The sequence below is a fragment of the Jiangella anatolica genome (assembly GCF_003236295.1).
Lineage (GTDB): Bacteria > Actinomycetota > Actinomycetes > Jiangellales > Jiangellaceae > Jiangella > Jiangella anatolica.
This window is the reverse complement of record NZ_POTW01000009.1, coordinates 1-54957: the sequence shown is the minus strand read 5'-3', so window position 1 is coordinate 54957 and position 54957 is coordinate 1. Positions and strand designations below refer to the sequence as shown.

Below are 54957 nucleotides of genomic sequence, written 5' to 3'. Positions count from 1 at the left end.
AGCTGATCATCGGGCCCACCGGCTCGACGGAGACGCGCGCGATCGTGCAGCGGCTCAACGACGAGGTGCTGTTCGACCGGATGTCCGTCGCCGAGGCCGCGGCCTCGGTGGTCGACCAGGTGACGGCGGCCATCCAGTAGGTCGTCAGGGCGTCAGCTCACCGTCGGCGACGACGACGGTGAGCTGACGCTCCAGCGCCGTCTCCGCGGCCAGCACGAGCGGCCGCGACCACGCCAGCGCCGGTCCGGCGCCGACGTAGCCGGACATCCGGACGAACCACGGATCGGTGCCCGGCCGGCTGAACAGCAGCGACCACGTCCGGCCGGCGGCGGTCCGGCCGGTGAGCAGCAGCCACGGCGACGTCGATCCATGGGCCACCTGCTCGCCACCGCCCTCGGCGACCGTGACGGTGTGCGCGGCCGCGTCGGAAGCCACCCGCCAGAAGATGCCGCCGTATCCGGCGCCGGGGCGGCCGTTCACCGCCGGGCTGGCGACGCGCAGCCCACGGCCGGCGACGTTGGTCAGCGTGCTGGTCCACGTGAGCGTCCACGCACCGGGCCTGCCGGCGTCGGTGGCCTCGATGGTCCGCGTCTCCCGCACCAGCGGCTCGCCGGTGCGCGTCAGCCAGGTCAGGTCCTCGGCGATCGACGACGGCGACGCCGGCCGGAAGCCGTCATGGCGCTGGACCCCGTGATTGTCCAGCGGCGTCGGCCCGCGGCCGGCGACGAACGTCCGCCCGCCCCAGAACGTCGTCCCGTCGAGGTCGGCGATGGCCAGCGACAGTCCCAGGTGGTGGCGGTGGTCGTCGGGCACCATCTCGGTGAGGACGACACCGCCGAGCGTGCGGACCGGATGCAGGAACGGCCGGGGCGACAGGGAGCGATCGAGCGACGGGTCGATGACGTACTCGGCCACCGGGCTGCCGGCGGCCTCGAGGGTCCGGGTGACCACGTCGCCGGCGCCGGGGCTCACGCGGCGGGACCCGTGCTGCCGCGGACCACCAGCCGCGGCCGGAACTGGATGTCCGGCGCGGCCGGCTCGCCGCCGAGCAGCGACCACAGCCGCTGCCATGCCTCCTGGCCGATCTCGCTCGGTGGCACCGACGCCGTGGTCAGCGGCGGCGTGGTGTAGCGGGCGAACGGGATGTCGTCGAAGCCGGCGATGGAGATCTGGTGCGGGACCGAGACGCCGAGCTCGTGCAGCCCGGACAGCGCGCCGAATGCGACGAGGTCGTTGTAGGCGATCACCGCCGTGCAGACGCCGTCGATGAGGCGTCCGGCCACGGCGTGACCGTCGCTGAAGGTGGCGCCGCAGTCCAACTCGGCCAGCTCCAGCTTGCCCGCCGCGGCGAACCCACGCAGCGTACTGAGGCGAAGCTGGTTGGACGAGCTGGTGGGCGGACCGGCCAGGTAGGCGAACCGGCGGTGGCCGAGCCCGAGGAGATGCGACACGAGATCGCGCATGCCCGCGGCGTAGTCGACGTTGACCGACGGTACCGACAGTCCCGCGGTATCGCGGTTGACCAGTACGAACGGCGCCAGCTGCGGCGCGAGGGCGGCCAGTTCCTCGTCGGGCATGCGCGGCGCGCAGAGCACCAGGCCGTCGCAGCGCCGGCGCGCCTCCACCGCGATCAGCCCTTCCTCGGCGACGTTCTCCTCGGAGTCGGCGACCAGCAGCCGGTGCCCGCGAGTGGCGGCGGCGTGGCTGAGACTGCGCAGGACGTCCTGGAACATCGGGTTGGCGAGGTCGGGCACCACCAGCGCGATGGTCGACGTCCGGCCGACGGCCAGGCTGCGCGCGAGCACGCTGGGCTGGTAGTTGAGTGTGGCCGCGGCCGCCCGGACCCGTTCGGACAGCTCCGGCGCGACGGTCGAGCTGCCGTTCATGACCCGCGACACCGTGGCCCTGGAGACCCCGGCCAGTTCGGCCACCCGGCTGATGGTGGCCGGTCGGGCCTCCTCGCGGGCCTGCGCCGTCATGTTCCCCTCCCCGGCGTGCCCCGTCGAGCGGGACGAAGCACTGATCGTATCTCTCACGACATCACCGTCGCGGCCCATGGGAGCTCCTGCTCCCGGAACGTCGTCAGCGTGGCGGCGGCGCGCTCGACGGCGTCGTCGACACCGGTCACCACCGGCCGCCGGTCGGGCCCGGTGCCGAGCACCACCCGGTGCGGCGACGCGATGGGTGTCGGCGGCGGCGCGGTGCGGATCGCCTCGAGCACCTCGGTGAACGCCCCGGACCGCTCCAGCGGCGAGATCAGCCGCACGGCCGGATCGCGCCGGTGGTCCAGCAGGTTCTCCAGCAGGTCGATGAACGGGAAGGTCCGGGTGACGGTGCCGGCCGGCCCGGTGACGTCGACCCGCCCGGTCTTGTACCAGAGCACGGCGCGGCCGCGGCTGCCGGTGACGACGACGTACGGCTCGCGCTGCTCCCGGGCGCAGAGCGTGAGCGCGGCGAGGACCGTACCGCCACCGATGGTGGTGACGCGGACGCAGGAGGTGTCGTCGGCCTCGATGTCGTTGGCCCGGAACAGCTCGGTGTGTACAGAGGCCAGCTGGCCGCGCCGGTCGCTGCCCTCGATGCGCAGCGCGGTGGCCAGGGCGTGCGCCAGGGGGTTGGTGACCACGCCGTCGACGACGGGCCGGCCGTCCAGTTCGCGGCGACCGGCCCAGGCCGACCGGCTCCAGTAGGCCCGGGTGCGCACCCAGGCGCCGGCGGCGCCGACGCCGCGGACGTCGCCGATCGCGCCGTCGGCGACGAGACGGCGGACGTGCTCGATGGCGTCGGTGCCGAAGCTCTGGAAGCCGACCTGGCAGGCGCGGCCGAGCCGGGAGCTCAGATCGCTCAGCGCGTCGAACCCGGCGAGCGTCGGCGTGGGGGGCTTCTCCAGCAGGACGTGGGCCCCGGCGCGCAGGGCGGTTTCGGCGAGGTCATGGTGCCGATGGATCGGTGCGGCCACCACGACGACGTCGGCGTCGACGCGGCCGAGCAGATCGCCGAGGTCGTCCGCCCACGGGGTACCGGGTGGGAGGCCGTCGTGGTCCGGCGACGGCGGCCGTGGGTCGCAGACACCGGCCAGCCGGGCCACCTCGTCGCCGGCCAGCCGGACCAGGCGGCGCACGTAGGTGGCTCCGTAGCCGTGGGCTCCGGCGAGCACCACCCTCGCCGGTGTCGAGCGACGCATCGTCGAGGTCCCCTCTCAGTGGCTCGCATCCGAGTAACCGGTATCTCAGGCTAGCGTACCGCCGCCACCAGGCCTTCTGTGGCCAACTAGCGGCAACTCTTGCTGACAATTGACAGCTCCCCCTACGCTTGCTAGAAATCGGTATCTCGACGGACAACGCTTTCCCCGCCAGTCAGGTGGCCGTCGACGAGATCAGGAGGAGGTCACCGATGACCACCGTTCCGACGTTCTCGCGCGGCCGGGCACCGGGCGAGCCGCCGCCCGCGGAGCCGCCGCGGGCGCCCGAACCGCCCCGCCGGCGCAGCCCGCTGGCCAAACGCGAGGGCCGGGTGGCCTACCTGTTCCTCGCGCCCTGGTTCGTCGGCATGGTGCTCATCACCATCGGCCCGATCCTCGCCTCGCTGTACCTGTCGTTCACCGAGTACAGCCTGCTCCAGCCGCCGGAGTGGCTCGGGCTCGACAACTACCGCCGCATGCTCGAGGACGAACGGCTGCACACGGCGCTGCGGGTGACGTTCACCTATGTGCTGGTGTCGGTGCCCCTGCAACTGGCGCTGGCGCTCGCCCTGGCGTTCTTCCTCGACCGCGGTGTGCGCGGGCTCGCCGTGTACCGGTCGATCTACTACCTGCCCTCGCTGCTCGGCGGCAGCGTCGCGATCGCCATCCTCTGGCGGCAGATCTTCGGCACCGAGGGGCTGATCAACCAGTTGCTCGGCCTGGTCGGCATCGAGGGCCAAGGATGGGTGTCGCATCCCGACCACGCGTTGTCGACGCTGATCGTGCTCAACGTGTGGACGTTCGGCGCACCCATGGTGATCTTCCTGGCCGGGCTGCGGCAGATCCCCGCCATGTACTACGAGGCGGCCGACGTCGACGGCGCCGGCGGGTTCACCAAGTTCTGGCGCATCACCGTGCCGCTGCTCACGCCGATCATCTTCTTCAACCTCGTGCTGCAGATCATCGGGTCGTTCCAGACGTTCACGCAGGCATTCATCGTCAGCGGCGGCACCGGCGGACCGGCCGACTCCACGCTCTTCTACACGCTCTACACCTACCAGCGCGGCTTCGGCTCGTTCGAGATGGGCTACGCCTCGGCGCTGGCCTGGGTCCTGCTGGTGATCATCGCCGGGTTCACGGCGGTCAACTTCCTCGCGGCGAAGCGGTGGGTGCACTATGGCGACTGACCTCGAATCGATCGCGGCGCCCGATCCCGCGGCCCTGGCCGCCCGGCGCCGGCGCGACGGCCGGAAACGACGGCTGCTCAAGCACGCCGCGCTCATCGTGTTCGGCTTCGCGATGCTCTATCCGCTGCTGTGGATGGTGTCGAGCTCGTTCAAGCCGTCGGACCTGATCTTCCGCGACGCGTCGCTCATCCCAACGGAGTTCGACTTCAGCAACTACACCGAGGGCTGGACCGCGCTGGCCCGCCCGTTCCACCACTACCTGATCAACTCCGCGATCATCGTCTTCTTCTCGGTGGTGGGCAACCTGCTCAGCTGCGCGCTGGCCGCCTACGCGTTCGCCCGGCTGCAGTTCCGCGGCAAGCGGCTGTTCTTCGCCGCGATGCTCGGCACGATCATGCTGCCGATCCACGTGGTGATCGTGCCGCAGTACATCCTGTTCTCCGAGCTGGACTGGATCAACACGTACTACCCGCTGATCGTGCCGAAGTTCCTGGCCACGGACGCGTTCTTCATCTTCCTCATGGTGCAGTTCATCCGCGGGCTGCCGCGCGAGCTCGACGACGCCGCGCGCATCGACGGCTGCGGCCACTTCCGGATCTTCTGGCGCATCATCATGCCGCTGTGCCTGCCCGCGCTGGCGACGACGGCCATCTTCACCTTCATCTCGGTGTGGAACGACTTCTACAGCCAGCTGATCTTCGTGACCGACCCCGACCTGTACACGGTGCCGGTGGCGCTGCGCACCTTCGTCGACTCCCAGGGCGAGTCCGCCTGGGGGCCGCTGTTCGCCATGTCCCTGGTGGCGTTGGGGCCGATCTTCGGCTTCTTCCTCGCCGGGCAGCGCTATCTCATGCGCGGCATCGCCACGACCGGCATCAAGTGACGTCTCCCGGAAGGAGCTCATCCATGCGAACCCTCCGTGCCCTGGCGCCGGTCGCCGTGCTGCTCGCCGCCTGTGGCGGTGGCGGCACGACCAGTGGCGGTGACGGCGACGTCGTCGAGCTGCGCTACGCGTTCTGGGGCAGCGAGGACCGGGCACAGCTGACGCAGGAGATGATCGACGCGTTCGAGGCCGAGAACCCGGACATCCGGGTCGAGATGGACTACGCCGACTTCGGCGCCTACTTCGACAAGCTCGCCACCAGTGTCGCCGCCGGCGACGCGCCCGACGTCATGACCATGGGCGGCGCCTACCACAGCGAGTACGCCGGACGAGGCGCGCTGCTGGACCTCGCCGAGGTCGACGACATCATCCGCACCGACGAGATCTCCGAGGACATCCTCGCGCACGGCACCATCGACGGCTCGCTCTACGCCATCCCGACCGGAGTCAACGGCTACGCCATGGTGGCCAACCCGGCGGTCTTCGCGCAGGCCGGCCTGGAGCTCCCCGACGACACCACCTGGACGTGGGACGACTTCGCCCAGCTGTGCACTCAGATCGGCGCCGCGCTCGGCGACGCCGGCTACGGCGCCCAGGACCTCACCAACCACAACACGCTGTCGCTGTGGGCGCGGCAGCATGGCGAACAGCTCTACACCGAGGACGGCGAGCTGGGCATCTCGGCCGGGACGGTCACCGAGTGGTGGGAGTTCGCGCTCGAGCTGCGCGACTCCGGCTGCACCCCGCCGGCCACGCTGACCGGGGAGCTGGCCAGCCAGAGCGCGCCGGAGCAGACGCTGATCGGCACCAACGCCGGCGGCATGTCGCTGATCTGGTCGAACGTGCTCGAGGCGCTCAGCACCGCGTCGGGCGAGGAGCTCGAGCTGCTGATCCCGCCCGGCGTGGACGGCGGCGAGGCCGGCTCGTGGCTCGGGCCGTCCATGTACTACACGATCGGGGCGCGCTCGGAGCATCCGGAGGAGGCGGCCCGACTGGTCGACTTCATGCTCAACGAGCCGGCGGCGGCGGAGGCGTTCCTCACCGACCGCGGCCTGCCGGTCAACGCCGACGTCCGCGCCGCGATCATGGACCAGCTGACGCCGGTGCAGCAGGCCGAGGCCGAGTACCTGGCCCGGCTGGAAGAGGCCGCCGGCGTGCCGGTGCCGCCGGCGCCGGTCGGCTCCACCGAGACCGCGGGCATCGTCACCCGCCTGAACAGCGAGGTGCTGTTCGACCGGGCGGCGCCGGAGGACGCCGCCGAGCGGTTCATTGCCGAGGTCGAGGCGGCGCTGCGGCCATGAGCATCGACCGCCGCGCGCTGGTGTCCCGGCACCGCGTCGTGATGACGGAGATCGACGGGCGGTCGCCGCTGTCGGTCGGCAACGGCGAGTTCTGCTTCACCGTCGACGTCACCGGCCTGCAGACGTTCCCGGACCGTTACCCGGTGGCGTCCCGGGACGGCACGGCGGACGGCACCCTGCTGGGCACCCAGGCGCAGTGGGGCTGGCACTCCGTACCCGGCGACCACCGGCTCGAGGACACCTTGATCACGTACGACACGCCGCACGGCCCGGCGCCGTACGCCGACGTGACCGGCAGCATCGGCGCCGGCGGAGACCGCACCCACTCGCCCGCGGAGCTGTGGCTGCGGGCCAACCCGCATCGGCTGGATCTCGGCCGGATCGGGCTGGAGCTGCTCGACGACGGACGGGCGCGGCCGGTCGCACCCGGCGACGTGTCCGGGGTCCGCCAGGTGCTCGACCTCTGGCACGGCGTCATCGACAGCACGTTCGAGCTCTGCGGCCAGCCGGTACGCGTGCTGACGGTCTGCCACCCGACCGCGGACGTGCTCGCGGTCCGGATCGAGTCCGACGCGGTCCGATCCGGCCGGCTCGCGGTCCGGCTGGCGTTCCCGTACGGTTCGCAGAGCTGGCACGACGCCGCCGACTGGACCCGTCCGGAGGCACATCGCACGACGCTTGAACGCACCGGCGGCGGCTGGCGGATCGACCGCGTCCTGGACGCCGACGGGTACGCCGTCGCCGTCGCCGCCACCCCAGGGCTGACGGTGGAACAGGCCGGGCCGCACGAGCTGCGGGCCACCGCCGGGACCGCGAGGCTGGACCTCGTGGCCGCGTTCGCGCCGTCGGCCCGCTCACTGCCCCCGGCGCCGGGCTTCGACGCGGTGCTCGCCGCCGCCGAGGCCCACTGGCCGGCGTTCTGGTCCGGCGGCGGCGCCGTCGACCTGGTCGGCAGCACCGACGAGCGGGCCGCGGAGATCGAGCGGCGCACCGTCCTGTCCCAGTACCTCACGGCGATCAACTGCGCCGGGTCGCTGCCGCCGCAGGAGACCGGACTGGTCTGCAACTCCTGGCGGGGCCGGTTCCATCTGGAGATGCACTGGTGGCACGCGGCGCACTTCCCGCTGTGGGGCCGGCCGGAGCTGCTGGCGCGGAGCCTGCGCTGGTACCACTCGGCGCTGGACGCGGCCCGGGCGACGGCGAAGGCGCAGGGACGGGCCGGGGCCCGGTGGCCGAAGCAGGTCGGCCCCGACGCGCGGGAGAGCCCGAGCCCCATCGGCGCGTTCCTCATCTGGCAGCAGCCGCACCCCATCCACCTCGCCGAGCTGCTGTACCGGGCCGCGCCGAGCCGCGAGGTGATCGACGAGTTCGCCGGCATCGTCTTCGAGACGGCCGAGTTCATGGCGTCCTACGCGGCGCGGACCGAGCGCGGCTTCCAGCTCGGGCCGCCGCTGGTGCCGGCGCAGGAGTCGTACGGGTCGCTCCGGGCGCGCGCCACCAATCCGACGTTCGAGCTGGCGTACTGGCAGTGGGCGCTGGAGACGGCGCAGCGGTGGCGCGAGCGCGCCGGGCTGCCCCGTGACGAGCGGTGGAGCGCGGTGGCCGGCCGCCTGGTCCGTCCGCACGTGCGCGACGGCGTCTACACGGCCATCGACGTCGATCCGTACACCATCCGCACCGACCACCCGTCGATGCTGTGCGCGCTGGGGTTCCTGCCGCAGACGCCGCTGATCGACCCGCCGGTCATGCGGGCCACCCTGCACGACGTGCTGGCCGATTGGGACTGGGACAGCACGTGGGGGTGGGACTACCCGGTCATCGCCATGACGGCCGCGCGTCTCGGCGAGCCGGAGCTGGCCGTGGCGGCGCTGACCATGCAGGTGCAGAAGAACGAGTTCCTCCCGAACGGTCACAACCGGCAGACGTCGTCGTTGCCGCTGTACCTGCCGGGCAACGGGGGAGTGCTGGCGGCCGTCGCCCTGATGGCCGCCGGATGGGACGGCGCGGCCGGCAGGCCGGCGCCGGGATTCCCGGACGACGGGCGGTGGACGGTCGAGGCCGAGGGCCTCGTCCCCGCTCCCTGACCGAAGACCAGGACCGGACCCCGAAGGAGTGGGATGGAGATGGGCGGCAGACGGAGAAGGACCTCCCTGGCCAGCGTGCTCGCAGTGGCGCTGCTGGCCGGCGGCTGCGGCAGCGACGACGGCGGTGGCGACGGCGATGCGGCCGGCTCGGACGAGCAGGTGACGCTGCGGTTCGCGTGGTGGGGCAGCGACGAGCGGCGCGAGCTGACCGAGGCCGCGATCGCGGCGTTCGAGGAGCAGCATCCGAACATCGATGTGCAGGGCGAGTACATCGAGTGGAGCGGTTATTGGGACCGGCTGGCGACGCAGGTCGCCGCGAACGACGCGCCGGACGTCATCACTCAGGAGGAGCGGTTCCTGCGCGAGTACGCCGGTCGCGGCGCGCTGCTGGACCTCTCCGAGTACGAGGACACCATCGACCTGTCGCAGCTGGATCCGCTGGTGACCGGCAGCGGCGAGGTCGACGGCGGGCTCTACGGCCTGCCGACCGGCGTCAACGCCTACGTCGTGTACGCCAACCCGCGGCTGTTCGACCAGGCCGGCGTCGAGCTGCCCGACGACGCCACCTGGACGTGGGACGACTACATCCGCATCGCCAACGAGATCACCGCGGCGACCGGAGGCGAGATCGTCGGCGCCATGGACTACGGCGGCAACGAGGCCGGCCTCAAGATCCTGGCCCGGCAGCACGGCCAGGAGCTGTACGACGAGGACGGCGAGCTGGCCCTCGAGCCGGCGACGCTGGCGCAGTGGTGGGAGTACTCGCTGCAGCTGCGCGACGGCGGCGGCACGCCGCAGGCCACGCTGTCGGCCGAGCAGCAGGACACCGGTTCGCCGGAACAGACGCTGCTGGGCACCAACCGGGCCGCCATGGCCTGGTACTGGAGCAACACGCTGGCGGCGCTGTCCGGTGCGTCCGGCGGCGAGTTGCGGCTGCTGCGGCCGCCCGGCGAGCACGAGCGCGAGCGGACCGGCAACTACTACAAGCCGGCCATGCACTACTCCGTCTCGGCCCGCACCGAGCACCCGGAGGAGGCGGCGATGCTGGTCGACTTCCTGCTCAACGACCCCGCGGCCATCGACGCCGTCCGCTCCGACCGCGGCCTGCCGGCCAACCTCGAGCAGCGCGAGCGCATCCTCGCCGACCTGAACGAGCACCAGGTCGCCGAGGCCGAGTACCTGGCGCAGATCCAGGAGGACGTCGTCGACGCGCCGCCCGCGCCACCGGTCGGCGCCGGCCAGGTCGTCGACATCATCAAGCGGCTCAACATCGAGGTCCTCTTCGACCGGCTCAGCCCCGACGAGGCGGCCGAGCAGTTCATCAACGAGGTCGAGGCGGCCACCGGCTGACGGTGGCCCGTGCTCGTCGTCCGCACTCACCAGCAGATGGAGTGGCAGTGAACCCAACGATCCCCGGCGGCGGCCCGCGGCGCTACGCCGTCGTCGGCACCGGCAGCAGGGCACAGCTGTACGTCGACGCCCTGCTCACCACCCATGCCGACGTCGGCGCTCCGGTCGCCTGGTGCGACGTCAACGGCACCCGGATGTCGTACTACGACGAGCGGGTGCGGGTCGCGAAGGGCCCCGACGCACCGCTGCCGAGGCGGTACGGCCCGGACGACTTCGGCGCGCTGCTCGAGGAGGTGCGGCCCGACGGCGTCATCGTCACCTCGCCGGACTGGACCCACGATCGCTACGTGATCGCGGCGCTCGCGCACGGCAGCGACGTCGTGGTCGAGAAGCCGCTGACCGTCAGCGTCGACAAGGCACGGGCCATCGCCGACGCGGCGCGCGAGTCGCGGGCCGGGCTGGTCATGACGTTCAACTACCGCTACTCGCCACGCAACTCGACGGTGAAGCAGCTGATCCGCGACGGTGCGATCGGCGACGTCACCTCGGTGCACTTCGAGTGGGTGCTCGACACCTCGCACGGCGCCGACTACTTCCGCCGCTGGCACCGGCTCAAGGACCGGTCCGGCGGGCTGCTGGTGCACAAGGCGGCGCACCACTTCGACCTGGTGAACTGGTGGCTCGACGACGTGCCCGCGACGGTGTTCGCGCTCGGCGGGCTGCGGTTCTACGGCGCCGAGAACGCCAAGGCCCGCGGTCTCGGGCCGCGGCCGGCACGCAGCCGCGACGACGCCGGCCGGGCCGCCGACCCGTTCGCGCTCGACCTCGCCGCCGACGACACCCTGCGGCGGCTGTACCTGGAGGCCGAGGGCGACGACGGCTACGTCCGCGACCAGGACGTGTTCGGCGAGGGCATCACCATCGAGGACAACCTCAGCGTCCTGGTCGGGTACGAGCGCGGCGCCACCCTGAGCTACGCGCTGAACGCGCACTCGCCGTGGGAGGGGTACCGGGTCGCGTTCAACGGCACCGCCGGGCGCCTGGAGATCGAGGTGGTCGAGTCCGCGCACAGGGCGCCGGACCCGGGGGACGAGGGGGTACGGCGCAAGGGCACGCGGATCGTGCTGCAGCGGCACTGGGAGCCGGCGGTGGAGCTGCCGGCGCCGGACGGCCCGCACGGTGCGCACGGGCATGGCGGCGGCGACCGCCTGCTGCTGGACGACGTGTTCCGCGGTCCCGGCGACGATCCGCTCGGCCGGCCCGCGGGCACCGTCGACGGATTCCGCAGCATCGCCGTCGGGCTGGCCGGCAACGAGTCGCTGGCCACCGGGCGTCCGGTGGCGGTGGCCAGTCTCGGCCTGCCGCTGCACGGACCGGAGCGGCCGTGAAGGTCCTGGTCACCGGCGGTTCCGGCCGGCTCGGCGAGAGTGTGGTCGACGGACTGCTGCGGGCCGGGCACGACGTCGTCGGGGTCGACCTGCGGTCGCCGCGCCAGCACCGCGACCGCTGGTTCGCCGCCGACCTCACCGTCGTCGACGAGGCGTCCTGGGCGCTGACCCGGGTGAGGCCGGACGCCGTCGTCCACCTGGCCGCGATCGCCGTCCCGTTCAGCCGGCCGGAGCGGGAGATCCTGCGCACCAACACCACGCTGGCCTACAACGTGTGCCGGTCCGCGCTGGACGCCGGCGCCCGCACCGTCGTCGTCGCGAGCAGCCCGACCGTCGTCGGGTACGGCGCGCCGACCGGGTGGGCGCCGGCCTACCTGCCGATCGACGAGGCGCATCCGGTGCGGCCGTGGAACGCGTACGGGCTGTCCAAACTGATGGCCGAGCACGTGATGCGGATGTTCACGGCGCAGGCCGGCGACCGCATGCGGTTCAGCGCGATCCGGCCCTGTTACGTGATCGCCGAGGACGAGTGGGCCGGCGCGCCGACGCAGCAGGGGCACACGGTCCGCGAGCGGCTGGACGACCCGGCGCTGGCCGCCGGCTCGCTGTTCAACTACGTGGACGCCCGCGACGCCGCCGACTTCGTCGACCTGCTGCTGCGCCGGGCCGAGGACGTCCCGAACGGCGAGACGTTCTTCGTCGGGGCCGCCGACGCGCTGGCCCGCGAGCCGCTGGCCGAGCTGCTGCCGCGGTTCCATCCGGGGGCCGCGGGTCTGGCCGGCACGCTGTCCGGTTCGGAGTCGGCGTTCCGCAACACGGCCGCCGAACGGTGGCTCGGCTGGAAGCCGGAACGAAGCTGGCGAACGGAGCTGCGATGAATCTCGATGGCGTTCTCTTCTTCCCGGTGACGCCGTTCGACGCGTCCGGGGCGGTCGATCCGGACCTCCTGGCCACGCACGTGAAGTCGGGGCTGGCGCACGGCCCGGGCGCGGTGTTCGCCGCGTGCGGGACCGGCGAGTTCCACGCGCTGGACCTCGACGAGTACGAGACGGTCGTGGCAGCCGCCGTCGGCGCGGTCGGTGGCGCCGTACCGGTGTTCGGCGGGGCCGGCGGTGCGTTCTCGCACGCGATCGCGTGCGCCCGGCGGGCCGCGGCGGCCGGGGCGGACGGGCTGCTCGTGCTGCCGCCGTACCTGGTCACCGGCCCGGAGGCGGGAACGGTGGCCTACGTCGAGGCGGTGGCCGCGGCCACCGACCTGCCGCTGGTGCTGTACCAGCGCGGCGGGATGCGATTCTCCCCGCAGGCCGTGGTCCGGCTGGCCCGGCTGCCCACCGTGGTGGGGCTCAAGGACGGCCTCGGCGACCTCGACCTCATGCAGCGGATCGTGCTCGCGGTCCGGACCGAGATCGGCGAGGACTTCATGTTCTTCAACGGTCTGCCGACGGCGGAGCAGACCCAGGCCGCGTACCAGGCGATCGGCGTTCCGCTGTACTCGTCGGCGGTCTTCTGCTTCGCCCCCGAGCTGTCGGTGGCGTTCCACCACGCGGTGACCTCCGGCGACGAGCAGCGCCGCACCCACCTGCTCGGTGCGTTCTTCCGGCCACTGGTGGAGCTGCGCGACTCGGTGCCGGGCTACGCCGTCTCGCTCGTCAAGGCCGGCGTGCGACTGCGCGGGCTCGACGTCGGCGGCGTGCGACCGCCCCTGGTGGACCCGTCGGCGGCGCATCTGCAGCGGATCCGGGAGCTCATCGAGGTGGCGGATGGCCTCGTCTGACACCGTCACGGGCCTGACCGCCCGGGTGCTGCGGCTGCCCTTGCGCCGGCCGTGGGGGCCCGACGTGACCCGTCTGCACGTCATCGAGGTCGTGCTGACGACCTCCGGCGGTGCGGAGGGTCGTGGGTTCGGCTGGACCCCGACCATCGGCGCGGGTGCGGTGCACGCGCTGCTGACCCAGGACATCGCCGCGTGGCTGGTCGGGCGGCCGGCCGAGCCGGAACTCGTCTGGGACGGCCTGTGGCGGCACCTGCACGAGGCCGGCGGCGGCGGTGTCACGACCATCGCCATGGCCGGCGTCGACCTTGCGCTCTGGGACCTGCGCGGACGGCGGGCCGGGCTCGGCCTCGTCGACCTCCTCGGCCGGCGGCACGAGTCGGTGGAGGTGTACGGCAGCGGCGTCAACCGCCACTACCCGCTGGACGAGCTGATCGAGCAGGCGCGGCGGTGGGTGGCGGCCGGGCACGGTGCGGTCAAGCTGAAGGTGGGGCTCCCGGACCTCGCCGAGGACGTCGAGCGGGTGGCCGCGGTGCGGTCGGTCATCGGGCCGCACCGGCGGCTGATGGTCGACGCGAACCAGCGCTGGGACCTGCCCGCGGCCCGGCGCGCCATCGCCGCGCTGGCGCCGTACGACCTGTACTGGGTCGAGGAGCCGCTGCTGGCCGACGCGACCTGGGCGTATGCGCAGTTGCGCCGCTGCGTGGACGTGGCGATCGCGCTCGGCGAGAACGCGCACACGATCCACCGTTTCCGCGACCTGCTCGATGCCGGCGCCTGCGACGTCGTCCAGCCCAACATCGTGCGCGTGGGCGGCATCACGCCGTTCCTGCGCATCGTCGAGCTGGCTCGCGTCTACGGGGTGGGCGTCGCGCCGCACCTGCTGCCGGAGCTGTCCGGCCAGCTGGCCCTGACGCTGCCGGAGCCGGTGCTCGTCGAGGACGTCGAGGACGCCTCGTTCGCCGCGCTCGGCTGCCTCGCCGAGCCCAGCGGCGTCGTCATCGAGAACGCCCGGCTCGTTGCCGCGACGGCGCCCGGGCTGGGCCTCAGGTTCGCCTGAGGCCGCCGCTCACTCCGACGGGGTCTCCGTCTCGGTGGGCTCACCCGTCGGCTCCTCGGCGGGCTGGTCCGTGGGCTCGCCGGTGGGCTCATCGGCGGGCTCGTCCGTCGCCTCGTCGGCCTGCTCCTCCGCCGGCTGGGCCGGCAGCGCCTCGGCGTAGTGGCCCTCGGCCGGCCGGACGAGGGCCCGGACGGTGGTGCGCGGCGCGTTCTCGAACCGGAACTCCACGGACACCGTGCGGCCGGGCGTCGCGTCGACGTCGAACGCGTCGACGCGGTCGGCGTCCGGGCCGAGGTGGGTCACGCCGCTGACCGGCAGGTCCAGCGGCCCGTCGGCGAGCTCGCCGGTGACGTCGCCGATGATCACCTCGACCAGCTCGTCGTCGCTGCCGCCGCGGTTGGTCAGCGTGCCGACCAGGGTCGCGGTGCCCTCGCCGTCGGACACGACCTGGATGTTGCGCAGGCCGACGTCGCCGGCCTCCGCGTTCACGCCGTTGTCGGCGGGGTACCACCGCTGCGTCTGCTCGTGGATGCCGCAGCCGGCCACGCCCAGCACCAGGGCCGGGGCGGCGACGAGAACCAGACGCCGGACAGCAACCTTCACCACGTGCTCCTCGAAAAGCGCGCTCACAGTGGACAGACCGCGGACCAGCGTACCGGCGCCGTCCGAGGGCCGGGTCACCGGCACCCGCTCCCACCTGGTGGGACGGCAAGATCCGTGACCTTGGAATGGGGTGAATCGGGCACTCCGCGTCGGCCGCCGATGGCGTATGACGAGCGACCGCAGCACGCCGAATGGGCATTTGTCAACCCCCACCACGGGCGCTGACCAGCACAAACGCTCATCCGGGTAAGAAAATTCGTGCTATCATCGGTGGGGGAAAGGGGACAGGAACACATGACTTTCAAGGTCGGCGAAACGGTTGTCTACCCCCATCACGGGGCCGCGCTCATCGAGGCGATCGAGTCCCGGGTCATCAAAGGAGAGGAACGCCAGTACCTCGTCCTGAAGGTCACGCAAGGTGACCTGACCGTTCGCGTCCCGGCTGACAACGTCGACCTCGTCGGCGTGCGTGACGTGGTCAACCAGGAAGGGCTCGACCGCGTCTTCGAGGTGCTGCGCATGCCGCACACCGAGGAGCCCACCAACTGGTCGCGCCGGTACAAGGCGAATCTGGAGAAGCTGGCGTCCGGTGACGTCATCAAGGTCGCCGAGGTCGTGCGCGATCTCTGGCGCCGCGAGCGTGACCGCGGGCTGTCCGCAGGCGAGAAGCGCATGCTGGCCAAGGCTCGTCAGGTGCTCGTCTCCGAGCTGGCCCTGGCGGAGAACACGAACGAGGACAAGGCCGAGACCCTGCTCGACGAGGTCCTCGCGGGCTGACAGCGCGACGGCGTACGGGGCATGATCCCGTCGTGAGCGTCGCGTGCATCGTGGTCGCCGCCGGACGTGGCGAGCGGCTGGGCGAACAGCGCCCGAAGGCGTTCGTCGAGGTCGGCGGACGTCCCCTGGTCTGGCACGCGTTGCGGGCCGCGTCCGACGCCACCCGGGTGTCCCACGTCGTCGTGGTGGCGCCGGACGGCTTCGCGGGCGACCCGGCGCTGGCCGGCGTGGCCGCCGTCGTTCCCGGCGGGGCCACCCGGCAGCACTCGGTCGCCAACGGGCTGGCCGCGCTGCCCGACGACACCGAGATCGTGCTCGTTCACGACGCGGCCCGCTGTCTCGCGCCGCCGGCGTTGTTCGACGCGGTCGCCGGCGCCGTCCTGTCCGGGCACGACGCCGTCGTCCCGGGTGTGCCGGTCGTCGACACGTTGAAGGCGGTCGACGGCGCCGGCCGGGTCACCGCGACCCCGGACCGCACCGAACTGCGCGCAATCCAGACCCCGCAGGGCTTCCGCCGCGCCGTCCTCGAACGCGCCCACCTCGCCGCCGTCGAGCGGGGCGACACCGACGCTCCCGACGACGGCGCGCTGGTCGAGCGGCTGGGCCTGCCGGTCCACGTCGTCGCCGGCGACGCCGACGCGTTCAAGGTGACCCGCCCGCTCGATCTGCTGCTGGCAGCGGCCGTGCTGTCCCGGCGTTCGGCGGCCGTATGAGCACGCCGCGGATCGGCCTCGGCGTCGACGTGCACCGGCTGGAGCCGGGCCGGCCCTGCTGGGTCGCGGGGCTGCAGTGGCCGGACGAGCCGGCCGGCCCGGTCGGCCACTCCGACGGCGACGTTGCGGCGCACGCCATGTGCGACGCGCTGCTCTCCGCCGCCGGCCTCGGCGACCTCGGCGCCGTCTTCGGCACCGACCGGCCGGAATGGGCGGGCGCCTCGGGCGTCGCGCTGCTCGGTGAGACCGCGCGGCTGGTGCGGGCGGCGTCGCTGACCATCGGGAACGCGTCGGTGCAGGTGATCGGCGTGCGCCCGCGCATCGGCAGTCGGCGCGACGAGGCTCAGGCCGTCCTGTCCGAGGCGATCGGCGCGCCGGTCAGCGTCAGCGGCACCACCACCGACGGGCTCGGCATCACCGGCCGCGGCGAGGGCCTGGCCGCCGTCGCGACCGCCTTGCTACTTGCGCAGCCGTAGCGCCTGCATGCCGCCGTCGACGGCGATCGTGGTGCCGGTGACGGAGCCGGCCCGCGGCCCGGCGAGGTAGACGATCGCGGCGGCGATGTCCTCCGGCGGGACCAGCCGGCCGGTCGGCTGCCGGGCCTCCAGCGCCGCCCGCTCGGCCGCCGGGTCGGGCGCGGCGTCGAGCAGGCGCCCGACCCACGGGGTGTCGGCGGTGCCGGGGTTGACGGCGTTGACGCGGATGCCCTCGCCGATGTGGTCGGCGGCCATCGCCTGGGTGAGCGACAGCACGGCGCCCTTCGTCGCGGAGTAGAGCGCCCGCTGCGGCAGCCCCGCCGTCGCGGCGACCGAGCACACGTTGACGACGGCGGCGTGCTCGGAACGGCGCAGGTACGGCAGCGCGGCGCGCGAGACGCGGACCATGCCGACGACGTTGACGTCGAAGACGCGGTGCCACTCGTCGTCGGGGTTGTCCTCGACGGTGCCGGCGGCGCCGATGCCGGCGTTGTTGACGACGATGTCCAGGCCGCCGAACCGCTCGGCGACGGCGGCGACGGCGGCCGTCACGCCGTCGGAGTCGGTGACGTCGCACTGGACGGCGTAGAGGTCGGACGGGGCGCCGTCGGTCGAGCGGTCGAGGACGCCGACAGAGGCGCCGGACTCCGCCAGCAGCCGTGCCGTCGCCAGCCCGATGCCGGACGCGCCGCCGGTCACCACCGCGGTCAGGCCGTCCAGTTCACCCATGGTCCGCTCCCTGTCTCGTCGACGCCGATCGATCGCGCGAGTCATCCTAGGGCATTGTGGTCAGACCACACCAGATGGCAGACTGGGCTGGAAACATCCGATGTCTGTCCCCTTTCGCGAGAAGGCCGCCGATGAGTCAGATCACCGCGCTCGACACGTTCGACCTGCGCTTCCCGACGTCACGGATGCTGGACGGGTCGGACGCGATGAACCCCGACCCGGACTACTCGGCGGCGTACGCGATCCTGCGCACCGACGACGACGGTCCCGACGGCCACGGCTTCGTGTTCACGATCGGCAGGGGCAACGACGTGCAGGTCGCGGCGATCGAGGCGTTGCGGCCGATGCTCGTCGGCGCCGACGTCGAGGCGCTGCTGGCCGACCCGGGCGAGGCCTGGCGCCGGCTCGTGCACGACTCGCAGCTGCGCTGGCTCGGCCCGGAGAAGGGCGTCATGCACATGGCCATCGGCGCGGTCGTGAACGCGCTGTGGGACCTCGCGGCCAAGCGGGCCGGCGTCCCGCTGTGGCGGCTGCTGTCCGACCTCTCGCCGGAGCAGATCGTCGACCTCGTCGACTTCCGCTACCTCGAGGACGCGCTCACGCCGGCCGAGGCGCTGGAGCTGCTGCGGGCCGCGGCGCCGGGCAAGGCCGAGCGCGCGGCCCGGCTGGTCGCCGACGGTTTCCCGGCCTACACCACGTCGCCGGGCTGGCTCGGCTACGACGACGCCAAGCTCGCCCGGCTGACCCGCGAGGCCCTCGACGCCGGGTTCACGCAGATCAAGCTGAAGGTCGGCGGCGACCTCGACGACGACGTCCGCCGCCTGCGCATCGCCCGGGAGATCTGCGGCCCCGACGTGCGCATCGCCGTCGACGCCAACCAGCGCTGGGGCGTCGACGAGGCGGTGCGCTGGGTGAAGGAGCTGGCGCCGTTCGACCCGTGGTGGGTCGAGGAGCCGACCAGCCCCGACGACATCCTCGGCCACGCCGCCATCGCCGAGGCGATCGCGCCGGTCCGCGTCGCCACCGGCGAGCACGTCGCCAACCGGGTCATGTTCAAGCAGCTGCTGCAGGCCCGGGCGACGCAGTTCGTGCAGATCGACGCGACGCGAGTGGCCGGCGTCAACGAGAACGTGGCGATCCTGCTGCTCGCGGCGAAGTTCGGCGTCCCGGTCTGCCCGCACGCCGGCGGCGTCGGGCTGTGCGAGGCGGTCCAGCACCTGGCCATGTTCGACTACGTCGCGGTCAGCGGCAGCACCGAGGACCGCATCCTCGAGTACGTCGACCACCTGCACGAGCACTTCGCCGACCCGGTCCGGGTCGAGAACGGCCGCTACCGCGCGCCGGAGCTGCCCGGCGCGAGCACCGAGATCCTGGTCCCGTCGCTGGTCGCGCACCGGTACCCGGACGGTTCGGTGTGGCGCTGACGCTGTCCCGGCTGGGCTTCGGCGCCGCGCCGATCGCCGGGCTCTACACCGCAGTCGACCCGGACACCGCGGCCGCCACCGTCGACGCCGCGTGGGACGCCGGGGTCCGCTACTTCGACACCGCGCCGCACTACGGGCTGGGCGTGTCCGAGCGCCGCCTCGGTGTCGCGCTGGCCGGCCGCGACCGCGACGCGTACGCCGTCTCCACCAAGGCCGGCCGGCTGCTGGTCCCGTCGGGCGGCGGCGGACTCGACGACGAAGGCGGCTTCGCCGTCCCGGCCACGCACCGCCGCGTCTGGGACCTCAGCCGCGACGGCATCCGGCGCAGCCTGGACGAGAGCCTGGTGCGGCTGGGCCTGGACCGGGTCGACCTGCTGTACCTGCACGACCCGGAGGACCGGCTGGACGAGGCGCTGGCCACCGCGCTGCCGGCGCTGGCCGAGCTGCGCGACGAGGGCGTCGTCGCGGCCGTCGGCGCCGGGTCGAAGGACGGCGCGGCGCTGACCCGGCTGGTCCGGGAGGGCGGCCTCGACGTCGTCATGGTCGCCGGGCGGTACACGCTGCTGGAGCAGCCGGCGCTGACCGGCCTGTTCCCGGCCTGCGCCGCCGCGGGCACGTCCGTCGTCGCCGCCGGCGTCTTCAACTCCGGCCTGCTGGCCAGCCCGGAGCCGGACCCCGGCAGCACCTACGACTACGGCGCCGTGCCGCCGGCCGTGCTGGCGCGCGCCCGTGAGCTGGCCGCCGTCTGCGCCGAGCACGGCGCCGTCCTGCCGCAGGCCGCGCTGCAGTTCCCGCTGCGGCACCCGCTGGTCCGCTCCGCCGTCGTCGGCATGCGCAGCCCGGCCGAGGTGGAGCGGAACGCGGCGCTGCTGGGCGATCCCGTCGACCCGGAGCTGTGGGCGGCCCTCGAGGGGCGCGGGCTCATTCCGGCCGGCGCGGCCAGCGCGGCGCCGGCGCCCTGAGCACCGTCACCGAGATCATCAGGGCCAGCACCCCCAGCGCCATGCCGCCGGGGATGTCGCTGACCCAGTGGTAGTCGAGGGCGGTCATGAGGAAGCCGGTGACGACCACCAGCGCGCCGGCCACCCAGAGGTAGCGGCGGAACCGGACCGGGTCGGGCCACAGCCCCTGCGCCCCGAACAGCACGGTCACCAGCAGGAACCAGGTGAGCGTGGCGTTCGCGGTGTGCCCGGACGGGAACGCCTGGCCGACGCTGTACAGGACGTCCTGCCCGCTGGCCGGCGGGGTGCGGCCCAGGCCGAACTTGATCCAGTAGCCGATGACCAGCACCGTCGCCAGGCCGGAGGCGATCGCGATGGGCACCCGGATGCTGCGCTGGCGGTAAGCCACGTAGAGCCCCACCGCGGCGATGATGGGCAGCGTGTACAGCCGCTGCCCCCCGAGACTGGCCAGCGCGTCGAGGAGGTCCTTGGTGACGCCGGTGGGCTGGCGGGCGTCGACGTAGACGTGGAAGTCCCAGTCCCAGGCGATGAACCAGCCACGCTCCACGACCAGCCAGGTCATGAGGCCCAGCAGCGCGGCGCTGAGGAGACCGGCGGACACCGACGGAGCCCACCACGGCCATTCACGCCGGGTGGACACTCGGGTCTGAACGTCGTCGGTCACCATGGTCACTGCTCATTGTCCCCCATCATGGCGGCGATCGGGGAACGGCGACGGTCGCACCGCGTACCCTTGTCCGGTGAGTCTTCGCCTGTACGACACGGCCAGCAGTGAGATCCACGACTTCGTCCCGGTGGTGCCGGGCAAGGTCGGGATCTACCACTGTGGGCTGACCGTGCAGGGACCGCCGCACATCGGCCACATCCGCAAGGAAGTCGTGTTCGACGTGCTGCGGCGCTGGCTGGAGCACAACGGCTACGAGGTCACGATCGTGGCCAACGTCACCGACATCGACGACAAGATCCTCACCAGGTCGGCCGAGGCGGGCCGGCCCTGGTGGGCGTGGGCGTACGAGAACGAGCGCGCGCTCGACGCCGCCTACGAGGTGCTCGGCTGCCTGCTGCCCACCTACCAGCCGCGGGCCACCGGGCACATCCCCGAGATGGTCGAGCTGATGAACGAGCTGATCGAGCGCGGTCACGCCTACGTCGCCGCCGACGGCTCCGGCGACGTCTACTTCGACGTGCGCTCGTGGCCCGCGTACGGCGAGCTGTCCGGCCAGAAGATCGACGAGATGGAGCCGGCCGCCGACGCCGACCCGCGGGGCAAGCGCGACCCGCGCGACTTCGCGCTGTGGAAGGGGCACAAGCCCGGCGAGCCCGAGACCGCGTCGTGGCCGACGCCGTTCGGCCGCGGCCGCCCCGGCTGGCACCTGGAGTGCTCGGCGATGGCCGGCAAGTACCTCGGCGACGAGTTCGACATCCACGGCGGCGGCATCGACCTGCGCTTCCCGCACCACGAGAACGAGCAGGCCCAGTCGCGTGCGGCCGGGCGCCCGTTCGCCCGCATCTGGATGCACAACGCCTGGGTCACCATGGCCGGCGAGAAGATGAGCAAGTCGCTGGGCAACTCGCTGCTGGTGGCCGACGTCGTGCAGCGGATGCGCCCGATCGAGCTGCGCTACTACCTCGCCTCGCCGCACTACCGCAGCCACGTCGACTTCTCCGAGGAGGCGATGGCCGACGCGGCCGCGGCGTTCCGGCGCATCGAGGGCTTCGTCGTCCGCGCCTCCGAGGTGACGACCGACGTCCGGCCGGCCGCCGACGTGCCCGCTGCGTTCCGCGCGGCGATGGACGACGACCTGTCCGTGCCGCAGGCACTGGCGGTGCTGTTCGACACCGTCCGCGAGGGCAACACGCTGCTGACGTCCGGCGAGCGGGTCGAGCTGCGCGCCAACCTCGCGTCGGTGCGGGCCATGCTGGGCGTGCTGGGGCTGGACCCGCTGTCCGAGCCGTGGCTGGGCCTGGGGACGGTCGGCAGCGGCGGCGACCGGCTGCGCAGCGCCGTCGACACGCTCGTCCACACCGTGCTCGAGCAGCGGCAGCGGGCCCGCGAGAGCCGCGACTTCGCCACCGCCGACGCGCTGCGCGACCGGCTCAAGGCGGCCGGCATCGTCGTCGAGGACAACCCCGACGGGACTCGCTGGCAGCTGGCCGACGAGCCCGGCGACCACGGAGGCAGCATCTGATGGCCGGCAACTCCCAGCGCCGCGGCGCCATGCGCAAGACCGGCACGAAGAAGGGCATGGTCGTCGGCTCGGGCGGGCAGCGACGCAAGGCGCTCAAGGGCAAGGGCCCGACGCCGAAGGCCGAGGAGCGCCCGTCCCACCCGGCGGCACGCAAGGCGGCGGCCGCCCGTAGGGCGGAGGAGCGTGCCGGCGAAGCCCGTCGCGGCGCCGCGACGGGGCGGCCCGGCGCCGCCGAGACCGTGGCCGGGCGCAACGCCGTCGTCGAGGCGCTGCGGGCCGACGTGCCGGTCAAGGCGCTCTACGTGGCCGAGCGCATCGACAGCGACGACCGCGTTCGCGAGGTGCTGAAGGTCGCCGCCGAGCGTGGGCTGCCGCTGCTCGAGGCGCCGCGGTCGGAGCTCGACCGGATCACCGGCGGCGCCGTGCACCAGGGGCTGGCGCTGACGCTGCCGCCGTACGAGTACGCCGACCCCGCCGACCTCGTCGCCGCCGCGTCCGACGCCGGCGAGGTGCCGCTGATCGTCGCGCTCGACGGCGTCACCGACCCGCGCAACCTGGGCGCCGTCGTCCGGTCCGCCGCCGCGTTCGGCGCCCACGGCGTCGTCGTGCCGGAGCGGCGCAGCGCGGGCATGACGGCCGGCGCCTGGAAGACGTCGGCCGGCGCGGCCGCGCGGACCCCCGTCGCCAAGGCCACCAACCTGGCCCGGGCGCTGCGCGCTTACAAGGACGCCGGGCTGTTCGTCGTCGGGCTCGACGGCGCCGGTGAGGTCGAGCTGGCGGCGGCCGAGGTGCTGGACCAGCCGGTCTGCCTGGTGGTCGGGTCCGAGGGCGCCGGCATGTCCCGCATCGTCACCGAGACCTGCGACCTCGTCGTCCGCATCCCGATCGTGAGCAGCGTCGAGTCGCTCAACGCCGGCGTCGCGGCCGGGGTGGCGCTCTACGAGATCACCCGGGCCCGGGCCGCCGGCGGGCCACGGTAGGCTACGGCCGTCCACTGACGCCGTCGCCCGGGCGATCCCCGGACACGGCGCCGAGCGCGGAGGTATCCGGACGTGTCCGTGGAGCGCATGCTGCCCACGCCCGAGGCCGACGACCTGATCGGCCTGGTTCGCGACATCGCAGAGCGAGAGCTGCGGCCGCGCGCCTCGGCGGCGGAGGAGGCGGGCGAGTACCCCCGCGACCTCGTCCGCACGCTCGGACGCATCGGCCTGCTGGGCCTGCCCTATGAAGAGACCTACGGCGGCGGCGGGCAGCCGTACGAGGTCTACCTGCAGATGCTCGAGGAGCTGGCGCAGCGCTGGACCACCGTCGCGCTGACCGTCAGCGTGCACACGCTGTCGTGCTGGCCGCTGGCCACCCACGGCACTGCTGAGCAGCGCAAACGCTGGTTGCCGGAGATGATCGGCGGCGACCTGCTGGGCGCCTACTGCCTGTCCGAGCCGCACGCCGGCTCCGACGCGGCCGCGCTGACCACCCGCGCGGCGCGCGACGGCGACTTCTACGTGCTGACGGGCACCAAGGCGTGGATCACCCACGGCGGCGTCGCCGACTTCTACACGGTCTTCGCCCGCACCTCCGACGACGGCACTCGCGGCATCTCGTGCTTCCTGGTGCCCGCCGACCTCCCGGGGCTCTCGTTCGGCGCGCCGGAGAGGAAGATGGGGATGACGGCCTCGCCGACCACGATCGTCAACCTCGACGGCGTCCGGGTGCCGGTCGAGCGGCGGATAGGCCGCGAGGGCGACGGCTTCGGCATCGCGCTCGAGGCGCTGAACTCCGGCCGGCTCGGCGTCGCCTCGATCGCGACCGGCCTGGCCCAGGCGGCTCTGACCTCCGCCGTCGACTACGCGCGTGAGCGCGAGCAGTTCGGCCAGCCGATCATCGATCACCAGGGCCTGGGCTTCCTGCTCGCGGACATGGCGGCGGCGGTCGAGTCGGCCCGGGCGCTGTACATCGTCGCGGCCCGGCGCCGCGACGCGTCGCTGCCGTTCCGGCACCAGGCGGCGGTGGCGAAGCTCGTGGCCACCGACAACGCGATGCGGGTGGCGACGGACGCCGTCCAGGTGCTCGGCGGCGCCGGCTACACCCGCGACCATCCGGTCGAACGGTACTTCCGCGAGGCGAAGGTCATGCAGATCTTCGAGGGCACCAACCAGATCCAGCGGCTGGTCATCTCGCGCGAGCTGCGGTCGCACGGGTGAAGGCGGTCGAGCGGCGCAACGCCACGTTCCAGCAGTGGCAGGCGTTGCTCACCAACCGGTCCAAGCGGCAGTCCAGCGGCGAGCTGCTCGTGCAGGGCGTGCGGCCGATCACGCTGGCCGCCGCGGCCGGTGTGCCGTTCGTGTCGCTGCTGTTCGACGGCCGGCCGCGGCCCTCGTCGTGGGCGGCCGAGCTGATGGCGTCCGGCCTGGCGCCGGTCGTGCGGGTGGCGCCGTCGCTGCTGGCCGAGCTCGGCGAACGCTCCGACGGCCCGCCCGAGGTGCTCGCCGTCGTCCGCCGGCCCTCCGACTCGGTCGACCGGCTGCCGTCGGTGGCGGCGCCGCTGGTGGTGGCGTTCGACCGGCCCTCGTCGCCCGGCAACGTCGGGTCGCTGGTGCGCTCGGCGGACGCGCTGGGCGCGCACGCCGTCGTCGTGACGGGGCACGCGGCGGACCCGTGGGACCCGCAGGCGGTGCGGGCCAGCACCGGGTCGGTCTTCACGATCCCGGTGCTGCGGCTGCCCGGGCCGGCGCCGCTGCTGTCGTGGGCCGCCTCCGCCGGCGCGACCGTCGTCGGCACCGACGAGTCCGGCACGGTCTCGCTGCCCGACGCGCCGCTCGCCGGCCCGGTCGTCGTGGTGATCGGCAACGAGACCACCGGCATGAGCCGCGCCTGGCGCGACGCCTGCGACGTGGTCGCCCGGATCCCCATGACCGGCGGCGCCAGCTCCCTCAACGCGGCCGCCGCCGGCGCCGTCGTCCTGTACGAGGCCCTGCGTCAGCGCTCCTGAATATCCTTGAATCGCTCCCGCGCCTGCTGAAGTTCATGGGCTCAAGCAGTAGTGGGCCCCGAACGCGGGAGAGCCGGGACCGGTCGGTCGACCGGTCCCGGCTCCCGGGACAGCGCTTCGAGGATCAGGCCGCGGCGGGCTCCGGCTCGGCGTCCGTCACCTCGGCCGTCTCCTCGACGGCCGGGGCGGCGGCCGGCTGGAACCGGCGGAACAGCGTCACCCCGACGATGGCGAAGACGAACATCGCGGCGGCGCCGATGCCGGCGACCGTGTTCAGGCCGGTCATGAACGCCTCACGAGCGGTCTCCAGCAGCGGGCCGGCGACGTTGGCGGGAAGGCCGGTGGCGACGGCGGAGGCGCCGGCCAGCGAGTCCTCCGCGGCGGTCGCCAGCTCGGCCGGCGTGCCGTCGGGGATCGTCAGCTCGGAGCGGTAGATCGCGGTGCCGAGGCTGCCCAGCGACGCGATGCCGAAGGCGATGCCGAACTCGCCGCTGGTCTCCTGGACCGACGCCGCGGAACCGGCCTTCTCCGGCGGGGCGGAGCCGACGACGATGTCGGCGCTCACGGCCGCACCCGGGCCCAGGCCCACCGTCGCGACGATCAGGCCGGCGACGATCACGCCGAGGCCGCCGCTGGCACCGGCCTGCGTCATCAGCGCCAGCCCGACGGCCGCCACGCCCATCCCGCCGCCGATCACCCAGCCGGCGCCGAACTTCTGGTTCAGGGCCGGGCCGAACATCGTCCCGCCGATCATCGCCAGGGACGGCGCGACCAGCCACAGCCCGGCCTGCAGCGGCGACAGGCCCTCGACCAGCTGCAGGTACTGGCTGACGAAGAGGAAGATGCCGCCCATCGCGAAGCCGCCGACGGAGAAGATGCCGAGCGCGGAGGTGAACCGCTTGTTCTGGAACAGGCGCAGGTCCAGCAGCGGGTCGGCCAGCGTCAGCTGCCGGCGGGCGAACACCACGCCGACGACCAGACCGACGGCGACGGCGCCCAGGGCCACCGTGCTCACGCCGTCCTTGGCCAGCTCCTTCAAGCCGTAGATGACCGGCAGGATCGTGGCCAGCGACAGGCCCACGCTGACGAGGTCGAGCCGGCCGGCATCGGGGTTGCGCGACTCGGGCAGCAGCACCGGGCCGGTGGCCAGCAGCAGCACCATCACCGGGACACCGAGCAGGAACACCGAGCCCCACCAGAAGGCCTCCAGCAGCACCCCGCCGATGGCCGGGCCGAGCGCCGTCCCGCCCATGAAGCAGCTCATCCACACCGCGATCGCGACGCCACGCTGCTTCGGGTCCTTGAACATGTTGGAGATCAGGCCGAGGGTCGACGGCATCAGGGTCGCGCCGGCGATGCCCAGCGCCGTCCGGGTGCCGATCAGCATCTCCGCGCTGGTGGACCAGGCGGCGAGCGCCGACGTCACCGCGAACGCGGCCGCGCCGATCATCAGCAGCTTCCGCCGGCCGATCCGGTCGCCCAGCGTGCCCATGGTGATGAGGAAGCCGGCCACCATGAAGCCGTAGATGTCGGTGATCCACAGCAGCTGGGTGCTGCTCGGCTGCAGGTCCGCCGCCAGCTGGGGCAGGGCCAGGTAGAGCACGCTCATGTCGAGTGCGAGCAACAGGGTGGGCAGGGCCAGGACGCCCAGGCCGATCCATTCGCGCTTGCCGGCTCGCTCCACGGGAGCCGAGGTGTCGATCGTCGTCACGGTGATCCCTCTCTCAGGTCTTCTCGATCGCGCTGTCACCGGTACGTCGGGCCGTGGGCGGTGATTTCGACAGAGAAGAACGTGACCTGCGTCACATGCTCGTTATGAGAGGCTGGGTCCGTGAAGTACCTGCTGCTCATCTACAACAATCAGACCATCGGCACCGGGCCGGACCCCGACGCCGAGGCTCGGCTGCAGGGGCACATGACGCTGGTGAAGGAGCTCGACGCGGCCGGCCGGCTGGTCAGCTCGGCGGCGCTCGGCGACGGGTCGGGGGTGCGGACGGTGCGCCTGGGCGCCGGCGGTGGCGTGCCCGCGGTCACCGACGGGCCGTTCCTGGAGGCGAAGGAGCTGCTGGCCGGCTACTACGTCGTCGAGTGCGACACCATCGACGAGGCGGCCGAGGTGGCGACGCGGATCCCGTGCGGCGCCGGCGGGGCGGTCGAGATCCGGCCGGTGAACGAGGAGGTCACCGACCTCGTCAGGGGCGACATCCCGCACCGGAGCTGAGGCCTACTGCAGGTCGCTCCAGGTGATGCGGAACGGCTGCGTGGTGTCGGCCTCCGCGCTGGTGCCGCCGAGAATGGCCAGCTCGTCCGGCTTGTGCCGCAGCACGGTGTCGGCGTAGTCGCGCGCGGCCTCCTCCAGCCCGATGTCGCGGCCGAGGTTCTCGGAGAGGTACCAGCGGTGCTCCAGCACCTCGTGGAAGATCTCCGGCCCCTCCAGCTTGCCGCGCAGGTCGCGCGGGATCGCCCGCAGCACCGGCTCGTAGCTGTCCATCACCCACGCGTTGGCGACGATCTCCTCGTCCTCGCCCTGCTGCTCGGTGACCGCGGCGTACGTGTCGAGGTCGTTGAGCAGCCGGCGGGCCTGGTTCTCCTGCGCGTCGATGCCGGTGAGGCGCAGCAGCCGGCGGGAGTGATGCCCGGGGTCGACGACCTTGGGCTGGACCCGGATGGTGCGCCCGCCGATGTCGGTGACGATGTCGAGCTCGTCGACGTCGAAGCCCAGCTCGTTGAGGCGGTCGACCCGGCGGGCGATGCGCCAGCGCTCGTTGACGTCGAACGCCTCCCACTCGGTGAGCTCGGTCCACAGCGCCTCGTACCGCTCGACCACCTGGTCGCTGACGCCGATCGGGTCGACGCTCTCGTCCAGCTGGCCGGCGGCGAGCAGGTCCATCATCTCGCCGGCGATGTTGGTGCGGGCGGTGTCGAGGTCGTGCGCGCGCTGTCCGTCGCTGAGCCCGTTGTGCAGCTCGCCGGTCTCGGCGTCGACGAGGTAGGCGGCGAACGCGCCGGCGTCACGGCGGAACAGCGTGTTGGAGAGCGAGCAGTCGCCCCAGTAGAAGCCGGTGAGGTGCAGCCGGGCGATCAGCACGACCAGCGCGTCGATGAGGCGGTCGACGGTGTCGCGGCGCATCATCCGCGCGAACAGGGCCCGGTAGGGCAGCGAGAACTGCAGGTGCCGGGTGACGAGGACGGAGTCCAGTGACTCGCCGCCGGGCGCCTCGCGGCCGCTGACGACGCCGACGGCCTGGACCGCCGGCACGTCCAGCCGGGCGAGGTCGCGCAGCATCTGGTACTCGCGGTCGGCGTACGGCTTGACGATCTCTTTCAGCGCGTAGACGTTGCCGCCGAGCCGGGTGAAGCGGACGACGTGCCGGGAGATGCCGCGGGGGAGCGCGACCAGGTACCACTCCGGCCACTGCTCCAGGGGCATGTCCCAGGGCAGGTCGAGGAGCGCCTGCTGCTCGCGCGGTGCGGCGAGGATCCGAAGCTCCATGGACATCATTGTCCCGTACGGAGGCCGGATCCTCGCCGCGGGCGTTCAGCTGGTGGTCAGCCCTGGATCAGGGCTCCAGCCGCTCGCCGGTCTTGACGGAGAAGAAGTGCTCACTGCCCGGACGGACGGTGAAGTTGATCTTCTCGCCCTTCTGCGGCGCGTTCCGCGGCTCGACCCGCGCGATGATCTGGTCGCTGCGCAGCCGGTCGGCCTGCTCCTCGGCGGCCGGGCCGGCCGGGCGGCCGTACACGTACGCGTCCGAACCGAGCTCCTCGACGACGTCGACGAGCACCGGGATGCCGCCGGTCTCCTCGGCCGAGGCCGGGAGCAGCGACTCGGGCCGGAAGCCCAGGACGACGGTGTCGGAGCCTTCCGCCGCCACCTTCGAGGAGATGGATGCCGGGATGGCGACGTCGGCGTTGCCGAGCGTGGCGCGGCCGTCCTTGACGTCGAACGTCGCGATGTTCATGGCCGGCGAGCCGATGAAGCCGGCGACGAACACGTTGGACGGCTTGTCGTACAGGCCCAGCGGGCTGTCGACCTGCTGCAGCAGGCCCGCGTTGAGCACCGCGACCCGGTCGCCCATCGTCATGGCCTCGACCTGGTCGTGGGTGACGTAGACGGTGGTGATGCCCAGGCGGCGCTGCAGCGACGCGATCTGCGTGCGGGTCGACACGCGCAGCTTGGCGTCGAGGTTCGACAGCGGCTCGTCCATGAGGAACACCTGCGGCTCACGCACGATCGCGCGGCCCATGGCGACACGCTGGCGCTGTCCACCGGAGAGCGCCTTCGGCTTGCGGTCGAGGTACTCGGCGAGGTCCAGCAGCTTCGCGGCGTCGCCGACCCGGCGGCGGATCTCGTCCTTCGACACACCGGCGATCTTGAGCGCGAAGCCCATGTTGTCGGCCACCGTCATGTGCGGGTACAGCGCGTAGTTCTGGAACACCATCGCGATGTCCCGGTCCTTCGGCGGCATGTGGGTGACGTCGCGGTCGCCGATGCGGATGGCGCCGCCGTCGACCTCTTCGAGGCCGGCCAGCATGCGCAGGCTGGTGGACTTGCCACAACCGGAGGGGCCGACGAGAACGAGGAATTCCCCGTCCTCGATGGCGAGGTCGAGTGCGTCGACCGCCGGCTTGTCGGTCCCCGGGTAGATCCGGGTGGCCTTGTCGAACGTGACCGTAGCCATCGTGTTTCCCTTCACCGGCAGGTACGTGCCGGACGATCCGTAGTGAAGTGGCCCGGGTTATGAAACCCGTGTATGAAGTTGTCCCGCGGGTTACTGCCAGGTTGCGGGTGTTACGAGACACTATATGGCGGCGTGCGCCACGTCACCCGGGCGTGACGTAGCTCACGATGGTACGCGCGTGGCCGCTGACCGGGTTGGCCCGCGCGGTACCGTCCGTCCATGACGGTGCGGCTCAGCGACGTCGCCCTGCACGCCGGGGTCAGCGAGGCGACGGTCAGCCGGGTGCTCAACGCGAAGCCGGGCGTGGCCGCGCAGACCCGGCAGGCGGTGCTGGCGGCGCTCGACGTGCTCGGCTACGAGCGGCCCAGCCGGCTGCGCTCGACCAGCGCCGGGCTCATCGGGCTGATCGTGCCCGAGCTGGAGAACCCGGTCTTCCCGGCGTTCGTGCAGGTCATCGAGACGATCCTGGCGCAGCGGGAGTACACGCCGCTGCTGTGCACGCAGACGCCGGGCGGGATCACGGAGGACGAGTACGTCGAGATGCTGCTCGACCGCGGCGTCGCCGGCATCCTGTTCGTCTCCGGGCTGCACGCCGACAGCACCGCGAGCCCCGCCCGCTATCACCGGCTGCGCGAGCTGGGACTGCCGATCGTCCTGGTCAACGGCCACGTCCCGGGCCTGGACGCGCCGTCGGTCTCGACTGATGACGTCGCGGCGGCCGAGCTGGCCGTCCAGCACCTCGCCTCGCTCGGGCACCGTCGCATCGGCCTGGCCATCGGGCCGCGCCGGTTCGTCCCGGCGGCCCGCAAGATCGAGGGCTTCACCCGGGCGATGCGGGCCGTGCCGGGCGCGCCGGACCCCGTCACGCTGGTGGCGACGTCGTTCTTCACCGTCGAGGGCGGCCGGGCCTGCGCCTCCCAGCTGATCGACGCCGGCTGCACGGCGATCGTCTGCGGGTCGGACCTGATGGCGCTCGGCGCGGTGCGTGCGGTGCGGCAGCGCGGGCTCGCGGTGCCCGGCGACGTGTCCGTCGTCGGCTACGACGACTCGCCGCTCGTCCCGTTCACCGACCCGCCGCTGACCACCGTCCGGCAGCCGGTGCCGGCGATGGCCGCGGCCGCGGTGCAGGCGCTGCTGGAGCAGCTGGCCGGCGTCCCGGCGGACCGTGCGGAGCTGCTGTTCACGCCGGAGCTGGTGCTGCGCGGATCGACCGGGCCGGCGTCCACCGGCACGCGTCCGGCGGACAATCCGGGGTAAAAGCAGTCGCGACTCTGCAGAAGCCTTTCCGGATCGGCGCGAAGGCCGTACGGTTCGAAGGCACCAGGAGTACTCCGAGCCGGCGAGGAGGCCCCCGATGCGCATCTCCGACATCATCCGCACCAAGGGCAAGGGCGTTGTGACTGTCCCGCCCGACACCGACGTCCGCACGTTACTCACCGTCCTGGCCGACAACGGGATCGGCGCCGTGGTCGTGTCGGCCGACGGCAGCTCGATCGCCGGCATCGTCTCCGAGCGCGACGTCGTCCGGGCGCTGGCCGCGCGCGGCGCCGCCGTCCTCTCCGAGCCGATCTCCGCGATCATGACGGCCGACGTCCAGACCTGCGCGCCGCACCAGCACGTCGACGAGCTGGCCGCCGCGATGACGGTCGGGCGGTTCCGGCACATGCCGGTGGTCACCGACGACGGCACGCTCGACGGCATCGTCAGCATCGGCGACGTCGTGAAGATCCGCATCACCGAGCTCGAGGTGGAACGCGACTCGCTCTCGACCTACATCCGCACCGCATCGACATAGGTGTCGTTGGGCCCATCCGGCCCTCCACCGATCGGCCGATCTTTCCTGACGTTTGCCGGCAAATCGGGCGACGTGTTCCCAGGTCCGGGCCTGTCGACATGCACGAGAAGTCGATCTCTGAAAGTCTTTGCCCGGTCGAATTTTCGCGAGATGTCATGCGTTGTGAGCAGCGGCGCATTCTCGGACGTGGCGGCCTTCGGGCCGCCACTTCCGATTGTGGGGACCGCCTGAAATCAAACCCGCAGTCGGAATGGTCACACACCCTCGTGACCGAAGTCGGAGGACTCGGTGCTCCCTCCTGGAGTGCCGGGTCCTCTGCGACCGCCGCGGTGGACAATAGCGTTCTATGCCGACACCGCGCCGCGCCTGGACCATCTGGGCCGTCGGCGTATCCGCGTACATCGTCGCCGTCATGCACCGCACCTCGTTCGGGGTGGCCGGGCTGGACGCGGCGGACCGTTTCGACGTGTCGGCCAGCGTGCTCGCCTCGTTCGTCGTGCTGCAACTGGTCGTCTACGCCGGACTGCAGATCCCGATCGGGCTGTTGCTGGACCGGGTGGGCGGGCGCCTGCTGGTCGCGTCCGGCGCGCTGCTGATGGCCGGCGGCCAGGCCGTGCTGGCGCTGGCCGACTCGGTGCCGCTGGCCGCGGCCGGCCGGATCCTCGTCGGGACGGGCGACGCGCTGACGTTCGTCAGCGTGCTGCGGATCGTCTCGGCCTGGTTCCCGCCCGGCCGGGTCCCGGTGATGACGCAGCTCACCGGCCTGGTCGGGCAGGCCGGCCAGATCCTGTCCGCGGTGCCGTTCGTCGCCGTCCTGCACGCCTACGGCTGGAGCGCGGCGTTCGGGTCCGCGGCGGCGACCGGCGTGCTGGTGGGCGTGCTCGCCGCCGTCGCGCTGCGCGACACCCCGTCGCGCGTCGCGCAGCGGCCGCAGGACGCGTCGATCCGGCACCTGGGCGCGGACCTCGTCACCGCGTGGCGGCATCCGGGCACCCGGCTCGGGCTGTGGACGCACTTCACGACCCAGTTCTCCGGCACGGTGTTCGCGCTGATGTGGGGGTTCCCGTTCCTGGTCTCCGGCGAGGGGCGGTCGGAGGCCGCGGCCGGCGCGCTGCTGACGCTGACCGTGCTGGCCGGCGTCGTGGCGGGGCCGGTCATCGGCGTGATGGTGCAGCGCCATCCGCTGCGGCGGTCCTGGCTGGTGCTGGGGATCGTGGCGGCGAACGCGGCCGCCTGGACCGCCGTCCTGCTCCTGCCGGGGCGGGCGCCGGGCTGGCTGCTGGTGCTGCTCGTGCTGTCGATGGCCCTGAGCGGCCCCGGCTCGATGATCGGGTTCGACTTCGCCCGCACGTTCAACCCGCCGAACCGGCTGGGCACCGCGACCGGCATCGTCAACGTCGGCGGGTTCCTCGCCTCGCTGCTGACGATCCTGGCGATCGGCCTGGTCCTCGACGCCCGCGCCGGTGGGTCGTCGGCGCAGTACTCCCTGGACGACTTCCGGGTGGCGATGTGCGTTCAGTACGTGATGTGGGCGATCGGGCTGGTCGGCATCCTGCGCACGCGCCGACTGGCCCGCCGTCGCATGGCCGCCGCCGGCGTCGTCGTGCCGCCGCTGCGCGACGTCATCGCCGCCCGCCGTCGCCGCCGTCGAGAGCAGCCGTGAAGCTGTGGCGATGGCTGTCGATGAACGCGTGCTCGCGCCAGGTCCACGCCACCACCTCCGGCGCCTTCGGGTCGTCGCGGCCCGACCACCACGCACCATGTCCACGCCAGGTAGGCGACGTCCTCGAGCGGGTCGCCGGGCGCGGCGAAGTCGAAGTCGATGAACGCGACCGGGACGCCGGCGCGGAAGACGACGTTGTTCGGGCCGGGGTCGTGGTGGCAGACGACGGGGTACGGCTCGGCCAACCGGCTGCCGAAGGTGGCGTCGTGGAAGTCGCGCAGTAGTGCGGCCGCGGCGCGCACCTGGGCGTCGGCCCATGTGCGGAACCGGGCCGGGACGTCGCCGACCAGGTAGCTCAGCACGTCGCGGCCCTGGTCGTCGCTGCCGAGGTGCCGGGGCGCGCCGTCGAAGCCGCGCTCGGCGAGCCACTGGAGCAACGCCGCGACGAAAGGGGAGTGCGGCCCGGCCGGACGGCGCACGGTGTCGCCGATGCGGACGACGCCCGGGGTGAGGCGGCCGCCGGTCAGGGGCTGTTCGGTCATGTGCGGGCGACGCGCAGCTCGTAGAGGTAGGCCTTGGTGACGCTGCCGCCGTAGTGGTCGTCGATCAGCCCGCCGATGCAGGCGAACAGGCCGCTTCGCCGGTCCGGCGTGAGTGCGCGGTGGCCCGAGTAGGTGGACAGCAGGTCGAGGTAGCCGCGGGTGTCGTACGTGACGTCGGCACGGTAGCGGCGCCGGATGGGTGGGCCGAACAGCGGCGACTCGTCGATCTCGTCCTCGAACGGCGCGATGTCGTCGGCCGGGGTGAGGCGCAGGCCGGGCGGGGTCGCGGGGTCCCAGTGCTCGTAGCACTCCTGGACGTCGGCGAAGAAGTCCTCGGTCCCGCCGGCCACGTGCTCCGTCGTCACCGTGGCCAGGGCGCCGCCCGGCCGCAGCAGCGTGGCGACCCGTTCTGCCCGCACGGCCGGGTCCAGCCAGTGCCAGGCCGTGAACGACGTGACGAGGTCGGCGGACGCGGGCGGCGCGGCCCAGCGCTCGAACGCCGCCTCGACCACCTCGACCGGCAGCCCGTCGGTCCGCTCCTGCAGCACCGCCGCCAGGTTCGCCCCCAACTCGACGGCGACCACCCGCGCCCCGCGCGCCGCCAGCGCCAGCGTCGCCTGCCCGGTGCCGGGCCCGATCTCGACGACGCGCGTGCCCGGACCCAGCCCGGCCAGCTCGCCGAGATCGTCGAAGATCGCCACCGGATACTCCGGCCGGACCCGTGCGTACAGAGCGGCGTCCTCGTCGAAGATGCCGCGCAGCTCCCGGCTCATGCCACCGATCGTGTCATGGCTCGGGCAGGATCGATCGGGTGACCGTCGCGATCTCCGCTGCACGACTCCCCGATGACGCCGAAGCGCTGGCCCGCGTCTATGTGTCGAGCGCGGCGCATCACCTCGCCCTCGACCCGGACCGCTACCGCGTCCCGCCGGTCGACGCCGTCGTCGAGCGCTATCGGGAGCCGCGGCCGGCCGGCGAACGGATCCTGGTCGCCAGACTCGACGGCGAGGTCGTGGGCTCCGCCTCGGTGGCGCGGCTGCCGCGACCCGGCCCGGCCAGCATGCTCGCCGACGTCGCGACCGCCTCCCTGGACGTCGCGGTGCTGCCGGAGCATCGCGGCCAGGGCATCGGCCGCCGCCTGCTGGAGGCGGCCGTCACGACGGCGGCCGGTCTCGGCGCCGTTCGCCTTCAGCTCGACGCGCACCACGCGAACGAGGGCGCGCTGCGGCTGTATCGCGACCTCGGATTCCAGCCGATGGGCGTGCTACTGAGCCGGACGGTGTAGGGAGCCCGAAGTCGTCTCCTGGCTCAACACAGAGGCGACAGGTGTCTCAGGTGATCTGCGACAGAGCTGATGTGCTGAGGAAGCGGTACGAGGCCGCGTCGTCACCCGGCGCGTCAACGGGCGCCTGCACCACATGAGCGGTGGTGGGCCCTGTCTTCGGGTTGATCATCACGGGACGGGTGTCTCGTCGCCGGGGGCGACCTTGGGAACCTGCTGATGCCCGCGAAACCGGCGGATGCGCGCCCCACCGACGGTTCCGGGCCGGCGTCGGTCTGGTTCCGGCGGTCTCGCGGGCATCCACCGTCGTCATGGGGTAACGAGGGAGCCCGAAGTCGGATTCGAACCGACGACCTACCGCTTACAAGGCGGTTGCTCTGACCAGCTGAGCTATTCGGGCAGAAGGGGAAACGGTACCCGAGCGGGCACCGTCCCCTCCACTGCGTCGGATGGCGCGGGCGTCAGACGACCGCGCCGTAGTTGGGATCCTCGCGGCTGCGCTTGTCGACCTTCTTCGGGGCCGGCGGCGGGGCCGGCTTGGAGCTCTCCAGCAGGATCGTGAGCGGCACCGCCGTGAAGTTCGACGAGTAGGTACCGATCAGGATGCCCAGGACCAGGGCGAGCGCGAAGTCCGACAGCGAGTCGCCGCCGAGGACGAGCAGGGCGACGAGGATGAACAGGGTGCTGGCGCCCGTGTTCACCGACCGCGGCAGCGTGTTGAGGATCGCCGTGTTGGAGACGTCGCTGAACTTCTCGCCGTCCTTGCGGGTCCAGGTCTCGCGGATGCGGTCGAACACGACGACGGCGTCGTTGACGCTGTAGCCGATGATCGTCAGCAGGGCGGCGAGGAACATGCCGTCCAGCGGTTTGCCGATCCAGGCGAAGATGCCGACGGTCACGATGACGTTCTGGAACAGCGCGATGACGGCGCCGGTGCCGAACGTCCAGCGGAACCGGATCGCCAGGTACGCCAGCTGCGCCGCCAGCGCCACACCCAGGGCGATGAGCGCGTTGCGCTGCAACTCGTCGCCGAGGCTGGGGCCGATCGTCTCGTCGCGGACGAGTTCGGCGCCGCCGCCGATCTCGTCGAGCGCGGCGATGACGGCGGCCGCCTCGTCGTCGGACATGTCGCTGGCCCGGACGGTGATGTCGTCGTCGCCGGACTCCTGGACGATCGCCGTGGGGAAGCCGGCGTCGGCGACGGCGGCGCGCGCGTCGTCGATGTCGACGGTCTCGGTCGGCGACACCTCGACCAGCCGGCCGCCGGTGAACTCGATGCCGAACTCCAGGCCACGGGCGACGATGCCGCCGACGGCCAGCACGACGGCGACCGCCGAGATCAGCAGCCAGCGCAGCGGCTTCGTCATGAGCTGCGGGTTGCGCTCACGCAGCCAGAGCCGGATCCGGCCGTGGTGCGCCAGGCCGCTGGCGTCGTGGTGCCGGTTCAGCCAGCGCCGGTCGGCCAGCCACTCGCACAGCACCCGGCTCAGCACCAGCGCCGACAGCAGCGAGGCCAGCACACCGATGGTCAGCGTGACGCCGAAGCCGCGGACCGGGCCGGAGGCCAGGAAGAACAGCAGCCCGGCCGCCAGCAGCGTGGTGACGTTCGAGTCGGCGATCGCCGAGAGCGCGTTCTTGAAGCCGCTCTGGACGGCGGCGCGCAGGCTCTTGGTCTTGCCGTCGACGTACTCCTCGCGTGCTCGTTCGAAGATCAGCACGTTCGCGTCGACTGCCATGCCGATCGCCAGGACGAAACCGGCGAGGCCCGGCAGGGTGAGCGTGGCGCCCAGCGCGCTCAGCGCCGCGTAGGAGATCGCGGCGTAGCCGAGCAGCGCGAGGATCGCCATGACGCCGACCAGGCGGTACGCGACGCCGATGAAGATCGCGGTGGCGGCCATGCCGATGATCGCCGCCCAGGCGCTGGCCTCGATGGCCGCGTCGCCGAGGGTCGGGCCGACGACCCGCTGCTCGATGGTGGTGACGTCGATGGGGAGCGCGCCGCCCTCGACCAGCGCGGCGAGGTCCTTGGCCTCCTCCTCGTCGAAGTCGCCGGTGATCTCCGTCGTGCCACCGCGGATGCCGACGCCGCACTGGACGCTGGTCGTCACGTTGGGCGAGGAGATGACGGTGTCGTCCAGCACGATCGCGATGCGCCGCGTCGGGTCGCCCTCGGGCTGGCAGGCGGCCTCGCTGGTGAGGTTCGCCCAGGTGTCGCCGCCGCTGCCGGAGAAGTCGAGCGTGACGAACCAGCCGCGGGTCGGGTCGAACACGGCGTCGGCGCCGTCGATCTCGTCGCCGGTCATCGCGGTGGGCGCGAGCAGCAGCGGCTGGCCGGACTCGTCCGGCAGCACCAGCTGGCCGTCGCCCTCCGGGGCCGGCGTCTCCGACGGCGCGGGCGTCTCGGTCGGCGCCGGGGTGCTGCCGGCGACGACGTCGGTGCCGGTGTCGCCGTCCGCCGACCCGGGCTCGATCGCGCCGCCGACGGAGCCCTCGGTGGCCGGCGGCGTGGCGGGCGGGGTGGTGGCCGGCGGCGTGGCCGGTGGAGTCTCGGCCGGCGTCTCCGGCGTCAGGCCGGACGTGTCGTAGCCGAGGACGGGGTGCACGGTGAGCTGGGCGGTCCGGCCCAGCGCGTCGGCCGCCTCACGCGGGTCGGAGACCCCCGGCAGCTCGACGATGATGCGCCGGTCGCCGGACCGGCTCAGCGACGGCTCCGAGACGCCGAGCGCGTCGACCCGGCGGCGCAGCACCTCCAGTGCGCGGTCGGTGGACTCGGCGTTGGCCTCGACGGTGTCGGTGCTCTGCGTCTCGAGGACGATCTGCGCGCCGCCCTCCAGGTCGAGGCCGAGGTTCGGGCTCGAAGTGAGCGTGATGAAGCCGGAGGCGACGAGGATCAGCAGCGCCGCCACACCGCGGGCGAAGCGCCCGCCGTCGACGGGGGTGCCTCGTTTCGCCGCGCGCCGGCGGATCAGCGCGAAGGTGGCCAGGACGACGGCCGTCACGCCGATGGCGAGGTAGAGCGCGTTGGTGCGATCCACAGGAGGTCTCCAAGGGATGTGCCCGGCGGGCGCGGTCAGGGACCGGCGGCCGGGCGGAGTGCGAAGGGGACGTCTACTGCCGGATCGCGGGCGGGCCGCGCTGCGGGTCGGTCGTGGTCCACGCGTCGTCGGCGGGCACCCGGCCGGTCGGTGCGGGGACGGTGTCGAGCAGGTAGCGGTCGAGTCCGGCGACGGTGCCGACGGACGCCGGCGGCGCGTAGCCGAGCTTGCCGGTCGCGGGTGCGGCGGTGACGGGCAGGTCGCGGACGTCGCCGCCGGCGGTGACGGACGGCGCGGCCGGGCCGTGCACGCCGCTCGGTGCCGTCGCGACGGACGATCCGCGCTGCTGGCCGGCCGGGCCGGCGGTCGCCGGCGGGCCGGACGAGATGAGCATCAGCGCGCCGGAGAGCAGGATGGCGGGGAGCGCCCAGGCCTTCCGGAGCACGCGGTGACCCGCGCGGCCCTCGGAGCGGCGACCCGACACTGCCTCGACCTCCTGACGCACCCTCTCGGCGGTGAGACCGTCCCGACCCCCGAACCGCGCCTACCATACCCGCTGCACCTGAGGCGTACGATGGTGCGGACCGGTACCTGTCAGGGAAGAAGTGACCACATGCCCAACATCGGTACGCCTGAGCTGATCATCGGCCTCATCGTCATCTTCCTCCTCTTCGGCGCGAAGCGGATGCCCGAGATGGCCCGCGGAATCGGCCAGTCGCTGAAGATCTTCAAGTCGGAGATGTCGAAGCCGGCCGACAGCGACGCGGCCAACGCCGTCATCGTCAACCCGGCGCCGGCTCCGCAGCAGGCACCGGCCGCGCAGGCCACCGCCGCGCAGCCGGCCACCGAGACCCCGGCCGCGACGCCGGCCGCCTCCCCGGCCGACCCGGAGGCGCGTCCCGCCCAGTGATCCGGCGCGGGGTCCTCACGACCCCGCTGACCGCCCGCGGTCGCCGACGACGGCGTCCGTGGTGGCGCCGGCGGTGAGCACTCGGTCCTGCAGTTCGGCGGTGCCGTACGGGTCCAGCGTGAGTGCGCGCAGCCGCAGCCGGCCGCCGCGCACGGCGACGGTGACCCGGACGCCGCCGCCCGCCCCGGCGGACTGCTGCGTCGCCGTGCCCCAGGCGCCGCCGGTGGACCAGAACCACGTCACCGGCCCGTCGGAGACGGAGGCGGCCGCGAACCGCAGCTCGCCGCGCACGCCGTCGTAGCCGAACCCGGTGGCGGCGAGCAGCGTGCCCCACGCCGCCATGGCTCGCACGTAGTGGTGGCCGCACTCGGCCTCGTCGAACGGGTTGCGGCGCCGGCCGTCGAAGCGGCTGCGGACCGCCTCGACGACCCGCACGCCGTCGTCGGCGCGTCCCGCCTGGAGCAGGCCGATCGCCGCGGTGTACTCCAGCCCGGTCCACACCTCGGCGAAGTACGGGAACGGCCGGACCGGCCGGTTGCCGTGCGGGTACGACGCCACCAGCAGGCCCGGCTCGCCGGCCAGCGCGTAGCTGCGCTTCGGGTTGAACGGCGCGCCCGGCGCGGTGCGGTCGTTGTGCCGCAGGATGCTGCCCAGCGTCGTGCGGACGTGCCCGGCGTCGAGCAGGTCGCCGAGGCCGGTCAGCCGGGCGACGTGCTGGCCGACCAGCTGGTCGGTGAGGCAGCCGTCGCCGATCTGCAGCTCGGGCTCGGTGAGGTCGCGGGCGCCGATGCCGGGCAGCCGCAGCCCCGGCGCGATGGCGTCATCGTGGCCCGGCGGGCGGATCTCGTGCCGGTAGTACTCGCCGTTGAACAGGTGCGCGTCGATCCAGGCGCTGCCGCGGGCGAACAGGTCCGCGCAGGTGGCGGCGAACTCGTCGTCGCCGAGATGCCGGGACATCTCCTCCGCGGCCCGTAGCGCGGCCAGGTACCACGTGCCGACCTGCGGGTTCGGGCCGAAGTACTCGACGTCCATGGTGTTGTGCTGGGAGCCCTCCATGACGCCGTCGCGGTCGGCGTCCCAGCCACCGGGGATCCAGGCGAACTCCAGCGCCCGGCGCGCGGCCGGCCACAGCGATCGCAGCAGGTCGTCGTCGCCGCTGAGCCGCCACTCGCGGTGCAGCTTCACCAGGCAGCCCATCTGCCCGTCGGCGGCGGCGACGCCGTGCTCGCGGGAGCGGTCCAGCGGCAGCTCCAGCCGGAAGCTCATGTGCCCGTCGGGGCCGGTGGCGTGGGCGAACTCCAGCTCGCGCATCGACCGGGCGAGCTCGCCGAACAGGTACGGCGTCGTGTGCTCGTAGTTCCAGACGTGGGTGCAGTTGCCGTAGCAGCTGCCGCTGTCGTCGTGGCAGCCCTCCCAGCCGTAGAACCGGCCGTCAGGGGTGCGGAAGCAGGTCGGCGAGCGCAGCGTGCTGACGTTGCTCAGCGCCGCCTCGACCAGCGGCGCGGGCAGGTCGCTGCCGGTCAGCGCCGCGACGAACGCGACGGTGCGGTCCTCCAGGTCGGCCAGCTCCGGCGTCGTCGCGGTGACGACGTCCCAGGCGTCGTCGTAGCGCGTCGCGTAGTGGTTGCCGATGACGGTCTCGCCGCGCCAGTCCAGCCGGTTGGGGAAGTGCCAGGTGAGCAGGAACGTGAAGGCGTGCGTCTCGCCGGGTCCGAGGCGGCGCAGGGCGGCGACGGAGGCCACCGGCTCGCCGCCGGCCGGCCGCTCGTCCAGCCGGCCGTCGGCGCCGAGGTCGTCCCAGAAGTCCAGCAGCGGCCCGCCCCAGCTGGACGCGGCCCACGTCGTGCGGACGGTGACGTCGTCCTCGTCCAGCACGGCCAGCGCGATCGATCCCCAGCGCTCGGAGTCCACGGCGCCGCCGGAGCGCAGCAGCACGCCGTCGCCGCGCCGCTCGTTGACGGGCGCCTCGCCGGGGTTGCGGACGCTGCCGGCGACGGTGACGTCCAGGACCTCGGCGCCGGCGTTCGTCACCGCGTACCGCAGCACCGCGACCGGCAGCGAGCTGGCCTCGACGTCGGCCGGGACCAGCGGGTTGAACGCCTGCAGCCGCACCGTCAGCGGCAGCGCCGGGTCGTCGAGTAGCACCTGGCCCAGCGGGTAGGCGGCCAGGAACTCCGACCGCGCGAACCGCGGCAGGCTGTGGTTGGGCACGGCGGCGCCCTCCCAGCCGTCGTACAGGACCGGGTCGATCGGCCCCTCCAGCGCCCGGACGACGTCGCCGGCACGGATCGCGAAGAAGCTGTCCCGCGGCGCGAACCCCTTCGCCGGCTGGTTGCGGATCTCCCAGTCGCGCAGGTCGCCGCGGCCGCCCAGCGACACCGTCCCCGTCCCGATGCCGCCCAGCGGAAGCGCGATGCGCAGTGAGTGGTCGGCGTCGTACCGGCGCAGGACCGGCCATTCCGTCGTCATCGCACGACCACAACGTGCAATAGCGTTCCATGTCAAGCCGCGAGCGGACGCTCCGAGAGGATCGCCACCAGCGTCTTGCGGCCGATCCGCCGTTGCTCCGTCCGCACACCGGTCTGACCGAACGCCGTCAGCCGGCCCGACACCTCGCCGAGCTGCGCCGGCGTGATGCCGTGGCCGGGCCGGTCGAGCAGCCGCTCGGCCAGCACCAGGCGGCCGCCCGGGCGCAGCTTCGCGCACAGCGTGGCGAGGCCCGCGTCCCGGTCGTCCCAGTGGTGCATGGAGGCGAGTGTGTAGATCACCGCGAACGAGCCGTCGGCGAACGGGACGTCCTCGGCGCCGGCCACCCGGACGTCGGCCCCCGGCACCCGCTTGCGGGCCATGGCGACGAACGTCTCCGACGGCTCGACCGCGGCGACGTGCTCTGCGCCGGCGATGTCGGCGGCCAGCTCGAGCGCGACGCCGGGCCCGCAGCCGACCTCCAGCACCGGCTCGCCGGCGCGCGGCTCCGCGAGGTCGACCACCGCCCGGTTGAACTCCGGATGGCGGTTGAACCAGGCATAGAGCCGCGCGCCGATGGCGCCGAAGCTGCTCATCGACCCAGCCTAGGGAAGCGGGATGAACGACGGGGTGCGCGTGTCGGCCAGGTCGCCCGCCTGCACCCGGACGACGCTGAGCGGAGCGCCGGTGACCCGGTCCGGCAGGTCGTAGCGGGCCAGGTACACGCCGGGCGGCACGTCGACGAAGCCGAACCAGCCGGAGCCGTCGCTGACCTGCGTCCGGGTCTCGCCGCCGAGCACCGGCTCCAGGGTGACGGTGACGCCGTCGAGCGCGGCGCCGGTGCGCAGCCGCAGCGTGCCGGCGACGTTCCCCGTCGTCGGCGTCTCCTTCCACGGCATCGACGGGACGGCCGCGTCCTCGGCGAACGGGGCGTCCGGGCCGGTGAGCGCTGCGGCGAGCGCGGCCCGCTCGGCGTCCTTCACCGCGGGCGAGCCGGCGGCCGCCGTCAGCGACGGGTTCGCGTAGGAGTAGCCGCTCCAGCCGGCGACGGTGTTGCCGGCCGCCGTCGGCGTGAGCAGGTCGTTCACCTGCTGGACGCTGTCGGCGATCTCGTTGAGGTACAGCGCCGGGCCGGACACCGTCTGCCGGTCGCCCTGCCAGTCGGCGAGTACCTCGTTCCACTCGGCGAACATCCGCGCCTGATCGGGCATCCACTCGCGCTTGTAGTTCATGGCGACGACGGTGTCGATGATCCCCTCGTCCAGCCAGCCCCTCCAGTCCTGCAGGACCTCGGCGTACGTGCGCGTCTTCTCCCAGCCGCCGACGCTCTGCGGGCCGAAGCCGTAGGTGATGCCGTCGTTGCTCAGCCGCACCGCCGGGTCGATCTCGAAGATGCCGAGGTAGATGCGGCGCACCAGGCTGGTGATCTGGTCGCGTCGCCAGTCGGTGAACTCGGTGTCCGACGGCGCCGGCACATCCGTGCGGCCGGTCGCGGCCTGGAACCGGGCGATCGAGGTCTCGCTGTAGCCCCAGTCGCTGTGCGTGGTGGTGGAGTTGTGGTCGGGGTAGCGGATGTAGTCGAGGTTGATGCCGTCGACGTCGTACTCGCGGACGATGCTCTGGATCGCGCCGACGACGTAGTCGCGGGCGGCCGGGTTGGCCGGGTCGATGAAGCTGTTGTTGCCGACCCGCTCGGCGCCGTCGACCCGCTTGTTCAGCCAGCGGTCGGCGCCGGTGGCGGTGGGGCCGTTGGTGTTGAACACATGCTCCGGCGACTGCGGCGGCGTCGCCGAGTTCCACAGCGTGCCGAAGTTGACCCACGCGTGCACCTCGAGCCCGGCCGCGTGCGCCTGCTCGATGACCTCGTCCAGCGGGTCGTACGGCGCCGGCGCGATGGCGGCGTCGGTGCGCGGGTAGTCGGCGCGGTTGCAGAAGCAGTCGTAGCGGCGCGCGACCTGGACGATCAGCGCGTTCGCGTTGACCTCCAGCGCGTCGCCGACCAGCTCCTCGACCTGCGCCGGGGTGTAGATGCCCTCGTTGAAGGCGTCCACCCAGTAGCCGCGCCACTGCTCGGGAAGCGGTTCGGGACCGGCCGCGGCAGGGGGCGCCGCGACGACGGCCAGGACGAGTGCCACGATGACGGGGAGCGTGCGACGACGTCGGCTCACGCTGGTCCTCCTCGATGGACTAGACCAATATGGGCCCCAAGTCTGGAAGACTTTGCGCGAAACGTCTACAGGGGGTGAAGGCGTGGCGAAGTACCACTCGATCCGGGACGAGATCCTCGACCTCGTCGCGGAGCTGAGCGTCGGCGACGCACTGCCGGCCGAGCGCGCGCTGGCGCCGCGGTTCGGCGTCTCGCGGATGACGCTGCGGCGTGCCGTCGAGGAGCTGGTCCGCGAGGGCCGGCTGGTCCGGCGGCAGGGCGCGGGCACGTTCGTCGCCGGCCCGAAGATCGCGCAGGGGCTGGCCGTCACGTCGTTCTCCGAGGACATGCGCCAGCGCGGCTCGGTGCCCTCCAGCCGCACGCTGGCCGTCGACGACGTGCTGGCCGGCGCGCCGCTGGGCCGCCGCCTGGAGATCTCGCCGGGCGAGAACGTCGTGCGGGTGACCCGGCTGCGGCTGGCCGACGACGCGCCGATGGCGGTCGAGACGCTGCACGTGCCGCGCGCCATCGCGCCCGGCCTGGAGGGCGCGATGCTCGCCGACGGCTCGTTCTACGAGCTGCTGCACGACGTGTACGGGCTGGAGCTGTCCGGCGGCGTGCAGACCATCGAGGCGACCGTCACCGACGAGATCGAGTCCGAGCTGCTCGGCGTGCCGCTGCACTCGCCGGCGTTCCTGTTCGAACGGATCTCCCGCGACACCGCCGGCCGGGTGGTCGAGTTCGTCCGCTCCGTCTACCGTGGCGACCGCTACCAGTTCCGCGTCGAGTTGCAGCCGGCCCGCCGGCCACTGAGGACGAGCGAGTGACGAGTTCCGACCTGGACCGGCTGGCCACCGAGGGACGGTTGCCGGCCGCCGCCGACCTGGACCTGCGGTCCACCCGTGAGCAGGTCGACTTGATGGCCGCGCAGGACCGGGTGGCCGTCGACGCCGTCGCCGCGAACCGGGACCGTCTGGTCGAGGCGATCGACCAGACGGTGGCCCGGCTGCGCCGCGGCGGCCGGCTGATCGAGGTCGGCGCCGGCACTCCCGGCCGGCTCGCCGTCCTCGACGCGGCGGAGTGCGGGCCGACGTTCGGGGTGGACGAGCGCCAGGTGGTCGCCGTCATGGCCGGCGGGTTCGACGCGGTCCGCTCGGCGACCGAGCACGACGAGGACGACCACGACGGCGGCCGCGACGACCTGGCGGCGCTCGGCGTCGGCCCGGACGACGTCGTGGTCGCGGTCAGCGCGTCCGGGCGGACGCCGTACGTGCTCGGCGCGCTGGCCGCCGCCCGCGCGGGCGGCGCCTACACCGTCGCCGTCGTCAACAATCCCGGCTCGCCGATCGCCGCCGCCTGCGCCGTCGCCGTCGAGGCGCTGACCGGCCCCGAGGTGCTGGCCGGCTCGACCCGGCTCAAGGCCGGCACCGCCGCCAAGCTGGTGCTCAACACGATCTCGACGCTGGTCATGGTGCAGCTGGGGCACACCCACGGCGACCTGATGATCGACGTGCGGGCGTCCAACGACAAGCTGCGCCGCCGCGCGCAGCGGATCGTCCAGGAGGCCACCGGCGAGTCCGCCGATGCGGTCGCGGCCGCGCTGGCCGCCAGCGGCGACGAGACGAAGACGGCGACGGTCATGCTGCTGGCCGGCGTCGACGCCGACGAGGCCCGCGCCCGGCTCGCCGCCGCCGGCGGCCACGTCCGCGCCGCCATCGCCCGGTGACACGACGAAGGTTGTGACGGTGTGGATGAGCCGGCAAGGATTTCGGTTCGCGATCTCCGCAACCATGTCAGTGAGGTCCTGCGGCGGGTTGAAGCAGGAGAGACGCTCGAAGTCACGGTCAACGAGCGCCCGGTGGCGCTGCTGATTCCGCGTCAGATCAGGCCGCGTACCTTGCCTGCCAGGGAGTTTCTCGTCACGGTGCCGCGCGCGGACAGCGCGCTGGCAGACCAGTTGGATGCGGCCATGCCCGAGACGACGGCAGAGCTGGACGACCCATGGCAGACGTGAAGCCCAGTCGAAGGCGCCGTCAGCGCCGTGACGATCGGGGAGCTGCGGTGGGGTGTGCTGATGGCGCCCGACGACGAGGCCAGATCGCGTCGTCTCGACACGTTGAACGCGGCGCAGCGGTTCGAGCCGATCGTCATCGACGACCAGATCGCGGCCGCCTGGGCCCTGCTGAGGCAACGGCTCAAGAGTCAGGGTCTCAAGATGGGTGTGAACGATTCGTGGATCGCCGCTACCGCCATCGCTCACGGGTGGCCGGTTGTCACACAGGATCAGGGCTTCCCGGGCGGTGTCGCGGGGCTGCACGTCATCGTCGTCTGAAGGCATCAGGCGAGGGCGTAGGCGATCTCCAGGACCGCGAGCAGCAGCGTGACCACCGCGACAAGGCCGGGCAGCTTGCCGTCGGGGAGGGCCCGGTCGGAGTGCAGGGCCTCGTGCGAGCGCCGGTAGCGGCGCCGCGCCAGCAGCAGGACCGCCACCGCGACCGGCGCGACCAGCAGCCCGAACACCACTGCCGCCGGGCCGAGCGGCTCGGCGGCGAGCCGGGTGGCCAGTACGACGCCGACCAGCAGCGCGAGCGCGGTGCGGGTCCACGCCAGCGCGGTCCGCTCGTTCTGCGCGCCGTCGTCGTAGGTGCGCTCGGCCATCGTCAGGGCGCGACCAGCACGACGACGATGACGATGGCCGCGATGGCCAGCCCGAACGCGAGCACCGGCGCCAGCGCCGGTGACGGCAGCGGCCGCGACTCGCGCAGCGCCCGCTCGGCCCGGGCCCAGCGGAAGAACGCCAGCACGCTGCACGCGGCGCCCAGCGCCGACAGCGCCACGACCAGCACCAGCCGCAGCCCGTTGTGGTCGGGGATCTCCAGCGCCTCCAGGGCGATGCCGGCGGCCAGCAGCGCGAGCGCCGTGCGGATCCAGGCCAGGAAGGTCCGCTCGTTGGCGAACGTGAAGCGTGGGTCGGGCTCGCTGCCGGCCTGGTAGACGCTGCGCGGCCAGCGGCGGGACGGGTCGTCGCGGTCCGCGCTGTCGGTCATGATCCGTCGCTCTCGAGGTGATGGGTCGCTCTCGATTGTGGCTCAGGTGGGCTGCGGCGGTGCCGCCCGGTGCCCCGTTGGGCCGGCAGCCGCGCGTGCGGAGGCCGTGCGCCGTTGACGTTCGCCGGCTCGGCCGGTGGCGGCGGTGGCGGTCCGGCGTCGGGCTCGGCGTGGCGGGCGCGCGGCTCCGGCTCCGGCTCGACCGGCTCCGGATCGGGCTCCAGCTGGATCGGCCGCGTCTCGCGGGTCACGTCGGGCTCGACCACCGGCTCGGGCAGGACGGGGCCGGGCTGGACCCGCCGCGCCCGCCGTCCGGCGCCCCGGGACGGCAGCGGCTGGGCGAACGGGTCCGAGGCCGGGTCGAGCCACTCGATGCTGGTGGCCTCACCATGGCCGTGCACCGCGACAAGGTCGTCGAGCGAGCTCCACAGGCTGGTCGCCGGGTGTGCCGACGCCCAGCGCAGCGCGACGTGACCGTCGGCGAAGAGGACGCCGTAGGCCACCACCCCGACCCCGGACACACCGGTGTAGTCGACGTGGCGGACGAGGGCGAACCGTCGTGGGAGCAATCGACCACCGTAACGTTGGGAACTCCGGGCAGGCCGGACGTCACCCCCGTGTACTCAGGCCTGTGCAGCCTCATCATCGTCGATGTGCGGCGATCCTGTCACGGCGGCCCGCCGGGACACACGGTGCGGGGCGGTCGCCCACCGGGACCGCTCGCCGGGTTACGGTACGTCGGACTCTCGGTCAAAGTTCTCAGGAGTGATCTCGATGGACCCTCGGCTGCAGCCCCAGACCCCCGAAGTCGACCCCATGGTGACCACCGCCGTGATGAACGTGCGTGATCGCTTCGGCGCGGAGGGCCTGCGCGACCTGATGGCCCTGGCGCAGATGGAGCTGCGCAACGTCGAGGCGGCCGAGCGGCGGCTGGCCACGCTGTCGGAGCCGGCGGCCGCCGAGCCCGTCGACGCGGCGGACACCCAGGCCTGGCTGGCCTACACCGAGGTCGACCCGGACCCGGGCACCGACCGCCGCTGACCCCGTCGCCGCCGCGTCAGATCGCCCGTAGCGCGGTCAGGATCTCGGTGGCCCAGCGGGAGATGTCGTGGCTGGTGACGCGGTCGCGCAGCAGCTTCATGCGCTGTTCGGCCTCGGCCGGCTCGAGCCGCATGGCCGTCAGCATGGTGCGTTTCATCCCGTCGATGTCGTGCGGGTTGACGAGGAACGCGCCCTCGCCGAGCTCGTCGGCCGCGCCGGCGAACTCGGACAGCACGAGCGCGCCGCGCAGGTCGGCGCGGGCGCTGACGTACTCCTTCGCGACCAGGTTCATGCCGTCGCGCAACGGTGTCACGACCATGACGTCGGCGGCCAGCAGCAGCGAGACCAGCTCGGAGCGGTCGTAGGACGAGTGCAGGTAGTGCACCGCGGGGTGCCCGATGCGACCGTAGTCGCCGTTGATGCGCCCGACCGCCAGCTCGACATCGTCGCGCAGCGTCTGGTAGGCCTCGACCCGCTCGCGGCTGGGCGTGGCCACCTGGACCAGCACCGCCTCCTCGGGGGTGATGGCGTCCTCGGCGAGCAGCTCGCCGAACGCCTTGAGCCGGTGCCCGATGCCCTTCGTGTAGTCGAGCCGGTCGACGCCGAGCAGGATGTAGCGCGGCGACCCGACCTCCTCGCGGATCGTGGCGGCCCGCTGCTGCACCTCGGGGTCGGCGGCGAGCCTCGCCACCTCCTCCACCTGGATCGAGATGGGGAACGAGCGGGCCAGCACCTCGCGGCCGTCGTCGAGCACCAGGCTCTCGTCGACCAGCCGCGCCGAGGCGAACGTCTCGGCCAGCGACTCGAAGTTGCTGGCCGCGCCGGCCCGCTGGAACCCGACGAGGTCCGCGCCGAGCAGGCCCTCGAGGATCTGCCTGCGCCACGGCAGCTGTGCGAACAGCTCCGTCGGCGGGAACGGGATGTGCAGGAAGAAGCCGATCTTGAGGTCCGGGCGCAGCTCGCGCAGCAGCCGCGGCACCAGCTGCAGCTGGTAGTCCTGGATGAACACGACGGCGTTCTCGGCGGCCACCTCGGCGGCGGCGCGGGCGAAGCGCTGGTTGACGGCGCGGTAGGCGTCCCACCACTCCCGGTGGTACTCCGGCTGGACGATGACGTCGTGGTACAGCGGCCACAGCGTGGCGTTGGAGAACCCCTCGTAGTAGAGCGCGATCTCCTCCGCCGACAACGGCACGGGGACCAGGTCCATGTCGTCGGTCGAGAACGGCTCCGGCGCGTCGTCGGGCGAGCCGGTCCAGCCCACCCATGCGCCGTCATAGGCCCGCATCACCGGGGCCAGCGCGGTGACCAGTCCGCCGGGGCTCCTGCGCCAGGTGGTCGTGCCATCGGCTGTCGACACGCGATCGACCGGCAGCCGGTTGGCGACTACGACGAAGCTACTCGTTCCAGTCGTGGACAAATGGGGCCTCCTCGTGCCGACAACGGTAACCGAGTTGTGCGGTGCCTGGGTTGTCACACCCCTTGCCTACGATGGCGGGTATGGACGACCACGAGCGCGAGATCCTCGAGTTCGAGCACCGCTGGTGGAAGTACCCAGGAGCGAAGGAACAAGCCGTACGCAGTGAGTTTGGGCTGTCCGCGACGCGCTACTACCAAGTGCTGAACGCGCTGATCGACCGGCCGGAGGCACTGGCGCACGACCCGCTGCTGGTGCGCCGGCTGCGTCGGCAGCGCTCGCGGCGGTTGCGGACCCGATCCGGACGCTCGCTCGCCGCGGAGGCATGAGCGGGAGCGCCGGTCCATACGACAGTGTCGCTGATCTTGATCGGCCGCGCCAGGGCCGAGTGCCTCGCTTCCGCCCGGTCGCGTGGCGTACGCTCCTGATCCTGTGACGATGGGTGACCGACTTCAACGGCTCTGGCCGTCCCTCGTCGCGCTCGTCGGCACGGTGGCGGTCGTCCTCGCGCTGCTCTGGTACTTCGGTGACGACACCGACGACAGCACCCCCGACGACGTCGCGGCGGGCGACGTGAGCGGCGCCGAGCCGCCGGCGACGGAACCGCCCGCCACCGAGCCCCCGGCCACGGAGCCGCCGGCCACCGAGCCGCCGTCCGCCGACCCGACCGGCCCGGTCACCGCCGACCCGGAGGCCCGCGAGCCGCTGGGCGTGCTGAACCAGACCGACGAGCCGGGGCTGGAGGAGCAGGCGCGCGAGCGGTTCGAGGAGGGCGGCTGGGAGGTCGCCGCCGTCAGCGAGTTCACCGGCAACGTCCCGGAGACCACGGTCTACGTGCCCGAGGGCATGGAGGAGGCGGCCGACGCGCTGATGGCGCAGTTCCCGGAGATCGGCCGGAGCATGCCCAACGTCGAGCCGTTCAACGACACCCGCCTGGTCGTCGTGCTCGTCGACGACTACCTCGACGAGGTCGAGTCGGAGTGACGCCGCGGCTGCGAGCGCTGTCCGGCCGGCTGGACCGGACCCTCGTGGCCCTCGACTTCGACGGCGTGCTGTCGCCGATCGTCTCCTCGCCCGATGCGGCCGTCGCGCTGCCGGGGACGGCGGACGTGCTGACGGCGGTCGCCGGGCGCGTGGCCCGGGTCGCCGTCGTCACCGGCCGGCCGGCGGCGGACGCGGTGCGGCTGGGCTCGCTCGCCGACGTGCCCGGCCTGGTGGTGCTCGGGCACTACGGGCTGCAGCGCTGGTCCGGCGGCGAGCTGACCACGCCCGGCGCCGACGACGGCGTCGACCTCGCCCGGCGCCGCGTGGCCGAGCTGGCCGCTGTCCGGCCCGGCGTCGCCGTCGAGGACAAGCACCACTCGGTGGCGCTGCACACCCGGTCCGCGCCCGACCCGGCGGCGGCGCTGGCGGAGCTACGGCCGCACGCCGACGCCGTCGCGGCCGAGGCCGGGCTGCAGGTGACGCCCGGCCGGTTCGTGCTGGAGCTGCGCCCGGCCGGCGTCGACAAGGGCTTGGCGATCCGGGCGCTGGTCGCCGAGACCGGCGCCACCGCCGTCCTCTACGCCGGCGACGACCTCGGCGACCTGCCCGCGGTCGCCGCGGTGCGGGAGCTGTCCTCGTCCGGCCTCGTCGGGCTGGTCGTCTGCTCGGACGCCGAGGAGGCCTCGGCCGAGCTGCGCGCCGCCGCCGACATCGTCGTGCCCGGGCCGCCCGGGGTTCAGGCGCTGCTGCGCGAGCTCGCCGCCCTCGACTGACCCGGTATCACGGCGGTATCATCGCGGGTATGGCGATGACACTGCGACTCACCGACGAAGAGACCGAGGCGCTGCGGCGGCAGGCCGAGCGCGAGCATCGGTCCATGCACGAGGTCGTCCGGCTCGCTCTCGTTGATCGCATCGAGCAGGGCGATCGGTCCGAGCACATCAAGCGGCTGGCGAACGAGGTCAAGGACCGGCACGCCGGCCTGCTGGCTCGCCTCGCGGAATGACGGTCTACCTCAGCCTCGCCGACGTGCTCGACACGGCTGAGGTCGTACTCGGCCGCCCGGCCGAGCTCCGGGACCTAGGCCTGCTCGACTCCGCGGTGCACCGGCCGCAGGCCTCGATGTTCGGGGCCGACGCGTATCCGGATCTGCCCACGAAGGCAGCGGCCTTGCTGGAGTCGTTGGCTCGCAATCACCCACTGATCGACGGCAACAAGCGCCTGGCGTGGGCGGCGACGGTCGTCTTCCTGCTCGACAACGGCATGAGCCTGCTCGACGTCGACCAGGACGAGGCGTATGACTTCGTGATCGCCGTCGCCGAAGGAAAGCTCGAGCTGGCCGAGATGGCGGCCTGGCTCGTGGCGAACGCGGAACTGCTCGCCTGATGGGTATCCACGATGCGATACAAAATCGTCTCGCATCGTGGATACGAGCTGCCTGGATCCAAAACCGCCACGTAAGGTGACAAGCAGTTGTCCTCATCCAGAGGAGCCGAGGGACCGGCCCGTCGAAGCTCCGGCAACCGTCCGTGTCGATCAGCGCGATGACGGTGCCAATTCCGGCCCGCCCATGAGGTGGGAGAGATGAGAAGGGATCCGCAGCAGCATGACCACCACCGGAACCGCCCTGGGGCGCGCCACGCACCTTTCATGTCGTGAGTGCGGCGCCACCGTCGAGCTCGGCCCCTACTACGCGTGCCTGGAGTGCTTCGGCCCGCTGGAGGTGGCCTACGACTTCGGCACCATCACGCGCGAGCGCATCGAGAGCGGCCCGCGCTCCATCTGGCGCTACCGCGACCTCCTCCCGGTCCCCGAGACCATCGCCGAGATCCCGAACACCGACCCGGGCTTCACGCCGCTGATCCGCGCGGACAACCTGGCCCGCGAGCTGGGTCTGAAGGCTCTCTGGATCAAGAACGACGCCGCCAACCCCACCCACTCCTTCAAGGACCGCGTGGTGGCCGTCGCGCTGGCGGCGGCGCGTGAGCTGGGCTTCAAGGTGCTGGCCTGCCCGTCGACGGGGAACCTGGCCAACGCGGTCGCCGCGGCGGCGGCCCGCGCCGGGATCACCAGCTACGTGTTCATCCCGAGCAACCTCGAGCGGCCGAAGATCGTCACGAGCGCCGTCTACGGCACCACGCTGGTCGCCGTCGAGGGGAACTACGACGACGTCAACCGGCTGGCCTCGGAGCTGGCCGGCGAGCACGACGACTGGGCGTTCGTGAACGTCAACGTGCGGCCGTACTACGCCGAGGGCTCCAAGACGCTCGGCTACGAGACCACCGAGCAGCTGGGCTGGCGGCTGCCGAAGCAGGTCGTGATCCCGGTGGCCAGCGGCTCGCAGCTGACCAAGGTCGACAAGGCGTTCCGCGAGCTGGTCCAGCTGGGCCTGGTCGAGGGCGACGCGCCGGCGATCTTCGGCGCGCAGGCCACGGGCTGCTCCCCGGTCGCGACGGCGTTCAAGGAGGGCCACGACGTGGTCCGGCCGGTGCGCCCGGACACCATCGCCAAGTCACTGGCCATCGGCAACCCGGCCGACGGGCCGTACGTGCTCGACGTCGCGCGGCGCACCGGCGGCGCGGTCGAGGACGTCAGCGACGAGGAAGTGGTCGACGGGATCCGGCTGCTGGCCCGCACCGAGGGCATCTTCGCCGAGACCGCCGGCGGTGTCACCGTCGCCGTCCTGGCCAAGCTGCTGCGCGAGGGGAAGCTCGACCCCGACGCCGAGACCGTCATCTTCAACACCGGCGACGGGCTCAAGACGCTCGACGCCGTCTCGTCCGTGGTCGGCCCCGCCGGCACCATCGCACCCACTACCGAGGCGTTCCACAGCCTCGTCAACGGAGGCTGAACATGAGCGTCGCCGTACGCGTCCCCACCATCCTGCGCACCTACACGAAGGGCGAGTCCGACGTCAGCGTCGAGGTGCCCGACGGCGCCACGCTCTCCGACGTGCTCGGCGCGCTCGACGCCGCGTACCCGGGCATCGGCGCGCGCGTGCTCGACGACACCGGCCAGATCCGCCGGTTCGTCAACGTCTACGTGAACGACGACGACGTGCGCTTCTCCGACGGCCTGCAGACGCCGACGCCGGCCGGTGCGAAGGTGTCGGTCATCCCGGCGGTCGCCGGCGGCTGACCGCAGCGGCTCACCCAGCGGCCCACCCAGCGGAGGTCACCGTCAGCCGACGGTGACCTCGCTGATGTTGAAGGCGTCCTCCGCCCATGGGAAGACCCAGATGAACAGCGCGTAGACGAGCGCGGCGACGAGGATCAGGTAGATGAGCAGCCGCACGGGCCACGGTCCTGGCAGGTGCCGCCAGATCCAGGCGTACATCTGTCTAGACTTCCTCTCCGCCGATCAGGATGCCGGTCGCGTACATACGGTGTGACGACCCCCAGCGCGGCCAGCACGTGGTCAGCGTGATGCGCCGCTCGGTGGGCTCGGTCTCCTCCGCCTCGCCCGGCACCGGGTCGACGACCCAGCTGTCCCTGATGCCGATCCTGTTGCCGTCGGGGTCGCCGTTCGGCGCGCTGTCCAGCTCGTAGAGGAACGTGCCGGCGCTCGTCTCGATCTCGATGATGTCGCCGACCTGCAACTCGGGGAACTCGGCGAACGGTTCGCCGTGACCGGAACGGTGGCCGGCGATCGAGAAGTTCCCGACCTGGCCCGGGTCGACGGAGTCGAGGTAGTGGCCGGGGCCGTTCTTGAGGTCGGAGTCCTCGGTGCCCTGGACGATGATCCACTCCCAGTCGTCGCCGAAGCGGGGGATGCGGATGATGCCGTAGGCGTCGCCGACCTCGAGCTGGTCCAGCGGGATCGGGTCCTTCTCGATCTGGCCGGCGTCGAGCCCGAGCTGGTCGCGCAGGTCGTCCTGGGCGTTGGCGGTCTGGATGCCGGTGCCCCACAGCGTGTAGACCACGAACAGCAGCACGACCGCCCCGGCGGTGAGCATGAGCTCGCCGACACCACCCGCGATGAGTGCGACGAGGTTGCGCTGGGGCGCTGGCTGAGGGGTCTTCCGGCGGGAGGCCTTACGACGCCCCCGGGCCGCCTTGCGATGCATGCCCAAGAGCCTAACCGGCGACCCCCGCTCCACGTGAGCTGATCTCCACCAGACCGGCCGAACCGGAAATCTGGTCTGCTACCGTGCGTCGAGCGTGTGCCCGGGGAGCGAGTGAATCTTGAGGAGATGTCAGCTCATGAATCGCGCAGTTCCGCGCCGGCTGCTGGGCGCGGTGGCGATGACCGGGGCCGGCGCACTCGCTCTCGCCGGCGCCGCGCCGGCGGCGGCCACCGACGACGATCCGGCCGGTCTGGTCGACCTGCGGTCCGTCGAAGCGGCGGCCCACTCGCTCGAGGTGGCGGCCGGCCGCGCGGGGCTCCCGGTGGACGTGGTCCGGGAGCTGGTCGAGTCCGGCCGGGCGGTCGTCGGCGACGGCGGCACACTGTCCTACACCGACCGGTTCGACGCGCCGGACGACCACCCGGCCGGCACGGCGCCGGTCGCGGACGTCCCCGGTGACCCGGCCGGCGGCTCGAAGCCGGACGCGCCGCTCACCATCTACTTGGACTTCGACGGCGCCACGCTCCGCAACACCGAGTGGAACCGCTTCTACGGGCAGGACGTGTACGAGCTGGCGCCCGTCGCGGCCGCCGCCGACGCGGGCTACGTGTACCAGGTGTGGGCGCGGGTGGCCGAGGACTACGCGCCGTTCGACGTCAACGTCACCACGACGGACCCCGGCGCGGACGCGCTGCACAAGACGTCCGCGGACGACGGCGAGTACGGCATGACGGCGGTCGTCACGGACACGACGGACATCGAGCCGGCCGGCGAGTCCAGCGGGCGGGCGTGGGTGGGCGGGTTCGGGAACGCGTTC

The 54957-nt window shown here is 72.7% G+C and carries 57 protein-coding genes, 1 tRNA gene, 2 pseudogenes and 1 riboswitch (1 of these 61 only partly in view); of the genes and pseudogenes, 38 read left to right on the top strand and 22 right to left on the bottom strand.

From position 1 onward, the window contains the following. On the top strand, nucleotides 1-140 hold the final stretch of the coding sequence (locus tag C1I92_RS05510) for an ABC transporter substrate-binding protein (RefSeq protein WP_233506856.1). 1183 nt of this gene lie to the left of the window's left edge; 140 of the gene's 1323 nt are visible here — the last part of the coding sequence; its start codon lies off the left edge, out of view; the stop codon is at nucleotides 138-140. Nucleotides 141-144: 4 nt separating this feature from the next. On the opposite strand, the gene C1I92_RS05505 is transcribed toward C1I92_RS05510, so the two are convergent. From C1I92_RS05505 to C1I92_RS05495, 3 genes are read right to left on the bottom strand one after another with little or no spacing between them, the layout of a single operon-like run. Beyond that, nucleotides 145-972 (bottom strand): DUF6807 domain-containing protein, encoded by an 828-nt coding sequence (locus C1I92_RS05505; RefSeq protein ID WP_199520976.1) that lies wholly within the window; start codon nucleotides 970-972, stop codon nucleotides 145-147. After that, entirely contained in the window at nucleotides 969-1979 is a 1011-nt protein-coding gene (locus C1I92_RS05500; RefSeq protein WP_111253663.1) for a LacI family DNA-binding transcriptional regulator, read from the bottom strand. The genes C1I92_RS05505 and C1I92_RS05500 overlap by 4 nt, the downstream gene beginning before the upstream one ends. Before the next feature lie 53 nt (nucleotides 1980-2032). Next, nucleotides 2033-3184 carry a Gfo/Idh/MocA family protein gene (locus C1I92_RS05495; RefSeq protein WP_111253662.1) on the bottom strand — a complete coding sequence of 384 codons (1152 nt, stop codon included), beginning with the start codon at nucleotides 3182-3184 and terminating at the stop codon, nucleotides 2033-2035. A gap of 209 nt (nucleotides 3185-3393) precedes the next feature. Between C1I92_RS05495 and C1I92_RS05490 the strand changes: the two genes are divergently transcribed. The 9 genes from C1I92_RS05490 (at nucleotide 3394) to C1I92_RS05450 (ending at nucleotide 14205) form a co-directional block, all read left to right on the top strand. Continuing rightward, entirely contained in the window at nucleotides 3394-4368 is a 975-nt protein-coding gene (locus tag C1I92_RS05490) for a carbohydrate ABC transporter permease (protein ID WP_111253661.1), read from the top strand. 112 nt (nucleotides 4369-4480) lie between these two features. Next, nucleotides 4481-5251 carry a carbohydrate ABC transporter permease gene (locus tag C1I92_RS05485; RefSeq protein ID WP_369124078.1) on the top strand — a complete coding sequence of 257 codons (771 nt, stop codon included), beginning with the start codon at nucleotides 4481-4483 and terminating at the stop codon, nucleotides 5249-5251. Nucleotides 5252-5274: 23 nt separating this feature from the next. Then, entirely contained in the window at nucleotides 5275-6552 is a 1278-nt protein-coding gene (locus C1I92_RS05480; protein ID WP_111253659.1) for an ABC transporter substrate-binding protein, read from the top strand. Further along, nucleotides 6549-8636, top strand: coding sequence for a hypothetical protein (locus C1I92_RS05475; protein WP_111253658.1), 2088 nt, complete (start codon nucleotides 6549-6551; stop codon nucleotides 8634-8636). Before C1I92_RS05480 ends, C1I92_RS05475 begins: the two co-directional genes overlap by 4 nt. Nucleotides 8637-8675: 39 nt before the next feature. Further along, a complete protein-coding gene (locus tag C1I92_RS05470; protein ID WP_199520975.1) occupies nucleotides 8676-9986 on the top strand; it encodes an ABC transporter substrate-binding protein in 1311 nt (436 codons plus the stop codon). 47 nt (nucleotides 9987-10033) lie between these two features. Continuing rightward, nucleotides 10034-11374, top strand: coding sequence for a Gfo/Idh/MocA family protein (locus C1I92_RS05465; protein ID WP_199520974.1), 1341 nt, complete (start codon nucleotides 10034-10036; stop codon nucleotides 11372-11374). Next, the gene (locus C1I92_RS05460; RefSeq protein ID WP_111253655.1) at nucleotides 11371-12252 is read left to right on the top strand and encodes an NAD-dependent epimerase/dehydratase family protein; all 882 of its coding nucleotides are present in this window, start codon (nucleotides 11371-11373) and stop codon (nucleotides 12250-12252) included. The genes C1I92_RS05465 and C1I92_RS05460 overlap by 4 nt, the downstream gene beginning before the upstream one ends. After that, nucleotides 12249-13148 carry a 5-dehydro-4-deoxyglucarate dehydratase gene (locus C1I92_RS05455; protein ID WP_111253654.1) on the top strand — a complete coding sequence of 300 codons (900 nt, stop codon included), beginning with the start codon at nucleotides 12249-12251 and terminating at the stop codon, nucleotides 13146-13148. The genes C1I92_RS05460 and C1I92_RS05455 overlap by 4 nt, the downstream gene beginning before the upstream one ends. Beyond that, nucleotides 13135-14205, top strand: a complete 1071-nt coding sequence (locus C1I92_RS05450) for a mandelate racemase/muconate lactonizing enzyme family protein (RefSeq protein ID WP_111253653.1) — start codon at nucleotides 13135-13137, stop codon at nucleotides 14203-14205. The genes C1I92_RS05455 and C1I92_RS05450 overlap by 14 nt, the downstream gene beginning before the upstream one ends. A gap of 9 nt (nucleotides 14206-14214) precedes the next feature. Here C1I92_RS05450 and C1I92_RS05445 read toward each other — a convergent pair whose 3' ends face one another. Further along, nucleotides 14215-14808 carry a PT domain-containing protein gene (locus tag C1I92_RS05445; RefSeq protein ID WP_146605029.1) on the bottom strand — a complete coding sequence of 198 codons (594 nt, stop codon included), beginning with the start codon at nucleotides 14806-14808 and terminating at the stop codon, nucleotides 14215-14217. 294 nt (nucleotides 14809-15102) lie between these two features. On the opposite strand from C1I92_RS05445, the gene C1I92_RS05440 reads away from it, so the two are divergent. Genes C1I92_RS05440 through ispF form a run of 3 tightly spaced genes read left to right on the top strand, consistent with a single transcriptional unit; the run spans nucleotide 15103 to nucleotide 16774 of the window. Further along, a complete protein-coding gene (locus tag C1I92_RS05440; protein ID WP_026877634.1) occupies nucleotides 15103-15585 on the top strand; it encodes a CarD family transcriptional regulator in 483 nt (160 codons plus the stop codon). Between the two features lie 32 nt (nucleotides 15586-15617). Beyond that, entirely contained in the window at nucleotides 15618-16298 is a 681-nt protein-coding gene (gene ispD, locus C1I92_RS05435) for a 2-C-methyl-D-erythritol 4-phosphate cytidylyltransferase (RefSeq protein WP_111253651.1), read from the top strand. Then, nucleotides 16295-16774 carry a 2-C-methyl-D-erythritol 2,4-cyclodiphosphate synthase gene (gene ispF / locus C1I92_RS05430; protein ID WP_111253650.1) on the top strand — a complete coding sequence of 160 codons (480 nt, stop codon included), beginning with the start codon at nucleotides 16295-16297 and terminating at the stop codon, nucleotides 16772-16774. The genes ispD and ispF overlap by 4 nt, the downstream gene beginning before the upstream one ends. Here ispF and C1I92_RS05425 read toward each other — a convergent pair. Next, a complete protein-coding gene (locus tag C1I92_RS05425) occupies nucleotides 16757-17503 on the bottom strand; it encodes an SDR family NAD(P)-dependent oxidoreductase (RefSeq protein WP_111253649.1) in 747 nt (248 codons plus the stop codon). The two genes, ispF and C1I92_RS05425, sit on opposite strands and share 18 nt — an antisense overlap. A 131-nt stretch (nucleotides 17504-17634) precedes the next feature. Here C1I92_RS05425 and C1I92_RS05420 point away from each other — a divergent pair, with 131 nt between their 5' ends. After that, nucleotides 17635-18927 (top strand): L-fuconate dehydratase, encoded by a 1293-nt coding sequence (locus tag C1I92_RS05420; RefSeq protein WP_111253648.1) that lies wholly within the window; start codon nucleotides 17635-17637, stop codon nucleotides 18925-18927. Beyond that, entirely contained in the window at nucleotides 18918-19889 is a 972-nt protein-coding gene (locus C1I92_RS05415; RefSeq protein WP_111253647.1) for an aldo/keto reductase, read from the top strand. The genes C1I92_RS05420 and C1I92_RS05415 overlap by 10 nt, the downstream gene beginning before the upstream one ends. Here C1I92_RS05415 and C1I92_RS05410 read toward each other — a convergent pair. Continuing rightward, entirely contained in the window at nucleotides 19849-20556 is a 708-nt protein-coding gene (locus C1I92_RS05410) for a phosphatase PAP2 family protein (protein ID WP_146605028.1), read from the bottom strand. The genes C1I92_RS05415 and C1I92_RS05410 overlap by 41 nt on opposite strands. A 73-nt stretch (nucleotides 20557-20629) precedes the next feature. Here C1I92_RS05410 and cysS point away from each other — a divergent pair, with 73 nt between their 5' ends. The 4 genes from cysS (at nucleotide 20630) to C1I92_RS05390 (ending at nucleotide 25067) form a co-directional block, all read left to right on the top strand. Next, complete coding sequence (gene cysS, locus C1I92_RS05405; RefSeq protein ID WP_111253645.1) at nucleotides 20630-22078, top strand: cysteine--tRNA ligase; 1449 nt, start codon at nucleotides 20630-20632, stop codon at nucleotides 22076-22078. Continuing rightward, on the top strand, nucleotides 22078-23058 hold the full coding sequence (gene rlmB, locus C1I92_RS05400) for a 23S rRNA (guanosine(2251)-2'-O)-methyltransferase RlmB (RefSeq protein WP_111253644.1): 981 nt from the start codon (nucleotides 22078-22080) through the stop codon (nucleotides 23056-23058). Before cysS ends, rlmB begins: the two co-directional genes overlap by 1 nt. Before the next feature lie 72 nt (nucleotides 23059-23130). Further along, nucleotides 23131-24279: an acyl-CoA dehydrogenase family protein gene (locus tag C1I92_RS05395; protein WP_111253643.1), complete on the top strand. Its 1149-nt coding sequence runs from the start codon at nucleotides 23131-23133 to the stop codon at nucleotides 24277-24279. Continuing rightward, complete coding sequence (locus tag C1I92_RS05390; protein WP_111253642.1) at nucleotides 24276-25067, top strand: TrmH family RNA methyltransferase; 792 nt, start codon at nucleotides 24276-24278, stop codon at nucleotides 25065-25067. Before C1I92_RS05395 ends, C1I92_RS05390 begins: the two co-directional genes overlap by 4 nt. A gap of 124 nt (nucleotides 25068-25191) precedes the next feature. Here the strand turns inward: C1I92_RS05390 and C1I92_RS05385 are convergent, their stop codons facing one another. After that, complete coding sequence (locus C1I92_RS05385) at nucleotides 25192-26778, bottom strand: MFS transporter (protein ID WP_233506855.1); 1587 nt, start codon at nucleotides 26776-26778, stop codon at nucleotides 25192-25194. 120 nt (nucleotides 26779-26898) lie between these two features. On the opposite strand from C1I92_RS05385, the gene C1I92_RS05380 reads away from it, so the two are divergent. Next, nucleotides 26899-27288: a YciI family protein gene (locus C1I92_RS05380; protein WP_111253641.1), complete on the top strand. Its 390-nt coding sequence runs from the start codon at nucleotides 26899-26901 to the stop codon at nucleotides 27286-27288. 3 nt (nucleotides 27289-27291) lie between these two features. On the opposite strand, the gene C1I92_RS05375 is transcribed toward C1I92_RS05380, so the two are convergent. Both C1I92_RS05375 and C1I92_RS05370 read right to left on the bottom strand, forming a co-directional pair. Further along, on the bottom strand, nucleotides 27292-28566 hold the full coding sequence (locus C1I92_RS05375; RefSeq protein ID WP_438940519.1) for a DUF4032 domain-containing protein: 1275 nt from the start codon (nucleotides 28564-28566) through the stop codon (nucleotides 27292-27294). Between the two features lie 61 nt (nucleotides 28567-28627). Further along, nucleotides 28628-29749: an ABC transporter ATP-binding protein gene (locus C1I92_RS05370; RefSeq protein WP_111253639.1), complete on the bottom strand. Its 1122-nt coding sequence runs from the start codon at nucleotides 29747-29749 to the stop codon at nucleotides 28628-28630. 219 nt (nucleotides 29750-29968) lie between these two features. Here C1I92_RS05370 and C1I92_RS05365 point away from each other — a divergent pair, with 219 nt between their 5' ends. From C1I92_RS05365 to C1I92_RS05355, 3 genes are all read left to right on the top strand, one after another. Continuing rightward, nucleotides 29969-31006, top strand: a complete 1038-nt coding sequence (locus tag C1I92_RS05365; protein ID WP_111253638.1) for a LacI family DNA-binding transcriptional regulator — start codon at nucleotides 29969-29971, stop codon at nucleotides 31004-31006. Nucleotides 31007-31103: 97 nt separating this feature from the next. Next, a complete protein-coding gene (locus C1I92_RS05360; protein ID WP_111253637.1) occupies nucleotides 31104-31544 on the top strand; it encodes a CBS domain-containing protein in 441 nt (146 codons plus the stop codon). 346 nt (nucleotides 31545-31890) lie between these two features. Beyond that, the gene (locus C1I92_RS05355; RefSeq protein ID WP_199520973.1) at nucleotides 31891-33207 is read left to right on the top strand and encodes an MFS transporter; all 1317 of its coding nucleotides are present in this window, start codon (nucleotides 31891-31893) and stop codon (nucleotides 33205-33207) included. Nucleotides 33208-33278: 71 nt separating this feature from the next. Here C1I92_RS05355 and C1I92_RS35225 read toward each other — a convergent pair. Then, nucleotides 33279-33749 (bottom strand): annotated as a pseudogene (locus C1I92_RS35225) (aminoglycoside phosphotransferase family protein); the annotation flags it as partial. Further along, entirely contained in the window at nucleotides 33746-34522 is a 777-nt protein-coding gene (locus C1I92_RS05345) for a class I SAM-dependent methyltransferase (protein WP_111253635.1), read from the bottom strand. The gene C1I92_RS05345 and the pseudogene C1I92_RS35225, both read right to left, overlap by 4 nt. Nucleotides 34523-34560: 38 nt before the next feature. On the opposite strand from C1I92_RS05345, the gene C1I92_RS05340 reads away from it, so the two are divergent. Next, nucleotides 34561-35034, top strand: a complete 474-nt coding sequence (locus tag C1I92_RS05340) for a GNAT family N-acetyltransferase (RefSeq protein ID WP_158564008.1) — start codon at nucleotides 34561-34563, stop codon at nucleotides 35032-35034. A gap of 323 nt (nucleotides 35035-35357) precedes the next feature. On the opposite strand, the gene C1I92_RS05335 is transcribed toward C1I92_RS05340, so the two are convergent. The 3 genes from C1I92_RS05335 to C1I92_RS05325 form a co-directional block, all read right to left on the bottom strand. After that, nucleotides 35358-35431, bottom strand: a tRNA-Thr gene (locus C1I92_RS05335). Nucleotides 35432-35492: 61 nt separating this feature from the next. Next, complete coding sequence (gene secD, locus C1I92_RS05330) at nucleotides 35493-37937, bottom strand: protein translocase subunit SecD (RefSeq protein ID WP_369124077.1); 2445 nt, start codon at nucleotides 37935-37937, stop codon at nucleotides 35493-35495. Nucleotides 37938-38139: 202 nt separating this feature from the next. Beyond that, entirely contained in the window at nucleotides 38140-38550 is a 411-nt protein-coding gene (locus C1I92_RS05325; protein ID WP_111253633.1) for a hypothetical protein, read from the bottom strand. Nucleotides 38551-38679: 129 nt separating this feature from the next. Between C1I92_RS05325 and C1I92_RS05320 the strand changes: the two genes are divergently transcribed. Next, the gene (locus C1I92_RS05320) at nucleotides 38680-38976 is read left to right on the top strand and encodes a twin-arginine translocase TatA/TatE family subunit (protein ID WP_111253632.1); all 297 of its coding nucleotides are present in this window, start codon (nucleotides 38680-38682) and stop codon (nucleotides 38974-38976) included. Nucleotides 38977-38991: 15 nt separating this feature from the next. On the opposite strand, the gene C1I92_RS05315 is transcribed toward C1I92_RS05320, so the two are convergent. From C1I92_RS05315 to C1I92_RS05305, 3 genes are read right to left on the bottom strand one after another with little or no spacing between them, the layout of a single operon-like run. Beyond that, nucleotides 38992-41445, bottom strand: a complete 2454-nt coding sequence (locus C1I92_RS05315; RefSeq protein WP_111253631.1) for a GH116 family glycosyl-hydrolase — start codon at nucleotides 41443-41445, stop codon at nucleotides 38992-38994. A gap of 32 nt (nucleotides 41446-41477) precedes the next feature. Next, nucleotides 41478-42038: a class I SAM-dependent methyltransferase gene (locus tag C1I92_RS05310; protein ID WP_111253630.1), complete on the bottom strand. Its 561-nt coding sequence runs from the start codon at nucleotides 42036-42038 to the stop codon at nucleotides 41478-41480. Between the two features lie 9 nt (nucleotides 42039-42047). Beyond that, nucleotides 42048-43610, bottom strand: coding sequence for a family 10 glycosylhydrolase (locus tag C1I92_RS05305; protein ID WP_199520972.1), 1563 nt, complete (start codon nucleotides 43608-43610; stop codon nucleotides 42048-42050). An 82-nt stretch (nucleotides 43611-43692) separates the two neighbouring features. On the opposite strand from C1I92_RS05305, the gene C1I92_RS05300 reads away from it, so the two are divergent. Genes C1I92_RS05300 through C1I92_RS05285 form a run of 4 tightly spaced genes read left to right on the top strand, consistent with a single transcriptional unit; the run spans nucleotide 43693 to nucleotide 45920 of the window. Beyond that, a complete protein-coding gene (locus tag C1I92_RS05300) occupies nucleotides 43693-44415 on the top strand; it encodes a GntR family transcriptional regulator (RefSeq protein ID WP_111253629.1) in 723 nt (240 codons plus the stop codon). Continuing rightward, nucleotides 44412-45314, top strand: coding sequence for an N-acetylmuramic acid 6-phosphate etherase (gene murQ / locus C1I92_RS05295; RefSeq protein WP_111253628.1), 903 nt, complete (start codon nucleotides 44412-44414; stop codon nucleotides 45312-45314). The genes C1I92_RS05300 and murQ overlap by 4 nt, the downstream gene beginning before the upstream one ends. Nucleotides 45315-45335: 21 nt before the next feature. Beyond that, nucleotides 45336-45602, top strand: coding sequence for a type II toxin-antitoxin system Phd/YefM family antitoxin (locus C1I92_RS05290; RefSeq protein WP_199520971.1), 267 nt, complete (start codon nucleotides 45336-45338; stop codon nucleotides 45600-45602). Between the two features lie 27 nt (nucleotides 45603-45629). Further along, entirely contained in the window at nucleotides 45630-45920 is a 291-nt protein-coding gene (locus tag C1I92_RS05285) for a PIN domain-containing protein (protein WP_111253627.1), read from the top strand. A 5-nt stretch (nucleotides 45921-45925) separates the two neighbouring features. On the opposite strand, the gene C1I92_RS05280 is transcribed toward C1I92_RS05285, so the two are convergent. From C1I92_RS05280 to C1I92_RS34300, 3 genes are read right to left on the bottom strand one after another with little or no spacing between them, the layout of a single operon-like run. Further along, on the bottom strand, nucleotides 45926-46246 hold the full coding sequence (locus tag C1I92_RS05280; RefSeq protein ID WP_111253626.1) for a DUF202 domain-containing protein: 321 nt from the start codon (nucleotides 46244-46246) through the stop codon (nucleotides 45926-45928). 2 nt (nucleotides 46247-46248) lie between these two features. Continuing rightward, a complete protein-coding gene (locus C1I92_RS05275; protein WP_111253625.1) occupies nucleotides 46249-46635 on the bottom strand; it encodes a YidH family protein in 387 nt (128 codons plus the stop codon). Then, the gene (locus tag C1I92_RS34300; RefSeq protein ID WP_199520970.1) at nucleotides 46632-47204 is read right to left on the bottom strand and encodes a hypothetical protein; all 573 of its coding nucleotides are present in this window, start codon (nucleotides 47202-47204) and stop codon (nucleotides 46632-46634) included. Before C1I92_RS34300 ends, C1I92_RS05275 begins: the two co-directional genes overlap by 4 nt. Before the next feature lie 247 nt (nucleotides 47205-47451). Here C1I92_RS34300 and C1I92_RS05265 point away from each other — a divergent pair, with 247 nt between their 5' ends. Then, nucleotides 47452-47676 carry a hypothetical protein gene (locus tag C1I92_RS05265; protein WP_111253624.1) on the top strand — a complete coding sequence of 75 codons (225 nt, stop codon included), beginning with the start codon at nucleotides 47452-47454 and terminating at the stop codon, nucleotides 47674-47676. A 16-nt stretch (nucleotides 47677-47692) separates the two neighbouring features. Here C1I92_RS05265 and C1I92_RS05260 read toward each other — a convergent pair whose 3' ends face one another. Further along, nucleotides 47693-49093 (bottom strand): alpha,alpha-trehalose-phosphate synthase (UDP-forming), encoded by a 1401-nt coding sequence (locus tag C1I92_RS05260; RefSeq protein ID WP_111253623.1) that lies wholly within the window; start codon nucleotides 49091-49093, stop codon nucleotides 47693-47695. A gap of 71 nt (nucleotides 49094-49164) precedes the next feature. On the opposite strand from C1I92_RS05260, the gene C1I92_RS05255 reads away from it, so the two are divergent. The 7 genes from C1I92_RS05255 to C1I92_RS05225 all read left to right on the top strand — a co-directional run bounded on the left by C1I92_RS05255 (nucleotide 49165) and on the right by C1I92_RS05225 (nucleotide 53212). After that, on the top strand, nucleotides 49165-49419 hold the full coding sequence (locus C1I92_RS05255) for a DUF3263 domain-containing protein (RefSeq protein ID WP_111253622.1): 255 nt from the start codon (nucleotides 49165-49167) through the stop codon (nucleotides 49417-49419). 109 nt (nucleotides 49420-49528) lie between these two features. Beyond that, the gene (locus tag C1I92_RS05250) at nucleotides 49529-50074 is read left to right on the top strand and encodes a LytR C-terminal domain-containing protein (RefSeq protein ID WP_111253621.1); all 546 of its coding nucleotides are present in this window, start codon (nucleotides 49529-49531) and stop codon (nucleotides 50072-50074) included. Further along, complete coding sequence (otsB, locus tag C1I92_RS05245; protein ID WP_111253620.1) at nucleotides 50071-50847, top strand: trehalose-phosphatase; 777 nt, start codon at nucleotides 50071-50073, stop codon at nucleotides 50845-50847. The genes C1I92_RS05250 and otsB overlap by 4 nt, the downstream gene beginning before the upstream one ends. A 29-nt stretch (nucleotides 50848-50876) precedes the next feature. After that, on the top strand, nucleotides 50877-51080 hold the full coding sequence (locus C1I92_RS05240; protein WP_111253619.1) for a DUF6290 family protein: 204 nt from the start codon (nucleotides 50877-50879) through the stop codon (nucleotides 51078-51080). Beyond that, entirely contained in the window at nucleotides 51077-51460 is a 384-nt protein-coding gene (locus C1I92_RS05235) for a type II toxin-antitoxin system death-on-curing family toxin (protein WP_111253618.1), read from the top strand. Before C1I92_RS05240 ends, C1I92_RS05235 begins: the two co-directional genes overlap by 4 nt. Nucleotides 51461-51550: 90 nt before the next feature. After that, nucleotides 51551-51665, top strand: a riboswitch (SAM riboswitch). A 15-nt stretch (nucleotides 51666-51680) separates the two neighbouring features. Continuing rightward, nucleotides 51681-52925: a threonine synthase gene (gene thrC / locus C1I92_RS05230; protein ID WP_111253617.1), complete on the top strand. Its 1245-nt coding sequence runs from the start codon at nucleotides 51681-51683 to the stop codon at nucleotides 52923-52925. A 2-nt stretch (nucleotides 52926-52927) separates the two neighbouring features. Beyond that, a complete protein-coding gene (locus C1I92_RS05225) occupies nucleotides 52928-53212 on the top strand; it encodes a ubiquitin-like small modifier protein 1 (protein ID WP_111253616.1) in 285 nt (94 codons plus the stop codon). Nucleotides 53213-53414: 202 nt separating this feature from the next. Here C1I92_RS05225 and C1I92_RS05220 read toward each other — a convergent pair whose 3' ends face one another. After that, on the bottom strand, nucleotides 53415-54140 hold the full coding sequence (locus C1I92_RS05220) for a class E sortase (protein WP_111253615.1): 726 nt from the start codon (nucleotides 54138-54140) through the stop codon (nucleotides 53415-53417). A gap of 136 nt (nucleotides 54141-54276) precedes the next feature. Between C1I92_RS05220 and C1I92_RS05215 the strand changes: the two are divergent. After that, nucleotides 54277-54957, top strand: a pseudogene (locus C1I92_RS05215) (hypothetical protein); the annotation flags it as partial.

Coding starts and splice junctions, on each gene's coding strand:
- C1I92_RS05220 (WP_111253615.1), bottom strand. CDS start 54,140: ATGCATCGCAAGGCGGCCCGGGGGCGTCGTAAGGCCTCCCGCCGGAAG.
- C1I92_RS05475 (WP_111253658.1), top strand. CDS start 6,549: ATGAGCATCGACCGCCGCGCGCTGGTGTCCCGGCACCGCGTCGTGATG.
- C1I92_RS05355 (WP_199520973.1), top strand. CDS start 31,891: ATGCCGACACCGCGCCGCGCCTGGACCATCTGGGCCGTCGGCGTATCC.
- C1I92_RS05490 (WP_111253661.1), top strand. CDS start 3,394: ATGACCACCGTTCCGACGTTCTCGCGCGGCCGGGCACCGGGCGAGCCG.
- C1I92_RS05345 (WP_111253635.1), bottom strand. CDS start 34,522: ATGAGCCGGGAGCTGCGCGGCATCTTCGACGAGGACGCCGCTCTGTAC.
- C1I92_RS05470 (WP_199520975.1), top strand. CDS start 8,676: ATGGGCGGCAGACGGAGAAGGACCTCCCTGGCCAGCGTGCTCGCAGTG.
- C1I92_RS05240 (WP_111253619.1), top strand. CDS start 50,877: ATGGCGATGACACTGCGACTCACCGACGAAGAGACCGAGGCGCTGCGG.
- C1I92_RS05250 (WP_111253621.1), top strand. CDS start 49,529: ATGGGTGACCGACTTCAACGGCTCTGGCCGTCCCTCGTCGCGCTCGTC.
- C1I92_RS05365 (WP_111253638.1), top strand. CDS start 29,969: ATGACGGTGCGGCTCAGCGACGTCGCCCTGCACGCCGGGGTCAGCGAG.
- C1I92_RS05280 (WP_111253626.1), bottom strand. CDS start 46,246: ATGGCCGAGCGCACCTACGACGACGGCGCGCAGAACGAGCGGACCGCG.
- C1I92_RS05235 (WP_111253618.1), top strand. CDS start 51,077: ATGACGGTCTACCTCAGCCTCGCCGACGTGCTCGACACGGCTGAGGTC.
- C1I92_RS05310 (WP_111253630.1), bottom strand. CDS start 42,038: ATGAGCAGCTTCGGCGCCATCGGCGCGCGGCTCTATGCCTGGTTCAAC.
- C1I92_RS05495 (WP_111253662.1), bottom strand. CDS start 3,184: ATGCGTCGCTCGACACCGGCGAGGGTGGTGCTCGCCGGAGCCCACGGC.
- C1I92_RS05450 (WP_111253653.1), top strand. CDS start 13,135: ATGGCCTCGTCTGACACCGTCACGGGCCTGACCGCCCGGGTGCTGCGG.
- C1I92_RS05315 (WP_111253631.1), bottom strand. CDS start 41,445: ATGACGACGGAATGGCCGGTCCTGCGCCGGTACGACGCCGACCACTCA.
- C1I92_RS05425 (WP_111253649.1), bottom strand. CDS start 17,503: ATGGGTGAACTGGACGGCCTGACCGCGGTGGTGACCGGCGGCGCGTCC.
- C1I92_RS05370 (WP_111253639.1), bottom strand. CDS start 29,749: ATGGCTACGGTCACGTTCGACAAGGCCACCCGGATCTACCCGGGGACC.
- C1I92_RS05255 (WP_111253622.1), top strand. CDS start 49,165: ATGGCGGGTATGGACGACCACGAGCGCGAGATCCTCGAGTTCGAGCAC.
- C1I92_RS05360 (WP_111253637.1), top strand. CDS start 31,104: ATGCGCATCTCCGACATCATCCGCACCAAGGGCAAGGGCGTTGTGACT.
- C1I92_RS05375 (WP_438940519.1), bottom strand. CDS start 28,566: ATGTCCATGGAGCTTCGGATCCTCGCCGCACCGCGCGAGCAGCAGGCG.
- C1I92_RS05410 (WP_146605028.1), bottom strand. CDS start 20,556: ATGGTGACCGACGACGTTCAGACCCGAGTGTCCACCCGGCGTGAATGG.
- C1I92_RS05500 (WP_111253663.1), bottom strand. CDS start 1,979: ATGACGGCGCAGGCCCGCGAGGAGGCCCGACCGGCCACCATCAGCCGG.
- C1I92_RS05480 (WP_111253659.1), top strand. CDS start 5,275: ATGCGAACCCTCCGTGCCCTGGCGCCGGTCGCCGTGCTGCTCGCCGCC.
- C1I92_RS05225 (WP_111253616.1), top strand. CDS start 52,928: ATGAGCGTCGCCGTACGCGTCCCCACCATCCTGCGCACCTACACGAAG.
- C1I92_RS05320 (WP_111253632.1), top strand. CDS start 38,680: ATGCCCAACATCGGTACGCCTGAGCTGATCATCGGCCTCATCGTCATC.
- thrC (WP_111253617.1), top strand. CDS start 51,681: ATGACCACCACCGGAACCGCCCTGGGGCGCGCCACGCACCTTTCATGT.
- rlmB (WP_111253644.1), top strand. CDS start 22,078: ATGGCCGGCAACTCCCAGCGCCGCGGCGCCATGCGCAAGACCGGCACG.
- ispF (WP_111253650.1), top strand. CDS start 16,295: ATGAGCACGCCGCGGATCGGCCTCGGCGTCGACGTGCACCGGCTGGAG.
- C1I92_RS05485 (WP_369124078.1), top strand. CDS start 4,481: ATGCTCTATCCGCTGCTGTGGATGGTGTCGAGCTCGTTCAAGCCGTCG.
- C1I92_RS05265 (WP_111253624.1), top strand. CDS start 47,452: ATGGTGACCACCGCCGTGATGAACGTGCGTGATCGCTTCGGCGCGGAG.
- C1I92_RS05440 (WP_026877634.1), top strand. CDS start 15,103: ATGACTTTCAAGGTCGGCGAAACGGTTGTCTACCCCCATCACGGGGCC.
- C1I92_RS05455 (WP_111253654.1), top strand. CDS start 12,249: ATGAATCTCGATGGCGTTCTCTTCTTCCCGGTGACGCCGTTCGACGCG.
- C1I92_RS05275 (WP_111253625.1), bottom strand. CDS start 46,635: ATGACCGACAGCGCGGACCGCGACGACCCGTCCCGCCGCTGGCCGCGC.
- C1I92_RS05420 (WP_111253648.1), top strand. CDS start 17,635: ATGAGTCAGATCACCGCGCTCGACACGTTCGACCTGCGCTTCCCGACG.